Origin of the sequence: Streptomyces sp. NPDC029674 (assembly GCF_044903205.1) — a bacterium.
Lineage (GTDB): Bacteria > Actinomycetota > Actinomycetes > Streptomycetales > Streptomycetaceae > Streptomyces.
In genome coordinates this window covers 1-57,671 of the sequence record NZ_JBJDPY010000005.1, presented here as the reverse complement: position 1 = coordinate 57,671, position 57,671 = coordinate 1, and the positions used below count along the sequence as shown (strand labels likewise).

Sequence of the window (57,671 nt, the reverse complement as noted above, 5' to 3'; positions counted from 1 at the left end):
AGCCGCTTCAGCTTGGCGATCTGCTGGCTGCGCACCGAGGAGTTGTCGACCTTCAGGACGTCGATCTGCTCGTCGGTCTCCACCCGGTACTTGTTGACGCCGATCACCGGCTGGCGCCCCGAGTCGATGCGGGCCTGGGTGCGCGCCGCGGCCTCCTCGACGCGCAGCTTCGGGATGCCCGCGTCGATGGCCTGCGCCATGCCGCCGGCCGCCTCGACCTCCTCGATGTGCTGCCAGGCACGGCGCGCCAGGTCGTACGTCAGCTTCTCGACGTACGCGCTGCCGCCCCACGGGTCGATCGTCCGTGTCGTCCCCGACTCCTGCTGGATGAGGAGCTGGGTGTTGCGGGCGATCCGCGCGGAGAAGTCGGTCGGCAGGGCGAGCGCCTCGTCCAGGGCGTTCGTGTGCAGGGACTGCGTGTGGCCCTGCGTCGCCGCCATCGCCTCGACACAGGTGCGCGTGACGTTGTTGAACACGTCCTGCGCGGTCAGCGACCAGCCCGACGTCTGCGAATGGGTGCGCAGCGAGAGCGACTTGGCGTTCTTCGGATCGAACTGCTTGACCAGCTTCGCCCACAGCAGGCGCGCCGCGCGGAGCTTGGCGACCTCCATGAAGAAGTTCATGCCGATCGCCCAGAAGAAGGAGAGCCGCGGCGCGAACGCGTCCACGTCCAGGCCCGCCTCCTGACCGGCCCGCAGGTACTCCACACCGTCGGCGAGCGTGTACGCCAGCTCCAGGTCGGCCGTCGCACCCGCCTCCTGGATGTGGTAGCCGGAGATCGAGATGGAGTTGTAGCGCGGCATCTTCTGCGAGGTGTAGGCGAAGATGTCGGAGATGATCCGCATCGAGGGCTTCGGCGGATAGATGTAGGTGTTGCGGACCATGAACTCTTTGAGGATGTCGTTCTGAATGGTCCCGGCCAGCTTCTCCGGTGGTACGCCCTGCTCCTCCGCCGCCACGATGTACAGCGCGAGAACGGGCAGCACGGCACCGTTCATCGTCATCGACACCGTCATCTTGTCCAGCGGAATGCCGTCGAAGAGCTGACGCATGTCGTAGATGGAGTCGATGGCCACGCCCGCCATGCCGACGTCACCGGTGACGCGCGGGTGGTCGCTGTCGTACCCGCGGTGCGTGGGCAGGTCGAAGGCGACCGAGAGCCCCTTCTGGCCCGCCGCGAGATTGCGGCGGTAGAAGGCGTTGGACTCCTCGGCGGTGGAGAACCCCGCGTACTGCCGGATCGTCCACGGCTGGTTCACGTACATCGTCGGATAGGGGCCGCGCAGATACGGCGCCACGCCCGGGTACGTCGCCAGGAAGTCGAGGCCCTCGACGTCGGCGCCCGTGTACAGCGGCTTGACCGCGATGCCCTCGGGCGTCTCCCACAGCAGGTCGGACTCGGACTTGCCGACGGACTCCTTCACGGCGGAGCGCCACTGCTCCGCCGAGCCGGCCGGGCCGCCGCCCGGACCCAGTTCGATGTCGTCGAATTCGGGGATCCGCATTACGCCACTCCCATGCGGTCGAGGGTGGAGGTGAGCACCGCGACCGCGTCGCAGCCCGCGAAGACGTACTCGTCGATGCCGGCGAACTCGCCGCGCCCCGCGAGGAACACCCGCAGCGCGCCCGCCGACTTCAGCGCCCGCGCGACCGCGTCCGCCTGCTCGGCGTACAGCGCGTCGCTGGAGCAGAGGCACGCGACCGAGGCCCCGCTCGCCGCGAACGCCTCGGCGGCCGTCTCCGCGTCCACCGACACCGGGTCGTGGACGGGCTCGACGCCGCCCGCCATGAAGAGGTTGGCGGCGAACGTCGCGCGCGCCGTGTGTGCGGCGGCGGGGCCGAGCGCGGCGATGAACACCTTGGGGCGGGCACCGGTCGCTGCGAGGTGCGCGTCCGAGCGGCCGCGCAGCTCCTCGTACGCCTCGTCGCGGCGCACCCGGGGCAGACCGCCGGACGGGGCTGCGGGAGCGGGCTCGCGCTCGACCGGGCGCTCCGTCAGCAGCGGGAACTCGCTGACGCCCGTGATCGGCTCGCGGCGCCGGGCCAGCTTCTTCTTGCGCTCGGCCCAGGTCGTGGCGATCCGGTCCCCGACCAGGCCGGAGCGCAGCGCCGCGGTCTGGCCGTCCGCGCCCTCGATCTCCTTGAAGAAGTCCCAGGCGGCGTGGGCGAGTTCGTCGGTCAGCCGCTCCACGTACCAGGAGCCGCCCGCCGGGTCGATGACGCGCGCCAGGTGCGACTCCTCCAGGAGGATCGTCGACGTGTTGCGGGCGATGCGGCGCGCGAACGCGTCCGGAAGCCCGAGCTCGTGGTCGAACGGCAGGACCGTGACGGCGTCCGCGCCGCCCACGCCCGCGCCGAGGCAGGCCACGGTGGTCCGCAGCATGTTCACCCAAGGGTCGCGGCGGGTCATCATCACCGGCGAGGTCACCGCGTGCTGCCGCTGCGCCCCGGCCGCCGGCACCCCCGACACCTCGGCGACCCGCGCCCACAGACGGCGCGCGGCACGCAGTTTGGCGATGGTGAGGAACTGGTCGGCGGTGGCCGCGAACCTGAACTCCAGCTGTGCGAAGGCCTTCTCGACGCTGAGGCCCCCGTCGTACAGGGCGCGCAGGTACTCGACACCGGTGGCGAGCGAGGCGCCGAGCTCCTGCGCGGCGGAGGCGCCCGCCTCGTGGTACGGCAGCGCGTCCACGGTCAGCGCCCGCAGGCCGGGGTAGCGCTCCCCGCACAGCTGGGCCAGTTCGGTGATCCCCTTGAACCCGGCGGCCTCTTGCCCGGTACGGGCTTCGTGCCCGAGCGGGTCGGCGCCGAGCGTGCCGCGCACGGCGTCGTCGGCGACGCCCGCCGCCTCGTACAGGCGCAGCAACTCCCGGGCGGCGGTCCCGGCCTCGCTGCCCGCGTCGAGCGCGATGGGCACCAGGTCGAGATAGACGCCGTCGAGCGCGCGCTCCAGACCGGTGACCGGGAGACCGGCGGGGCCCAGCGTCAGCCAGAGCGAGGTGACGCCGTTCTCCAGGTCGGTGAGGACCGCTTCGTTGGTGCGCGCGGGGTCGGCGCTTGCGTACCGCTGCCGGACGTCCCAGCCGCCCGGGGTGTTGCCCTCGGGAACGGAACCCCTGACGAACGGGGCGAAGCCGGGGAGACCGGCGTCGGGCGCGGCGTCGCGTGCGGTGTACAGGGGGCGGGTGGTGAGCCCGTCCTCGAGGGTGGTGGACAGCGCTTCCTCTGCAGCCGTGCCCGATACTTCCTTACCCGACTTGCGCAGCACGCCTTCCACAAGGCGGTGCCACTGGTCATGGGTCGCATCAGGGAACTCGGCGGCCAGCGAAAGCCCGTCGTCAGGCAGGACCGTCATGCCCCGATGCTAGGGCGCAACCCATGGCACGCGGTGCCACCAAAGGCTGTGACCTTGCCCTCTTCTGAACGCTCTTGATCTCGAACGAGCGGGCGGCTATTGCTCGCCACGTCCGGAGGGCACGTCCGGAGGGCATGTCGGGCGGGAATGTCAGGCGGGCACGTCCGTGGCGTGCCGGGGCGGCGCCACGGGCTCCCCGGTGACGTACTGCACGTACTCGCGGTGCAGCCGGAAGCCCGCCGTCCAGGCCAGCAGGCGGCTGGGGCGGTTCTCGCGCGCGCAGGACCAGCTCGCCGTGCGGCCGCGCGCGGTGATGTCAGCGCACAGGGCGGTGACGCAGGCGAGGGCGAGGCGCTCACGGCGGCGCTCGGGCGCGGTGAGCACGGCCACGTCCTCGTACGCCTGGCCGGCGAAGTAGCCGCAGGCCACGGCGGCGACCCGGCCGTCCCGGTCGACCGCGGCCCAGCCGTGCCCGGAGGCCGCGAGCCCCTCGGGCCCGCCCCAACTGCCGTGGATCCAGGCCGAATCGGGGGAGAGGGCGGCGAGCGCGGGCGCGTCCGCGGGCGTCAGGCGGCGGACGGTCACGCCCCGCGGCGGGCGAGGCGCCGCCACCTGCTCGCGGTGTATGTACACCATGCGTTCGGTAGGCACGAGGCGGTCGAAGGCGGCGCCGAGCACCGGCAGGAAGCGGACGGAGGCCTCGACATGGCTGTGCGCGAAGGGCGCCAGCAGGTCGGGCGCGACACTGCCGGGATCACCGCTCAGCAGTACGTGGCCCGCGCACGAGACCGCCACGGCCCGCGGGTCCAGGGCGCGGTCGGCCCACCAGCTGCCGACGCCGCTGGTCGCGACGTGCTCGGGCAGGGAGGCGGGGCCGGGGGCTCCGGGGGCGAACCAGCGGGGCACGGCGGGCAGGTGGTGCGGCGGAAGCTGGATCATCGGGGCTCCTCCGGAGTGAAACCTTCGAGTGAAACGGTGCGCCGGTCGGCCGGGGCGTGACCGGGGGCCGGCCGCCTCGGCGCCGGGTTCCCGCTCCGCCGGGCGTCCAACTGGCCCGCCCGACATCCAACTGGCCCGCACGCGCGGACTCAAGAGCGTTTCGCCGGTTTGACGCCGCCCTGATCAACGGGGCGGTCGTGCGCCAGCATCGCGTCAGAGGTGGCCGCGGATGCGTCAATGTCGCGTCATGGCGGGTCGGTTGGCACCCCGTGCCGGGCATAACGTCACCGTATGCCGCAGATTTCCGAGTGACGTCGCGGCGCCTTGCCCAGCTTCTCCGCTGTTCCCCTGGAGGTACCCATGGCCGAGCTCCCGTGCGGCGAGGACCCCGAGCCCTGTGAAACCGGCCCGGCCGGGCCGCTGTTCGTCCCCGTCCGGCCGGGACCCGCGGGCTGCGTGGCCCGGCTGTTCCGCACACCCGTCGGCGGGCGCACCGCCGTCGCCTTCACGACCGCGCACCGCCTGAGCGCCGCCCTCGGCCCCCGGCAGGCGTGGATCAGGCTCTCCGAACCGGCGCTGCGGTCCCTCGCCGAGCCGCTCGGCGCCGCCGGGATCACCGTCGACCCGCGCCTCGTCGCGCACCCCGTCGGCCCGCCGCCGACGATCACCGTCCGCCGGGCCCCGGACCTCGTGGGCGCGCTGACAGGGCGAGACGGCTGAGAAGGCCGGGACGGCTGAGAACGCCGAGACACGGCTGAGAACGCCGAGACACGGCTGAGAACGCTGGGACACGGCCGAGGACCACGAGACGAAGAGAGAAGCTGTCATGACCACACTCCGCGAACCCCCGCTCCCCGCCGCCACCGGGCTCGACGCAGAGCTGTCCGTCTGGCCCACGTCCACGACACGGCTCGCCCACGGCGACCTCGCCGTCGGCGGCGTGGCGCTCACCGACGTGGCCGAGCGCTTCGGCACCCCCACGTACCTCATCGACGAGGACGACGTACGCAGCCGCTGCCGCACCTACCGGCAGGCCTTCCCGGACGGCGAGGTCCTCTACGCCGCGAAGGCGTTCCTGTGCCGCGCCATGGCGCACTGGGTGGCGGAGGAGGGCCTCGGCCTCGACGTGTGCTCGGCCGGTGAGCTGGAGCTCGCCGTCACCACGGGGTTCCCCGCGGACCGGATCGTCCTGCACGGCAACGCGAAGAGCCCGCACGACCTGCGGGCCGCCCTCCGGCTCGGCGTGGGCCGGATCGTCATCGACAGCGCGTCGGAGATCGCCCGCCTTGCCGCGGCCGTACCGCACGGCAGCCGGCAGAAGGTGCTGGTGAGGGTGGTGCCGGGCATCGCGGCCGGCGGCCACACGAAGATCCGTACGGGCACCGACGACCAGAAGTTCGGCCTCTCCCTCACGGACGGCTCCGCGCAGCACGCCGTGGCCCGTATCCTCGGCCAGCCGACGCTGGAACTGGTGGGTCTGCACTGCCACCTGGGCTCACAGATCACCACGGAGAAGCCCTTCCTCGCCGCGGTGCGCCGCATGGTCGGACTGCTGGCCCGGATCCAGGACCAGCACGGTGTCACGCTCCCCGAGCTGGACCTCGGGGGCGGGCACGGCATCGCGTACCGCCCCGGCGAGGAGGCGCTCGACATCACCACGCTCGCACGCAAGGTGCGCGGCGAGCTGACCGCGAGCTGCGCGGCGGCGGGTCTGCCGGTGCCGCGCCTGACAGTGGAACCGGGGCGCGCCATCGCGGGCCCCGCCGGCGTCGCGCTCTACCGGGTCCTCGCGGTCAAGCACACCGGCGCGACCACCTTCGTCGCCGTCGACGGCGGGATGAGCGACAACCCGCGGCCCGCCCTCTACGGGGTGCGCTACGCGCCCCGGCTGGTCGGTCGGCGCTCCACGGCGGAGCCCGCCCCGGCGACGGTCGTCGGACGGCACTGCGAGGCGGGCGACATCCTCGCCTCCGACGTCCCGCTGCCCGGCGACATACGCCCGGGCGACCTGCTCGCCGTCCCCGTCGCCGGGGCCTACCACCTGTCGATGGCCTCCGGCTACAACCTGGTGGGCCGGCCGCCCGTGGTCGCGGTGGCCGAAGGACACGCGAGACTGCTGGTCCGCCGCGAATCCCTGGAGGACTTCCGCAGCCGCGACGTAGGGCTTTGAGCCACGAGGCCGGCGCGCAGGGTGCTCAGCGGGTGTCGGTCTCCCCGCCCGTGACGGCGAGGACCTCGCCGACGGTGAAACTGGAGTCGGCCTCGGACGCGAAGTACACGTACGCGGGCGCGAGCTCCTCCGGCTGGGCCGGGCGGCCGAGCGGGGTCTCGTCGCCCAGGTGGACGAGTCCTTCCCGGGGCATGTGCGGGTCGGAGTTGTTCAGGACGGTCCACGTGGGGCCGGGCGCGACGACGTTGGCGCGGATGCCCCTGCGCGCCAGGTGGGAGGCGATCGACTTGATGAAGGTGATCAGTGCGGCCTTCGAGGCCGCGTAGTCGATCATGGTGTCGCTGCCCTTGAGGGCCTCCTCGGTCGCCGTCGCGATGATGGCGTCGCCCTGGCCGAGGTGCGGAAGGGCGGCCATGACCAGGTGGAAGCACGCGTAGACGTTGGTCTTGAACGTGCGGTCCCAGTCGTCGGCGGTCAGCTGCTCCAGCTCGAGCTTGCTGTTCAGGTACGCCGCGTTGCTCACGAGGATGTTGAGCTTGCCGAACTCGGCCACGGTACGGGCGACCACGTCGCGGCAGAACTCCGCATCGCGCAGGTCTCCCGGCAGGAGCAGACAGGCCCGCCCCTCGGCCTCCACGGCGCGCCGGGTCTCCTCGGCGTCGCGGTGCTCCTCGGGCAGATGGACGATGGCGACGTCCGCGCCCTCGCGGGCGTACAGCACGGCGACGGCCCGGCCGATGCCCGAGTCGCCGCCGGTGATGAGCGCGGCCTTCCCGGTCAGCTTGCCCGCCGCCTTGTACCGCGGAGCCCGGTAGCGGGGCGCCGGCGTCATCTCGGCTTCCAGGCCCGGCGGGTCCTGCTTGTGCGCGGGAAACTCGGGGGTCGGCTCGCTCGCTCCCTGCGATTGCCGGGGAGCGTCGGCGCCCGGATTGGTCTGCTGATCCCGCATGGGGAGGCCTCCTTTCACGATCTTGGCCGTACGCCGGGTGCCCCTCCGCACCGCGGCCGAAACGGGGCGAAGCACCCGGTTCGCCGGGCCCGGCCACGCCGTCTTCGCGAAGCTGGCCCCCTTTCGCCCTGATTCGCGGAGGCGGCACCGGGGAACCCGTGAGCAGTGATCGACAGGGCCCGCGCCCTATTCATCCAGGAGGACTCCATGCTGGACAACACGCTGCCGCTGCTCAGCCAGGGCTACGCGTGGCTCCCCGACCTGAGCCGCCGCCGCGGCCCGGGCGCCGTCCGTACCCGTCTGCTGGGCAAGCCGGCCATCGCGTTGCGCGGTCCGGCGGCCGTCGGATTCTTCTACGACGAGGACCACGTACGCCGCCGGACGGCGCTGCCCGAACCCGTGCTTGCCACGCTCTTCGGCAAGGGCGCGGTGCACACCCTCGACGGGGCGGAGCACCGGCAGCGCAAAGCCCTCTTCGTGACGGTCCTCAAGGACACCGAGGGCGTCGCCGGACTGGCGCGGCATGTCGCCGAGGAGTGGGAGCGGTCCTGCAAGGAGTGGGCCGACCGTCCCCAGGTGACGCTGTTCGACGAGGTGAGCGTCCTGATCACGCGTGCCGTGTGCGCGTGGGCGGGCGTCCCCGTCCCTGAGCACCCCGACGACGAGGCGCGGCGGACCGCACAGGACCTGGTGGCCATGGTCGACGGATTCGCCACCGCGGGGCCGCGGCACTGGAAGGCCCGGCGTGCCCGGCAGCGTCAGGAGGCGCGCCTCGCCCGGCTGATCGAGGATCTCCGGTCGACCGGGGGAGAGGCCTCGGACGGGACCGGCGAACCGCCCTCCGTGGTGGCGGCCGTGGCGTTCCACCGCGACGCCGACGGCGAGCTGCTCGACCCGCGTACGGCCGCCGTCGAGCTCCTGAACATCCTCCGGCCGACCGTCGCCGTCACCTGGTTCACCGTGTTCGGGGCGCACGCCCTGCACCGGCATCCGGCGCTCCGGAAGCGACTGGCCGCGCAGGACGAGGGCTACGCGCGCGCGTTCGCCCATGAGGTGCGGCGCTTCTACCCGTTCGCGCCGTTCGTCGCCGGCCTCGCCCCCGCCGACATCGAATGGCACGGCGAGCCCATCGCCGAGGGCTCCATGGTCCTGCTCGACCTCTACGGGCAGAACCACGACCCGGAGCTGTGGGACGCCCCGTACACGTTTGACCCCGAGCGATTCGACGGCCGCGAACCCGGCCGTGACGAACTGGTCCCCCAGGGCGGCGGCGAGGCGTCCCAGGGACACCGCTGCCCGGGCGAGGACGTCACCCTCGCGGTGCTCAGCACCCTGCTCCCGCGCCTCGCGCGGCTCGACTACGACGTCCCCGAGCAGGACCTGCGCATCCCCCTGAACCGCGTGCCGACCAGGCCCCGCAGCGGCTTCGTGATCACCCGAGTGAACGAGCGAGAAGAACGAGAGAAGAGTGTGCAGCGATGACCAGAGCCGCGCTGTTCGATGTCGACGGAACACTGACGGACACCAACCACCTGCACGTCATCACCTGGTGGGAGGCGTTCCGCCAAGCGGGGCAGCAGGTCGCGATGCACGACATCCACCGGGCCGTCGGCCTCGGCTCGACCGATCTCATCGCCCACCTGCTCGGTGAGGACCGCGACAGCAGCCGCGACCAGGAGATCAGCGACGCCCACAGCACCCTGTACGCCACGTACTTCGACCGGCTGCCCGCGCTGGAGGGAGCGAGCGACCTGCTGCACGCCCTGCACGACCGCGGCCGGCGCATCGTCCTCGCGACCTCGGCGGGCGGCTCGGAGCTGTCGGCGCTGCGCCGCGCCATCGACGCCGACGACGTCATCGTCGGCATCGCGAGCGCGGACGACGTGTCCTCGGGCAAACCGGCTCCCGACCCCGTCCACCACGCCCTGGAGATCGCCGAATGCGCTCCGGAGGACGCGCTGTTCGTGGGCGACACGGTGTGGGACATGCGGGCCGCCTCCCGCGCGGGCGTACGGAGCTTCGCGCTGCTCTCGGGCGGCATTCCCCGCGGCGACCTGGAGGAGGCCGGCGCCTCGGCCGTGTACGCGAATCCCGCCGAGATGCTGAGCCGTCTGGACAGTGAGGTCCTCGCCGGCACCTAGCCGGAGCGTCGGCGCTCAGCCGGAGACCGACCGGCCGCACCCCAATGCGGCCGGTCGGCGACGCGGGCGCCCGACGGCCGTTCCCGGCGCTGCGCACCCCGCGTCGCGTGTGCCCCACACGTACAGAGGTATGCGTCCCGATCTCCTTGCGCACACGGCTGTTTGGCCCCCAGAACGCAGGGCAGGCGAACGTCGTGCTTCGGACCGGAGGCGCGTTCGCGGGAGCGGTGTGTTCTCTCCCGGTGGATGCCTGTCACCGGGGCGCCCCGTTTCTCGCGGCTACTTGTTGACGGCACCGTTGAGGAGCGATTCTGATGCCTACCGACCTCACTGCATACTCCGCCCGCCGCCGCACGGCGGGCCGGCACCCCCACAACGACGCGCCGGACACCGCGGCGGAGTTCGACCGGCTCGCGACCCTCGAGGACGGCCCCGAGCGGGAGCTCCTGTGCGAGCGGATCGTCGAGGCGTGGCTGCCCATGGCACACCGTCTTGCCGCCCGTTACCGCAACAAGGGCGAGAGCATCGAGGACCTGCGCCAGGTCGCCGCGATGGGCCTGGTCAAGGCCGTCAACCGGTACGAGCCCGGCCGCGGCGCCTTCGAGAGTTACGCCGTGCCGACCATCACCGGTGAGCTGCGCAGGCACTTCCGCGACCGCATGTGGGACGTGCGGGTGCCCCGCCGCGTCCAGGACCTGCGCAACAAGGTCCGTGCCGCCCGCCGTGAGCTCATCGACCAGCCGGGCCGCGGTCCCGAGCCCGGCATCGCCGACATCGCCGCGCACGCGGGGCTGACCGAGGACGAGGTGCGGGACGGCATGCAGGCGATGGAGGGCTACAGCGCCCTGTCGCTGGACGCCGAGATCTCCTCCGCGGACCCCGACGGGTTCAGCCTCGCCGACACGCTCGGGGCGCCCGACACCGCGTACGACATCATCACCGACCGGGAGGCGGCCAAGCAGGGGCTGCGGAAGCTGCCGGAGCGCGAGCGGACCATCCTGTACCTGCGCTTCTTCGAGGACATGACGCAGAGCCGGATCGCGGAGAAGCTCGGGATCTCCCAGATGCACGTCTCGCGCCTGATCAGCCGCAGCTGCGACCGGGTGCGCGCCGAGGCCGGGTACGCGGATGCCCGCACCGTCGGCCGCGCCGCCTGACCGCGGCCGGGCCGCGACGCGCAGCGGCCCGCCCACCGATCCGGTGGACGGGCCGCTGCGGGGTCGTGGCTAGAGGATCGCGCCCGGCGTGTAGGCCGCGGCCTCCGGGTGCTCCTTCAGCAGAGCCTCGATCCGCGCGACGACCGTGGCGACCTGGTCGCTCGCGGCGCCGGTGAAGGACAGCTTGTCGGCCATCAGCTCGTCCAACTGTGCGCGGTCCAGCGGGATCCGGGCGTCCGCGGCGAGCTTGTCGAGGAGTTCGTTGCGCTCGGCGCCCTGCTCGCGCATGGCCAGCGCGGAGGCGACGGCGTTCTCCTTGATGGCCTCGTGGGCCTCCTCGCGGCCGACGCCCGCGCGCACCGAGGCCATCAGGACCTTGGTGGTGGCGAGGAAGGGCAGGTAGCGGTCCAGCTCGCGGGCCACGACCGCCGGGAAGGCGCCGAACTCGTCGAGCACGGTGAGGAAGGTCTCCAGGAGGCCGTCGAGCGCGAAGAACGCGTCGGGCAGGGCGACCCGGCGTACGACGGAGCAGGAGACGTCGCCCTCGTTCCACTGGTCGCCCGCCAGCTCGCCGGTCATCGACGCGTAGCCGCGCAGGATGACGGTGAGGCCGTTGACGCGCTCGCAGGAGCGGGTGTTCATCTTGTGCGGCATCGCCGACGAGCCGACCTGACCGGGCTTGAAGCCCTCGGTCACCAGCTCGTGGCCCGCCATCAGACGGATCGTCTTGGCGATGGAGGACGGCGCCGCGGCGACCTGCACGAGCGCGGTCACGACGTCGTAGTCGAGGGAGCGCGGGTAGACCTGGCCGACCGAGGTGAAGGCCGTTTCGAACCCGAGGTGCGAGGCGATGCGCTGCTCCAGGTCGGCCAGCTTCCCGGCGTCGCCGCCGAGCAGGTCGAGCATGTCCTGGGCGGTGCCGACCGGGCCCTTGATGCCGCGCAACGGGTAGCGGTCGACCAGCTCGTCCAGGCGGCGGTACGCGACGAGGAGCTCGTCGGCGCCGGTCGCGAAGCGCTTGCCCAGCGTCGTCGCCTGCGCGGCGACGTTGTGGGAGCGGCCGGCCATGACCAGCTCGGCGTACTCGCCGGCGAGCTTGCCGAGCCGGGCGAGGACCGCGACGGTACGGGAGCGGATCAGCTCCAGGGAGAGCCGGATCTGCAGCTGCTCCACGTTCTCGGTGAGGTCGCGCGAGGTCATGCCCTTGTGGACGTGCTCGTGCCCGGCGAGGGCGTTGAACTCCTCGATGCGGGCCTTCACGTCGTGGCGCGTGACCTTCTCGCGCTCGGCGATCGAGGCCAGGTCGACCTGGTCGAGCACGCGCTCGTAGTCGGCGATGGCGGCGTCCGGAACCTCGATGCCGAGATCCTTCTGCGCGCGCAGCACGGCGAGCCAGAGCTGACGCTCGAGCTTCACCTTCTGCTCGGGCGACCAGAGGGTGGCGAGCTCGGCGGAGGCATAACGTCCGGCGAGGACGTTCGGGATACGGGGCTTTGCAGGCGCGGCAGTCACGTGTACGGAGTTTACCGGGCGTCCATACAGGCTCCGAACCATCCACCTGATGTAGGAACGTACAGGTCAGAGGGGCTCGGGCGGGCCCGCGGCAGCAGGCCGGCGGTGGGCGTGCGAGAGGGCGGAGGGACGTACCATGCGGGGGCATGAAGATCGCGAGCGTAAATGCCGGGCCCGCCAAGGCAGTTGACTACACCGATGCCCCGTCCGGCACCACGGGGATCGACAAGCGGCCGGTCGAAGGGCCGGTCCGGGTCGCACGTCCCGGGGCCCCGGGTGTCGGGGCGAGCGGGCTCTCCGGCGATTCGGTGTGCGATCTCCGTTTCCATGGCGGCGACGACCGGGCTGTCTACGCTTTCGCGCGCGAGGACCTGGACGGCTGGGAGCGGGAGCTGGGCCGCAGGCTCGCCAATGGGTCCTTCGGCGAGAACCTCACCACCCTCGGCATCGATCTGCGGGACGCCCTGGTCGGTGAACGGTGGCGGCTCGGCCGGGAGGTCGTGCTGGAGGTGACCGGCGGCCGTCTTCCGTGCCGCACCTTCGCCGGCTGGCTCGGGGAGCGCCGCTGGGTCCGGCGTTTCACGCAGGCCGCGTCCCCCGGGGTGATGCTGCGCGTGATCGAGCCCGGCGAGATCCGGGGCGGCGATGCGATCGAGGTGATGTGCCGTCCCGGTCACGACGTCACCGTCTCCCGGCTCTTCCGCGCCCTGACGGTGGAGCGTGCGGCACTTCCCGGTGTGCTGGTGGCCGCCGAGTGGATGGAGCGTGAGCAGTTGGAGATCGCTCGCGGGTACGCGGCGAAATACGGGGTGTAGAGGAGCGGGAGAACGGTCCATTCTCGGACTCATTTCCGGCCATGCGTGGTCGATCCACCTAGGTGACATCCAGGTGGCACCCGGCCGGATTACGGAATTCACCGCCAAGGGTCCAGGTAATCGATAACCATCTTCATTGCAGCCTTTGAAATCGCGTGATTGATGCGCTTCACTTCCCTTGTCCGTGGATCCGCACAGCGATGCGATGGGAATTCGATGAAACAGGGGCGTCAGCATGCCGGCGGTACGGAAATGGACCGGAGCGGTACCGATCGTGAACACGCTCATGCGCACGGCCATGCTCACGCGCACGACCACGGCCATGGACACGCGGGGCACAGCCATGCGGTGGCCGAGGACGCCGACCGCCGGTGGTTATCCCTCGCGCTCGCTCTGATCGTCGCCTACATGGCGGTGGAAGTCGTCGTCGCGTTCGCCGCGCAGTCGATGGCCCTGCTGGCGGACGCGGCGCACATGCTCTCGGACGCGGGAGCGATCGCATTGGCCCTGTGGGCGATGAAGCTCGCGAACCGGCCGGTGCGCGGACGCTTCACCTATGGCTTCAAGCGCGCGGAGATCCTCTCGGCCCAGGCGAACGGGCTCACCCTGCTGCTCCTGTCGGCCTGGCTGACGTACGAGAACATCGAGCGGCTCCTTGACCCGCCGGAGGTGGGCGGCAGCCTGGTGCTGGTGACCGCGCTCGCGGGCGTGGCGGTGAACATCGCCGCGGCGTGGTGCATGTCCAAGGCCAACCGGTCCTCGCTCAATGTCGAGGGCGCCTTCCAGCACATCATCACCGACCTCTACGGCTTCATCGCGACGGCGGTGTCCGGTGCCGTCGTGATGACGACCGGCTTCGCCAGGGCCGACTCCATCGCCTCCATGATCGTGGTCGTGCTCATGGTCCGGTCCGGCGTCTCACTGGTCCGGGCCTCGGGAAGGATCTTCCTGGAGGCCGCGCCCGTCGACCTGGACCCCAGTGACGTGGGCAGCGGGATGGTGAGCCACGACGGCGTGGTGGAGGTCCACGACCTGCACATCTGGGAGCTCACCTCCGGCCAGCCGGTGCTCTCGGCCCATGTGCTGGTGGAGGCCGACGGCGACTGCCACGCGGTGCGCAAGAGCATCCAGGCCACGTTGCGTGCGGACCACGGCATCACGCACGCCACGTTGGAGGTGGACCACGCTCCCGAGCGGCTCGCCGAGGCCGGCGCGGCCGAGGCAGGGCAGCACTGCGAGGAGCCGCACGGCACGGTCCTGCGCAAGGAGTCCCCGGTTCACTGACCCCTCGGCCGGACCGCCCTGGCATCCCCCGACGGGGCGGTCCACCTCGTGGTCCCCTGGTCCGTGTCCGCACGGTTCAGGGGGCCACAGGCTTCTCGTCGAGCGGCGCCTCGGTCCTCCGACGCGTGGGCCTGCCCGATCCCCAGCGCCGGGTCAGCGGCCGTTCCACCAGGGCGTTCACCGCCCACGCAGCCAGCAGGGAGAGACCGAGGATGAGCACGACGGACCCGGCCCTGACACCGTCGGAGGCGGTGTGCTCCTCGTCGATCAGACGGTAGACGTGCGTCAGCACGAGCATGTGGACCATGTAGAAGGCGAACGAGACATCCCCCAGCCACACCATCGGACGGCACCGCACCGGTGAGCGCGAACCCCGGATGTCGGCCCCCGCGCCGGCCAGCACGAGCAGCGCCATCGGGACGACGAGGACCGCGGATATCGCGTACAGGAACGGCACCTGGAGCGCGAGGGGGTAGCCGACGGCCAGCGCGGGCAGTGCGTGCCGGAAGCGCACCGTCACCCGCGTGCCCTCCAGGACCGCGCGGGCGATGAGGATGCCGAGCACGAACTCCAGCAACCGGGTGAGGGGGAAGGCGTAGACGAACCAGTACTGGTGCAGTGTCACCGGGAAGGCGAAGAACTTCGGTTCGGAGGCGAACGCGACGGTGGCCACCAGGGGCATGGCGATCACCGAAAGGGCCGCGGCGGCGGCGCAGGCCCACAGCCTGCGGGCGGGTATACGGCGGACGAGATGGATGAGCGGCGGGAAGGCCAGGTAGAAGAACGCCTCGCAGGAAAGCGACCAGGAGACTCCGTTGACGCTGTCGTAGACGTCGAACACGGGGGACCAGGACTGCACGAGGAACAGGTTGGGGACGGCCTGCCGGGCGGCGACCTGGCCACCCGTCCAGTTGATCATGACGAGCGCGGCGAACCAGGTCACCGCGTGCACCGGATAGATCTTCGCCGCGCGCCGCCGCCAGAAGGAGACCGCCCTGTCGCCGGGCCGCGCCGACCAGGCCAGGACGAATCCGCTGAGCAGAAAGAAGAATCCGACCCCGGAACGCGCGGTGATCAGCGCGACCATGGCCGGGGTGTTGCCCTGCCACACGCCGTCGAACCAGATCGCCAGATAGGCGTGCGAGGCGAAGACGGCGAACGCGGCGACGAAGCGAAGGCCGGTCAGCGAGGGCAGTCTCGCGGCGGAGGGAAGGGGCGGCACGGCCGTTGCCACGGCGTCTCCTGACATGTTCGAAGCGTCAAAAACGCGCCGAACGTATCAACGGACATGGCCTGATGTATGCCACCCCGGGATGGCATCGTGCCGTCCAACTCCGGTTGCACGACGGGGTTTCCGAGCGGGCGGCGCCCGACTGCTCGGGGGCTCCTCAGGCGCTCCTCAGGCGCCCGCGAGGCGCAGCAGCGACGCCTCCTCGACGGGCGTCAGACCCGCCACCGGGGGCGTGCCCGCGCCGCGTCCGAGGCGGTCGCGCAGCACCGCCCGTGCCGTCTCGGCGACCGGCCGGGCCCGCAGTCCCGCCTCGAAGGACGACGTGACGTCCCGGGCGAGCGCGCCGTGCAGCTCACGAGGCGGCCACAGGGGCATCGAGGGCCGGCCCGTCCACTCCCGCACTCCGGCGCCCCGCAGTATGTCCTCGGGCACCGGCACGAGCTCCAGGCTGCCGTGCCCCACGGCGTCGGCGACCTCGTGGAGCAGCGCGTCCAGGGTCACCGGGGGACCGGCCGCGTCGTACACCCCGGACGCACGCGCCGCCGCCTGCTCGACGATCCAGGCGGCCAGGTCCCGCGCGTCGACGCATTGCGCGGGCAGCGCCAGGCCGTCGGCGCCGGCCGCGGGCGGCACGGCGGTGGCCCGGCCGCGCGCCATTCGCAGGGGCCAGTAGCCGAAGGGGCCGATGTCGTCACCGGGGCCCACGATCAGACCGGGGCGGACCACGAAGGCCGCGTCGCCCGTGGCCTCGCGAATGGCCTGCTCGCAGGCGAGCTTCACCCCTCCGTACGTCGCCTGGGAGGGCTCCGGGTCGTGGGCGGGGTCATAGCTTGCGGCGTCGGGCAGGGCGGGGCGCAGCCGTGCGGTGCGGGCCGTCTGGCCGCGGGTGTAGGTGTCGGCGTACACGCTGATCGAGGAGATGAACGTCCAGTGGCCGGCGCTCACGTCGCGCAGGGCCCGCTGGACCCAGGGCAGGGAGAGCGTCGCGGTCTCGACGACCGCGTCGAAGCGGGTGCCGCGCAGCGGAGCGAGACCCTCCGGTGCGTTCCGGTCGGCGCGCAGGAGCCGCGCCCCCTCGGGCGGCGGCGTGCCGCCGGTGCCGCGGGCGACGCAGGTGACGTCGTGGCCGCGGGCGACGGCTTCCGCGGCGACGGCGCCGGAGACGAAGCCGGTGCCGCCGAGGACCAGCAGGCGCAGCGGAGCGGCGGTGGAGTCGGTGGGCATCGCGGGCTCCTGGCATGCGGTCGTACGGCGGGTGGGAAAGAGGTGGGGGCGGCCCCGAAAGGGGAGCCGCCCCCGGGCCGTCAGGCCGGTTCCGGTGCCGCGTTGTCCTCTTCCTCGGCGGGTTCGGGGGCACCGGTGAGCAGGTCCTTCTTGCGGACCAGGGTGAGAGCGACGGCGGCCGTGCCGACGCAGACCACCGAGGCCCACAGCATCACGAACGAGGCGCCGTCGGCGATGGCTGATTCCAGGGTGCGGCGCACCTGTCCTGCGAGGTCGTCGGGCACGTGCTCCAGGGCTCGGGAGATGTCGCCCTGGGCGGCGGCGGAGACCACGGTGTCGTGGTCGGCCGTGCCCGTGCGGAGACCGCCGCCGGCCTGGTCCTCGATGCGGCTGCGGAACAGGACACCGAAGATCGCGGCGCCGATGCCGGCCCCGAACATGAAGAGGCTGTTGATCGCGCCGGAGGCCATGCCCGCGCGCTCCTTGGGCACCACGTTGACCGCGAGCGACATGGACGGGCTGCCCGCGAGGCCGCCGCCCACGCCCCACAGCAGGAGGCCGGGCAGGGCCGCCCAGATGCTGTGTCCCTGGTCGAAGGCCCAGGACATGGCGAGTCCGCCGAGGGCGAGGATGCCGAAGCCGGCGCCGATGATGTGCGAGGGGGAGTACTTGGCCTGGAGTTTCCCGGCGACAAGACCCATGCCGAGCTGCGGCGCGAAGATGGCCATCATCATCAGGCCGGTCTCCAGCGGGCTGAGCCCCCGGGCGCTCTGGAAGTACAGGATGTAGTAGACCGAGCCGCCGATGGTGGCGAAGCGGGAGAAGAAGGCGATCAGGGTGGCCGCGACGAAGGTCGGCACCTTGAACAGGGTCAGGTCGAGGGTCGGTGTGGCGACCCGCCGCTCCAGGAGCAGGAAGCCGACGAGGAGCACGGCGGAGACACCGAGCTGGGTGAGGGTGGCGGCGGAGCCCCACCCCTGGTCCTCGCCGCGGGTGAGGGCGAAGTTGACCAGGCCGAGGGTGACGACGAGCAGACCGGCGCCGGTCCAGTCGATGCCGGCGAGCGAGCTGCGCGGCGGGTCGAGAGGCAGCCGGGTGCGGCACAGGAAGAGCGCGACCGCGCCGATCGGCACATTGATCAGGAAGAGGTAGCGCCACTCGGTGAGGTCGACGAGGAGACCGCCGATGACCGGGGCGACGGCACCGCAGGCGCCGAGGGTGGTGCCCCAGACGGCGATGGCCATGTTGCGGCTCTGCCCGTCGTAGACCTGGGCGATCAGCGGCATCGCGTTGGCGAGCACGAAGGCGGCGCCCACGCCCTGCACACAGCGGGCGATGTCGAGCGAGACGGCGTTCGGCGCGAGGCCACAGGCCAGCGAGGAGAGGGTGAACAGGGCGATGCCGCCCATGAACATGGACCGCCTGCCGAGCCGGTCCGACAGCGAGCCCGCCGCCTGCTGGAAGGCGCCGAACGTGACCGTGTAGCCGATGATGATCCACTGGAGGGCGGCCAGCGAGCCTCCGAGATCCGACTGGATCTCCGGTAACGCTACGGAAACGATGGTGATATCGATAACCAATAGCGCCGACGCTACGACGGTGATAATCAGGACGATTCGAGCCTCGCGACTCGTCGTGGTATCCGTGGCGCTCACGAATTCCTCTTCCGATGACGTGGTGCGGCGGCTCCGTCCGGCCCTGCGCGGTGCATTGAAAATCGTTACCGATTCAATTCCGGAGCGGCGCCGCCATTCTGGGTAAGGCTTGCCTTACCGCGCATGGTTGCGTGAGTGTAGCACTCGGTTTACGTGGCTTTAAGAGCGCGTCGAAATTAATGAGCCACACCCGTATGCGACGAAATGGTGAAGACGTCGCCCGGTCATGTGGCGACCACGGGCAGCGCTCCCACGTCCACCTTTCCCGTCACCGTCAACGGGATGGACTCCACCGGCACGAACAGCCCCGGCACCATGTAGGACGGCAGCCGCTCCCGCAGGAACCGCCGCACCGCGGTGAAGTCGGTGCTTTCCCCGCTCACCACATACGCCACGAGACCGACCTCGTCCGCGCTCCCGGACCGGGCGACCACCGCGGCGCGCCGGATGCCGGGGTGCTCCATCAGCACCCCCTCTATCTCGCCGGGTTCGATGCGCAGGCCCCGCACCTTCACCTGTTGATCGGCGCGTCCCAGATAGTCGAGCTGCCCGTCCGGAAGCCGTTGCGCGAGGTCGCCGGTCCGGTACAGACGCGTGCCCGGCCGGCCGGAGAAGGGGTCCGGGATGAACCGCTCCGCCGTCAGGGCCGGACGGCCCAGGTATCCCCGTGCGAGACCCTCGCCGCCCAGATACAGCTCCCCGACCTCGCCGTCCGCCACCGGGCGCCCCTCGGGGTCGAGGACGTGGGCGGTGGTGCCCGTGACGGGACGGCCGATCAACGGCTTGTCCGCGTCCCGCCCCACCAGGCTCCAGGTCGAGTACGTGGTGTCCTCGGACGGGCCGTACAGGTTGTAGACCCGCTCCACCGTGCCCGTCGCGTACAGCCGGCGGGCCAGCGCGGAGGGCAGCGCCTCACCGGCCAGATTGACCGTCACCACCGACGGGGGCAGCGATCCGGAGGGCAGCAGGTCGAGGAGGAGGCTGGGCACGGTGTTCACCAGCGTCACCGGCCGGTCCGCGGCGGCCACCGGCAGATGGAAGACCGTCTCCGCGAGAACCACCGTGCCGCCCGCCGCCAGCGGCGCGAACAGCTCGAAGACCGACAGGTCGAAGCACATGGACGTGGACGCCAGGGTGTACCGCAGCTCATCCGGGGTGAAGAGGCCGAGCGCCCAGTCCAGGAACGCCGCCGCGCTGCGGTGCTCCACCGCGACGCCCTTGGGGCGCCCGGTGGAGCCCGAGGTGTAGAGGACGTACGCCAGTTGCGTGTCCGCGCCCGTGCCCTCCCCGGTCCGCGGTTCCGCCATGGCGATGCGGTCCCAGTCGCGGTCGAGCGAGACCACCGTGCCCGGCCGGTCCGCCCACTTCCTCCGCACCGCCTCGTCGGTGACGATCAGCTCCGCGCCGCTGTCGCGCAGGATGAACTCCCTGCGCTCCAACGGGAACGCGGGGTCGATCGGCACGTACGCCGCCTCCGCCTTGAGGACGGCGAGCATCGCCACCACCATCCACGGCGAACGCCCCAGACAAATGCCGACCAGGGTCTCCGGACCCGCACCGAGGCCGCGCAGATGCCCGGCGAGGAGTTGCGCCGCCTCCTCCAGCTCTCCGTAGCTGAGCCGCTCCCGGCCGCTCACGACGGCCTCCGCGTCCGGCGTCAACGCCGCCTGCCGCGCCACCAGTTCGTGCAGGCGGGGGCGGCGTGCCCCAGCCGCGCTCACGCTCCCACCCGCGCTCACGCTCCCGCTCCGCTTCCGGCCGCGGCGCGGCGGGCCGACAGCTCGCGCTCGACCTCCTCCGGCGACATCCGCGCGACCCGCAGATGTACGTCGGCCATCGCCTCGGCCCGCCCCGGCGCCTCCTCGGCGGCGATCACCCCCGCCGCCAGGCCCGCTACCGTCGGCGAGAGGAACACGGTGCGCAGCGACACCGCGTCCGAGGCGAAGACCTGGCGCAGCCGTGTCACGATCCGGGTGGCCAGGACGGAGTCCCCGCCGAGGGCGAAGAAGTTGTCCTGGTCGCCGACCCTCTCCACTTCGAGCACCTGCGCCCACACCTGCGCGCACACCTCGGCGACGGCGGAGCGCGGGGCGTCCCCCATGGCCGGGGCGGGCTCCGGGCGCGGCTCGGGCAGCGCCGACCGGTCCACCTTGCCGTTGGCGTTGAGCGGCAGTGCGTCCAGTGTCACGAACACCGAAGGGACCATGTGCTCCGGGAGCACGGCCCGCAGATGTTCCCGCAGCACGGCGTCCGTGACGGCCGTGCTCCCGGCGGCCGGTACGACGTATCCGGTCAGGCCCCGGTGGCCCTGCCGGTCCGCGCGCCGCTGCCCGCACACCACGGCCGCGCCGACACCCGGGTGCGCGAGGAGGGCCGCCTCCACCTCGCCCGGCTCGATCCGGTGCCCGTTCACCTTGACCTGGAAGTCGGCCCGGCCCACGAACTCGATGCTCCCGTCCGGCAGGAAGCGCCCCAGGTCACCGGTCCGGTACAGCCGTTCGCCGGTCCGCGGATGCGTCACGAACGAGGCCGAGGTCCGCTCCGGGTCCCCCCAGTAGCCGCGTGCCAGCCCCACTCCGGAGCAGTACATCTCACCGGTCGCCCAGACCGGGCGGTCCCGCATGCGTTCGTCGAGGATGCGGTAGCGGGTGTTGGCGATGGGCGTGCCGTAGGGGATGCTCCGCCGCTCCGTGGCCGGTCCGTCCACGGGGTGCCAGATGTTCCACAGCGTGGTCTCGGTGGGCCCGCCCACGCTCACCACCCGCACGCCCGCGTCCTCGGAGAGCCGGCGCACCGTGGCCACGTTGAGCCAGTCACCGCCCAGGAAGGCGAGCCGCAGTCCGCCGAGCGGTCCGTTCACCGGACCCAGGTGCTCCACCAGCATCTCCATCATCGCGGGCACCGAGTTCCACACGGTCACGCCGTGCTCGCTCATGAGCCGCGCCCAGTGCGCCGCCTCACGCCGCTCCGAGGCCCGGGGCATCACCAGCGTTCCGCCCGCGCCGAGCACCCCGAACAAGTCGAACACGGACATGTCGTGGTGCAGCGCGGTCAGCGCGAGTCCCCGGTCGCCAGGACCGATCGCGAAGGTCTCGACGGTCTCGCGCAGGGCGTTGACGACGCCCCGGTGTTCGACCATCACGCCCTTGGGCCGCCCGGACGAGCCCGAGGTGAACAGCACGTAGGCCAGATCGGACGGTCCGGCCGACGGCTCCGGCGCCACCGGGTCCGCCGCTCGCACCTCGGCCGGCAGCGCGTCCAGGCACAGGACGCGCCGCTCGCCCGCGAGGTGGGCGAGGTCCCGCGCCGTGACGACCAGGTCGACCTCGCACTGGTCGAGCAGCCCCGCGACGCGCCCGGGCGAGGCCTCCGCGTCGACGGGCAGATAGGGAGATCCCGCGTACAACACGCCGTAGACGGCGACGACTTGCTCCCAGCCCTTGTCCAGTACGACACCGACCGGTCTGCCCGGCGAGGCGCCGTTCGCCCGGAGCCACCCGGCCACTTGGCAGGCCTCGCGGTGCAGTTCCCCGTACGTCAGTGTCCGGCCGTCGGCGACGACCGCCACCTGGTCGGGGCGCGCGGCCACCTGATCGAGGAAGTCGTCCTGCACGAGCCGCTCCGGCAGCGGGCGGCAGCCGCCGTCGCCGAACTCCCCGCCGTCCGGGCCCCGCCGCACGGGCGTGTCCAATGGCTCCGGCGCCGTCCAGGTGGTGGCGTCGTCGGACAGCCGCTCCAGCAGCGAGCTCAGCCCGGCGAACACAGCGTCCACCATCTCCGGGTCGAACAGGACCTCGTTCACGTCCCAGTTGACCATCAGGTCACCGTCCTGCACCTCGGTGAGGAGGTCCATCCAGACCTGCGGGGTCTGGGTGATGCCGCCCGTCTGCCGCAGCAGACCGTCGAGGAGCGTGCCCTTGCCGCCGCTCAGCGGCACCGCGCTGGTGAACACCACCGGCATCAGCGCACCGTCGAACCCGCCGCGCAGCCGCATCAGTTCGCGCAGCAGATGGACGCCGCTGACGTAGGAATGACTCAGGTCGCTCCACAGCTGCTCCTGCACCCGGCGCGCCCGCTCCGTGAAGTCGCCGGACGCGGCGGCGTCCACCTCGACCAGGGCGAACGAGGCGAACTCGCCGACGGTGTCGTTGACGTCGGGGTGCGCGCCCAGCCGGTTGAGGTTGGTGACGTTGAGCGTGAACCGGGGTGTCTGTGCCCACGGCACCAGCGCCTCCGCGTACACCGCGAGAAGCAGGCCGGCGGGGGTCAGCCCCGCCTCCGCGGCCCGGTCGGTGACCTGTCGCCAGCGGTCGGCCGTCAGCCGCACCGACCGCCTGACGAACCGCGGCTGCTCCACCGACTCCGGGGTGCGCACCATGGGCAGCCGCGGCGCGGGCGCGAGGTCGGGCAGCCGCCGCGCCCAGTACTCCGCCGAGCGCCGGTGCGCCTCCGTGCCGGAGAGGTCCGCCGTCGCGAGGACATAGTCCCGGTACGCCATGGGGGGCGGCGCCGGGTCCGCGTCCGGATCCGCGTAGAACAGCGTCAGGTCGTCCCACAGGACGCGGATGCTGGCGAAGTCCGCGCAGAGCGCGTCGATGCTGAAGTGCACCCGGAACCGGTCGCCGGGCAGCTCGGCCACCACCACGTCGAAGAGCGGCCAGACGTCCACGGGGCGCACCTCGTGCGAGTAGCGCTCGCGGATCTCCGCGAGGCCCCGGCGGACCTTGTCCTCGTCCGCCGTCCGCAGATCGACGACCGGCATCTCGTACGGCGGCACCGACTCGAGGACCCGCTGGGTCATCGTCTCGGGAAGCGCCACCGCGCGCAGCATCGGATGCCGGTCCACCACCCGCTGCCAGGCGGCCGAGAAGCGTGGCACGTCCAGGCGCGCGCCCTCGAACTCCAGGTACATGTGCGCGGAGACGTTCCCGGAGGACAGCGAACCGGTGCGGCCCACGCAGTACGCCTGCTGCTGGTCGGTCAGCCGGAACGGCTCGTACGCCGCCTCCGGGGCGGGGCGCACGGCCGGCAGGGCGGCGCCGTCCGGGCCGTCGCCGGACCGGGTTCGCGCCCGCTCGATCACCTCGCTCAGCTCGGCCACCGTGCGGTGCCGGAACACACTGTGCGGGTCCAGCTCCAGGCCGAGCCGCTCACGCAGCCGGTTCATCACCCGGATCCCGAGCAGCGAGTTGCCGCCCAGCTCGAAGAACGTGTCGTGCACGCCCACCCGGTCCACACCCAGGAGCTCCGACCACAGACCGGCCACCAGCTCCTCCAGCTCGGTGCGCGGCGCGCCCGCAAAGACCTCGCCGGACACGGTGCCGGGCCGGGGCAGTGCCTTGCGGTCCACCTTCCCGTGCGCGGTGAGCGGCAGCGCCTCCAGCACCTGGAGATGCGCCGGCACCATGTAGTGCGGAAGGCGTCCGGCGACGTGCTCGCGCAGCTCCGTCACCGAGGGCCGTGCACCGGCGGCCGGGGACACGTACCCGGCGAGCGCCTGATTGCCCAACTCGCCGTCCTGGCGCGGCAGGGCGACGACCGCCGCCGAACCGACGGACGGGTGCGCCCGGAGCGCTGTCTCGATCTCGCCCAGCTCGATCCGGTGGCCGTCCAGCTTCACCTGGAAGTCCTCGCGGCCCAAAAACTCCACATTGCCGTCCGGCATGAACCGCGCCACATCGCCGGTGCGGTACAGCCGCTCGCCGGTCACCGGATGGCTGAGGAACGCCTGGGCCGTGCGCTCGGGGTCGCGCCAGTAACCCAGTGCGAGCCCCGCCCCGCCGATGTACAGATCACCGGGCACGCCCACCGGCCTGGGCCGCAGCGCCGCGTCGAGCACGTGCAGGGTCTGGTTGGGCAGGGGAGTGCCGTACGGGATGCTGGACCAGGCCGGGTCGACCTCGTCCACGTCGAACGTACTGGAGAGGATCGACGCCTCGGTGTTGCCGCCGAGTCCGACGAACCGGACGTCCGGCGCGATCTCCCTGGCACGCCCGGGCAGGGACAGCGGGATCCAGTCGCCGCCCATGACCAGCAGCCGCAGCGACTCGACCCACGGCTCGTCGTCACGCTCCACCTGCTCGCAGAACAGCTCGAACAGGGCCGGAGCACCCAGCCAGGTGGTGACGCCCTCCCGGCGCACGAGGTCCAGCCAGTGCCCGGGGTCGCGATCGGTGCCCGCGTCCGGCAGGACCAGCGTGGCCCCGGCGCACAGCGTGCCGAGCATGTCCCAGACCGACAGGTCGAAGCTCATCGCCGAGAGGCCGATGGCCCGGTCCCGCTCCGTCACGCCGTACCGCTCGATCACGTGCAGCAGCGTGTTGAGCGCGCCCCGGTGCGGGACCATCACTCCCTTGGGAGTGCCCGTGGAACCCGAGGTGAACAGCACGTAGGCGGGGTCCTCGGGGCTCTGCGCGGCCGTCAGCGGACCGTCGCCGACGCCCTCCCAGGGCGCGTCGTCGTCCACCGCGAGCACGGTGACGTCCCGCGGCCACTCCCACCGCCCGGCCACCTTCCGCTGCGTGAGGACGAGGCGTACGCCGGTCATCTCCAGCAGCCGCTGCCTGCGGTCCGCAGGCAGCCCGGGGTCCAGCGGCAGCCACGCGGCCCCGGACTCCAGCGCGCCGAGCAGGCCGACGGGCTGCTCCCAGCCCCTCTCCATGCACACCGCGACGGGCTCGCCGGGCCGCGCTCCCAGCTCCCTGAGCCGACGTCCGATGCGACGGGCCCGGCTCATCAACTCGCCGTAGGAAATCCTGTGTTCGCCGGAGACGATCGCGGTGTGGGCGGGCCGGGCCCCGGCGGCCCGTGCGACGGCCTCCTGCAACAGCCCCGCGGGCACCGGCGCCGCGGTCGAGTTGACCTCCGCGCGCTGCTTCTCCTGGGCGGCCGGCAGCCGCACCGGTGAGGCCGCCGCCCGCCAGGCCGCGGGATCCCCGGCCAGCGAGGTCAGCAGCCCCAGCCAGGACTCGGCCATGTCGGCCACCATGCCCCCGGGCAGCACGCCGGACGCGTACTCCCACACGGCCTCGATCCCGTCGTCCGCCGTCACCACCCGCAGCGCCAGAACCGGAACCGCGCCGGGCGGCGCCGACACCGGTTCACCGGCCACGGCGTCCGCGAACTCGACCAGCGGATCGAGCTCCGCTTCGGTGGCCCCGGCCGCCGGGTCGAGGTCCGGCGTCGTGCAGGTGACCCACGGGGACTGCGCGGCGGCGCGGCCGGCGAAACCGCCGTCCGCGAGCGCGTCCGCCACCAGGACGCGGCAGCCGTCCGCCGCGCGGTCCCGCAGCGCGAACCGGGGGTCCCGCGACCACAGACCGAGGACCTCGGTGAAGGCGGTGCGCAGTACGGCGGTCGCGTCCAGGCCCGTGGCCCGCGCCCGCTCGTCGATCGCGCGCCACCGGCCGGCTTCCAGGACCACCGAGTGGCTGACGCGGGGACCGTCGGGCGACGGCGAGGGCAGCAGCGGCAGGCGGGGGCCGCGCGGCACCGCACCGCCGGTGCCACGGGCGAGGTCGGTGCTCATGCGATGTTCTCCGATCGGAGGTCTCGGGAGTCTCGGGGGTCTCGGCCGGCGCGGTCCGGCCGGGGCAGCAGCCCCGCGCCCACGAGGTGGGCCACATAGCGGTCGATGAGCGGAGCGTCCACGACCGGGCAGCTCACCCCGGTCCCGGCGAGCGCGTCGAGCGTGCCGGAGACGTCGAGCCGCAGGCTGCCGAAGCCGGGCATGCCGTGCGAGGCGCCCGTGAGCGCGGCCACCGGCACCGAACCCTCGTCGCCGCCCGCGTCGAGGACGTCCTTGGACACCAGTCGGGCCCAGTCCTCCGGGTCGGTCTCCACGAGCCGGTATCCGGTCGCCCGCAGCCGGGCCACGACCGTGTCGAGCCGGGTCCGCGCCGGGTTGGCGAGGTGATAGGTGCCGCCCAACGCGCCCACCCGCAGCGACAGTTCGGCGAGGGCCGCGGCGGCGAAGTCGACGGGCACCAGGTCGAAGTCGGCGTCCACCCCGAAGTCGGGCACCGTGCCCAGTTCGGCGCAGGCGCCGATGAACCGCCAGAACGCCGATTCCGGATCGCCGCTGCCGCTCACCGAGTCGCCGCCGAGCCGTCCCGGCCGGTACACGGAGACCGGCACGCCGCGCCGCCTGCCCTCGTCGATCAGTTCCTCGGCCACCCACCGGCTGCGCACATAGCCGGAGGGCAGGACCGCTTCGGCGGGCACCCTGCCGTCGGTGCGGAGGACCCCCGGCTCGGTGTCGCGCGCGAAGAGCACGCCGGGCGACGAGACGTAGTGCACCGGCTTGGTCCGGCCCCGCGCCGCCAGCCTGAGCACCTCCGTGGTGCCGCCCGCGTTGGCCGCCCGCAACCGCCGGTAGGGCTGGGCCAGGTTGGCCTCGCAGCCGACGTGGTGGATGGCGTCGACGGTGCCCGCTAGGCGCGTGAACGCCATTGGTGACAGGCCGAGCAGCGGCTCGCGCAGACTGCCCGCCAGAACGGTCACCCGCTCCATCGGCACGTCGAGGCGGAAGCGGGCGAAGGCCCGGGCAAGGGCCCGCTCGGCCTCACCGGGCCCCTCGGCGTCCACCAGGACATGGAGGCGTGCCCCCGTCACACGCAGCAGCTGGGCCAGCAGATGGGCGCCCAGGAAGCTGGTGGCCCCGGTCAGGAACAGGTGCTCCGGCGCGACGACGCGCTCCGGGTCCACGGGAGTGCCGGCACAGACGATGTCCTCGTCCAGGGCGGCGTCGGCACGCAGCACCGCCGCCTCCGCGTCGGCCGTGTCCTCCTGCCCGGCCCCGGCGCCCCCGGCGGCGCGCGCCCGGTCGAACACGGCGGCCAGCGCGGTCACCGTGGGCGCTTCGAAGAACACCTGGACCGGCAGGTCCACGCCGAGCCGCTCGCGCAGCCGCAGCAGCACCCGCACGGCCCGCAGCGAATGCCCGCCCGCTTCGAAGAAGTCCTCGTCGGGGTCCACCTCACGCAGGCCGAGCACCTCGCGCCAGACGGCGGCGACCTCCCGCTCGGTGGCGGTGAGCGCCGCGTCGCCGTCCGCCGCGTCGCGGTCCTCCGTAGCGGCAGCCGCGTCCGGGGCCGCTGCTCCGACCGTCGCGGATTCCCGATCCGGCGGGGCATCGAGGAGGCCGAGTTCCGCCACCGGCACATCAGGTGCGTCGAGCACCGCGGTGAACAGCCGCTCCAGCTCCGCCGTGAACCGGTCGACGGACTCCGGGTCGAACAGGTCGACGCTGCCGCGCACCCCGCCCTCGACGCGCCCGTCGGTCTCCCAGTAGTGCAGCACCAGGTCGAACTCGGAGCTGTCGAGGCCGAAGTCGAAGGCCGCCACCTCCAAGTCGCCCATGCGCGCCGCCCCGGCCGGGTTCTCCTCCACCACGGCCGCCTGGAACAGCGGGTTGTCGCCGCCGTTGCGCCCCGGGCGCAACTCGGCGGCGACCACCTCGATCGGGGTGTCGCGATGGGCGTACGCCTCCAGGCAGGTCTGCCGCACCCGCTCGAGGATCTGGGTGAAGGTGAGGCTCCCCGACAGGTCGAAGCGCAGGGCCAGGGTGTTGGCGAAGAAGCCGATGAGGTGTTCCACCTCGGGCTCGTCGCGGCCGTGCACCACCGATCCGGTGACGATGTCCTCGTCGCCCGAGCGCAGGTGCACCAAGGTGTTGAACCCGGCGAGCAGCGCCATGAAGAGGGTCGCCTGGCGCTCGCGGGCCAGCGCGCGCAGCCGCGTCGCCACCGGCTCGGTGAGAGTGAAGGCCCGGCTGACGGCGCGCAGACTGGTGCGGCCCCGCCGGGGCCGGTCGGTGAGACGGTCCAGGGTGGGCAGCGGTTCGCGCAGTGCCCGGCTCCAGTGCGCGAGGCGCCGCTCCAGCTCGGGGCCGCGCAGCAGATCGCGCTGCCACTGGGCGAAGTCCGCGTAACCGAGCGGGAGATCGGGGAGGGCCGGCACCTCCTTCCCCTCGACGCGGGCCGCGTAGCAGGCGAACAGCTCCCGGAAGAGGATGCCCATCGACATGCCGTCACCGACGAGGTGGTGCATGGTCACCATCAGGACGTGGTCGGCGGGGCCCAGCGGGGTGAGGAGGAACCGGATGAGCGGGCCCCGCTCGAGGTCGAAGGGCCGGTCGGAGTCCCGCCGCAGCAGCTCGACCGCCTCGTCCTCGCCCCGTACCCGCGCGTCCACGCCGAAGTCGACCGGCTGCTCCGCGAGGACGACCTGACGGGGCTCGCCGGCGTGCACGTGGAAGACGGTGCGCAGCGCCTCATGACGGCGTACGACCTGCTCCAGGGCCCACTTCAGGGCGTCCCTGTCGAGTGGGCCGCGGACCCGGATCGCCTCGACCATGTGGTGGTACGAGCTCTCCGGGTGCAGTTGGGCGAGGAACCACAGGCGCTCCTGCGCGAAGGACAGGTCGGCCGTGGCGAGGCCCCGGCGGGGAATGCGGGGCCCTTGCTGTCCCGCGCCGCCGGCCAGCCACTTCTCCATCAGCCGCTGTTTCGTCACGGACAGCTCTGCGCCGTCCGCGAGGGGACCGGGTGGAACCATGGGGGCGTCAACCTTCGCTCGTGCCCGGTGGCGGGCGCTGGGATGTTGTCGTGGGCCGGTGGAGGCCCGGCGTCACTCGCCGAGCAGCCGCGCGGCGTCGTCGTCGGACATGCCGAGCAGCTTCTCGTGCAGCCGCTGCTCGACGACTCCGGCCATCTGGGCGACGGTCTGCGCCTGCGAGAGCAGATCGGTGACGGTGAGGGTGACCGGCAGCAGCGTCTGGAGCCGGGTGACCACCTGTGCCGCGACCAGCGAATGCCCGCCCAGGTCGAAGAAGTTGTCGTGCGCCCCGACCGGTGTGACGCCCATGACGTCCTGCCAGACCTCCGCCACCGTCTTCTCCAGTGGCGTACGGGGCGCGGTGTACGCGGTGGGCAGCTCGGGCCGCTCGTACCGGGTGAGGCGTGACTCCTCCGGTGCCCCGGTGGCCCCGGCCGCTCCGTCGGACGGCCCGGTGGTGGCGGCGGGAGCGGTGGGCACCGTCGCACCGCCGGCGGGGACGTCGACGAAGTAGCGCCGGCGCTCGAAGGGGTAGGTCGGCAATGCCACCCGGCGCCGCCGCCCGTCCCCGCCGAGCGCGCCGAGGTCCACGGGTACACCGAGACACCACAGTTGGGCGACGGCCTCCAGCAGGGGCCCGGCGTCGGCCGCGTCCTGGTCCGCGCCGAGCGTGGGGATCACCGGAGCGCCGCCGGAACCGGTGCCGCGTCCGGCGAGGGCCCGCAGCGTGTTGCCCGCACCGACCTCCAGGAGCGTCCGTGCGGGCGCCTCCCGCAGGGCTCGCAGGCCGTCCCCGAACAGCACCGGCGCACGCAGCTGCCGTCCCCAGTAGGCGGGGTCGGTGGCCTGCTCCGGAGTGATCCAGGTGCCGGTCACGTTCGACACGAACGGCACGGCGGGCGCGTTGAGCCGCACCCCGGCCATGGCGGTCGTGAACGGCTCGACGGCGGAGGCCACGAGCGCCGAGTGGAAGGCGTGCGAGGTCCGCAGCCCGGTGACGGTGTACCCGTCGGCCACGAGCCGCCCGGTCACCTCGTCGAGGGCCGCGACCGGGCCCGAGACCACGGTCTGCTCCGGTCCGTTGACCGCCGCCACGGACACGTCGTCCCTGGCACCGAGCAGTTCGCGCACCCGCTCGGCGGACAGCGGCACGGAGGCCATGGCGCCCGGCGGGCAGTCCTGGAGCAGCCGGCCCCGCAGGGCGACCATGCGCAGCGCGTCCGGCAGGTCCAGGACGCCGGACAGACAGGCGGCGGTGAACTCGCCGACGCTGTGACCGAGCAGGGCGGCGGGGTGCACCCCCCAGTCGCCGAGCAGCCGGGCCAGGGCGTACTGCGTGGTGAAGAGGGCCGGTTGGGCGAGCCGTGTCTCGGTGAGGCGCCGGGCCGCCCGGTCCAGGGCGGCGGCGCCGCCGGGGCCGGGGAACAGCGCCGTGCGCAGGTCCTCGCCCAGCTCGGGGGCGAGCAGCTCGGCGCACTCGTCGACGACGGCGCGGTACGCCGGTTGCGTCTCGTAGAGCCCGCGCCCCATGGCGAGGCGCTGGCTGCCCTGTCCGGGAAAGAGGAACGCCACGTCAGGGGTGGGCCCGGCCGGGTCGACGCGGCCCACGGTGACGGGCGTGATGCCCGTGCCGTCCAGGGCCGCCACCGCATCCGCGCGGTCCCGGCACACCAGCGCCATGCGGTGGCCGAAGGCCTGCCGCCCGACGCGCAGCGTGTGCGCGGCGTCGGCCAGGTCCGGTGCGGAATCGGTGCGCAGGGCATCCGCGAGCGCGGCCCCGGAACGCTGCAGCGAGGCGTCGCCGAGAGCGGAGAGCACCAGGAGTTGTGGACGGCCGTCGGCCGGGGACGGGGCCGGGAGCGGCGGCTCCTCCACGACGACGTGGGCGTTGGTACCGCCCACGCTGAAGGAGCTGATGCCCGCGCGGCGCGCCTCGGTGCCCCGGGGCCACGGCGTCGGTTCGGAGCTGACGCGGAACGGGGTGCCGGGGAAGTCGATGTCGGGGTGCGGCACCGCACAGTTGACGAGCGGCGGGATCGCCTCGTGGTCCAGCGCGAGCAGCACCTTGATCAGGCCGAGCACTCCGGCCGCCGTGTCCGTGTGGCCGATGTTCGGCTTGAGCGAGCCGAGCGTGCAGTAGCCGCGCTTCTCCGTGCCGAACGCCTCCGTCAGCGCGGCGACCTCCACCCGGTCGCCCAGCGGGGTCCCGGTGCCGTGCGCCTCGACGTACGAGATCGACTCGGCCTCGGCCCCGGCGACGGCCAGGGCCTCGGCGACGACCTCCGCCTGCCCGCCGACGCTCGGCGCGGTGAAGCCCACCTTGTGCGCGCCGTCGTTGTTCACGGCCGTGCCGAGGAGTACGCCGAGCACCTGGTCGCCGTCCGCCAGCGCGTCCGCGAGGCGCTTGAGGGCCACCACGCCCGCGCCGTCCCCCGGCACGGTGCCGTTGGCTTCGGCGGCGAACGCCCGGCAGTGGCCGTCGGGCGAGTTGACCCCTCCCTCGTTGTGCACATAGCCCGCCCGCTGCGGGAAGTACACGGTGACGCCGCCCGCGAGGGCCAGATCGCTCTCGCCGCCCAGCAGGCTCTGCACCGCCAGGTGCACCGCCACCAGGGACGACGAACAGCCCGTGAGCACGCTCATGCTCGGCCCGCGCAGGTCGAGCCGGTAGGAGACCCGCGGGGCGAGGAAGTCCTTCTCGTTGCCCAGCAGCGCCTGGAACTCGCCCACATCCTGCAGATAGGCCGGATCCGCCGACAGGTGACGCTGCCAGTACGAGGTCGGCCCGCCGCCGCCGAACACTCCGATGGACCCGGTGAAGGCCGCCGGATCGTACCCGGCCGACTGGAGCGCCTCGAAGGAGCACTCCAGGAACAGCCGTTGCTGCGGGTCCATCAGCTCGGCCTCGCGCGGAGTGCAGCCGAAGAAGTCGGCGTCGAAGAACTCCACCCCGTCGAGGACCGGACGGCGGCGCACCAGACGAGGGTCGTCCAGGAGCGCCTCGGGCACTCCGGACGCGCGCAGCTGCTCCTCGGTGAACTCGGTGTGCGCCTCCCGGCCGTCGAGGAGCAGCTTCCAGAACTCCTGGGGCGAGGACGCCCCCGGGTAGCGGCCGGAGAATCCCACGACCGCGATCCGGTCGTCCCCGTGCTCGCCCTGCTCTCCGCGCCGCCCTGGGCCGTCGCCGTACGCGTCTTCGGTCATCGCCCCGTCGCCCGCTCGTCCATCAGGCGCCGCAGCGACGCCGGGCGCATGTCCGTCCAGACCTCTTCGATGCGGCGCAGGCACCGCACGCGGGACCCCGTGGTGCCCTCGGGGTACCAGCCGGGCGGGTCGGCCCGGTCGGCCGGCCACAGCGCGTACTGCTCCTCGTCGTTGACGACGACGCGGTACGCGCTGTCGTCCTGCTCGTCTGTTGCCGGATGTGTCACCGGAAGTCCTTCGCGAAGTACCGGGCGGCGGCCCTGGGAGCGGCGTGCGGGGAGGGGCATGCGGGGAGGGGCGGAGGCAGCCGGCTCAGACCTGGCCGAGCAACTCCTCGGAGATGACGGGCTGGTGGTAGGTGCAGGTCCCCGACCGGACCATCGAGCCGTGCAGCCGCTCGGCGGGGATGAGGAGCTTGTCGCCCTCCTCCATGGGGATCATGTGGCCCACGTTGTTCCAGAAGTGCATCTGTCCGACCTCCACGACGACGAGCCGGTGGTCGTCGTGGACATGGGTGGTGGAGGTCTCCTCGTGGGACTCCACGAACGTCTCCAGGTCGACCTCGATGCCGTTCTCCGAGATCAGGGCGTCCAGCTTCTCCGCCTTGACCTTGTACTCGTCGAGCCGGTCCGCCCAGTCCAGCTGCACGGCGAGGTCCTCGTCCGAGAGCGCGGCGAGCCGCCGCGCGTCCTCGAAGCCGCGGTGGAAGGAGAGCGCCGCGTCGGCGCCGAACCGCGCGACGAGCGGTCCGAGCAGCGCTCCGGTCAGTTCGGCCACGCCCTCCCCGGTCAGCGGGCGCACCCCGGTGAAGTACGCGGCGCCCTCGTCGCCGAACGCGTCCTGGAACACCTCGGCGTACGCGGCCGCGGTGACGGCCTCGTCCAGGCGGTGGTGGACCCAGGCGCCCAGGAACTCGCCGAGGCGCGCGCGGTCGCGGGCCACCGAGTGCAGGTGGTTGGCGCCCGCCAGCGACGAGCCGAGCAGGAACTGCCAGTAGGCGTACGGCTCGGGGGACAGCTCCGCACCGGCCAGCAGCGCCCGGTAGTGCGGCGTGCGGTCCGCGCGGTCGCGGAGGTCGTCGAGCAGCAGCCCGCGCAGTGCGGCGTGCGCGGTGCCGTAGTCGCCGAGCAGGCCGCGGCTCACGGCGCTCTGCACCGCGGGGCGCGCCGCCGTCAGCTGCACCAGGGCGAACGTCGCCGCCTCGGTGCGGTGGCGGCAGGACCGGGCCACGTCGAGGGCCCGGCCGGGGCGCGCCCGCCGCTCCTCCAGGACGCCCTGCACATGGCGGGTGACGGCGTCGGGTCCGCCCTCCGGCGGAGTGTGCTCCTCGCCCAGCCAGTGGAACAGGTGGTTCTCGAGGACCTGGCCCGCCCGCAGTGCCAGGACGCGGTTGTCCAGCGAGTGGAACGCCTCTGCGTCGGCGGCGCTCGGGTGGTCGTCGCCGCCGGCCCGCACGAACAGCTGGTCGGCGTCGTGAACGGTGCGCAGCATCCGGTGACCGAGGAGACCGCTCAGCCGCAGCGCACGGTCGGCGGTCAGCGGCGTGCCGTAGTCGAGGAAACCCAGGTCGTGCGGGCGGACGGGCCGCCGGAACGGATTGTCCTCGTTGACCAGTTCTTCCGCCGTCGCGCTGCGGAAAGGTGAATTCGCTGCGTATCGCCGGACGATTCCATTGGGATCGTCCGGCGCGCTCTTGATACGCGAAACAGGGGACATGAGTTCTTTTCCCTTTCTTCGGCGCCGGAGTGACGCACTGTTCCATGCGGCCTCGAGCGGATAAGAAGCTAACAACGGGGTTCGACGGGAGTCGTCCAACCAGGGGTGGAAATGCCGTCTCCCACCAGCAGTTGAGGCTTCTGGGCAAGTGACCGCCGCGATGGTTATGGTGGCTGGGCCGGCCGACCCGTGAACCCGAACACGGCCGCGAATAGGGAGTGGAGCGATGACCGAGACCGTGACCAGTCCGCCGCCCGGGAGTGAGGACGGCGGCCGCTTATTGCGTGAGTGGCTGGCCCGAAACCGTCGGGAGAACCGGGTGCTCTGGGACGAGACCACTCGCTCCTGCCAGGTATTCGGCTTCGCCGAGACCCAGCAGATGCTGAAGGACCCGCGGACGTTCTCCTCGGACTTCGGCAGACTGGTGCCGCCCGACGCGGGAGCGGCACAGACCACGTCCGACGGCCGCCCGGTGCCGAACCTCCTTGAGGGGCATCTGAGCGTCACCGACCCACCGCGCCACAGCAAGCTGCGCAAGCTGGTCGGTCAGGCGCTCACCCCGCGCGCCGTGCTCGAACTCGAAGGCAAGATCACCGAGATCACCGCGGGACTCCTCGACGCCATGGCGGGCCGGAACGAGATGGACATGGTGACCGGGTTCTTCAATCCGCTGCCCGTGACCGTCATCGCGGAACTGCTCGGTGTCCCGGCGGCCGACCACGGGATGTTCCGCGGCTGGGCCGACGCACTGGTCTCCGCCAACCACGACGCGGGCGCCGTCGACGCCGAGCGCCTGCACCTGCCGCAGGACATGGCCGGACTGCTCCTTGAGATGCAGGACTACATCCTCGACCACGCCGCCCACCGGCGGCGCGAACCGTCCGACGACGTGCTCAGCCGGCTGGTGGCCGCGGAGGTGGACGGTGAACGGCTCAGCGAGACCGAGGTGTTCACCATCACCCTCATGCTGCTGCTCGCCGGGCACATCAGCACCACCCTGCTCCTCGGCAACAGCCTGATCTGCCTCGACGAGAACCCCGCGGCCCTCGCCGCTCTGCGCGAGGACCCCTCGGCGGTCCCCGGCGCCCTGGAGGAGGTGCTGCGCTACAGCCCGCCCGCCCCGCTGGCGTACCGGCTGACCACGCGCGACACCACACTCGGCGGGGTGGACATCCCGGCGGACGTGATGGTGGCTTCCTGGGTCCTTTCGGCCAATCACGACGAGCGCCAGTTCACCGACCCGGAGACCTTCGACATCACCCGCAGCCCCAACCCGCACCTGTCGTTCGGGCACGGCATCCACTTCTGCATCGGCGCGCCACTGGGCCGGATGGAGGCCCGGATCGCGCTGGGGATGTTCCTCGAGCGCTGTGGTGAACTGCGCTTCGCCGAGCCGCCCGTCCCCTACACCTCACCGACCGTCCTCGGCTCCAAGCGCATGGTGCTGTCGAGCCCTCTCGCCTGACCTGCGGGAACGGGCTCGGCGTCATGGGACCGGAAGGGGCAGCGGCCCTCTCCGGTCTCCGGCCCCTCCGGGGCGTCGGCCAGGAAGTACTGCCGCCACTCCCGGTTGTCCGGGTCGCCGTACGAGCCCAGTTCCGGGGACGCCTCGACGGCGTCGTAACGGCTGAGCCGCTTGCGGATGATGCGCCGCGCCGCGGCCCCGGGCGGCGTGTCGGCACCCAACTCCTCGAAGACCCAGCGCGGCTGGAAGGTGATGAAGAAGACGGGGCTGTGCCGGCTGCGGCGCAGCACGTGCGCCGGGGTGTTGCAGACCACGAAGATCGGAGTGCCGCCGAAGCTGAACTCCCACCACGGGTCGTCCGTGTCCCGGGGCACCTCGGCGGGCCACGGGCTCTCGTCCGTGTCGTGCAGATGCTGGAGCACCGACCAAAATTTGTCCCGGTACTCGTCCATCGTGCGCGTGCGGCCGTCGGGACGGAAGAAGACGATGAGCGAGGTCTCGCGGCCCAGTTCGCGGTATCCGTCCAGGTACTCGGTGAGCGTGTCGCCGAGTCCGTCCCACGTGCTCCGGTCGTCGAGGGACTCCACGAAGCCGAAGCGCAGACTGTTCCGCTTGGTCCCCGACACCGCGAAGGTACAGGGAAAGGGCGAAGTGTCCGACAGGAGTGTCTCCTGCAATTCCCGAATGCATGCGGTTCCCCACTCGGGTATATCTCCGATGACGTTCTCTGTCATGTGAATTCACCCCGCCGGTAGCTTTCCCTTGCGCTGCCCTGACCCCCGGGCACCGATCGGCGAGGACGCTACCAGTGCCCGTCGGTGCGGGTCTTCCAACTTGAGTAGGCATTCCGCTCTGCAACTCAGTGTGCAGGCACGGGGTGTTGCGTGAACCGTAGGATGTGCGGCATCTTTCGGTGGTGCTGCGGGAAAAGCCGACCGCCGTTATCCCTTACCGGACCGCCGTTATCCCTTGCCGGACCGCCGTTATCCCTCAGAAAAAGGAGAATCAGATGCCCGCTCTCGATGCGCGGACTTTCGAAGGCGCGGCGGCCGCCGCGGAGCTGGAGCGCGTCCTGGACGCGCACCCCGGTGTCGAGCGCTCCGCCGTGCTGACCGAGACGAGGCCGGACGGCACGCCGGTGCGCACGGCCTATGTGGTCCCCCGCCGCAACGACGCCGTCACGGACGACGGTGCCGCCCTCGGCCGGCAGTACGTCGCCGAATGGCAGGGAGTGTACGACCACGTCTACGCCCAGCCCGCCTCCGACGACCCCACCTTCGACATCCGGGGCTGGCTGAGCAGCTACACCGGGGGAGAGCTGAGCGAGGACGACATGCGTGCCTGGCTGGACGGCACGGTGACCCGGATCAAGAGCCTGGGTGCCCGGCGCATCCTCGAAGTGGGCTGCGGCACGGGCCTGTTGCTGCACCGTCTCGCACCCGGCACCGACCGCTATCTGGCCAGCGACATCTCGGCGGGCGCGCTGGACCGCATCCGCGGCTCGTTCGGAGACCGGCTGCCGGACGGTGTGGAGGTCTTCCAGGCACCCGCGGACGACCTGTCGGCGGTGGCGCCCCGCTCCGTCGACGGCTTCGTCGTGAACTCGGTGTCGCAGTACTTCCCGGACGAGGAGTATCTAGACCGGGTCGTACGCCAGGCCGTCGACGCGGTGGACGAGGGCGGCTACCTCTTCATCGGGGACGTGCGCTCGGCGGCGGTGAACCGGGCGTTCAGCGCGGGCCTGGAGCTGTCCCGCGCTCCGCGGCGGGCACCCAGCGAGAAGGTGCAGGCACTGGTCGAGCGCCGCTGCTGCACGGGCACGGAACTCATCATCGACCCGAGCTACTTCACCTCCCTCCTCGGCCGGCTGCCGCGCGTCGCGCACGTGGCCGTGCTGCTGCGGAGGGGCGCGCGCCGCACCGAGATGAACAGGTTCCGCTACGACGTGGTGATCCGCCTCGACCGGCTGCCCGGCGGTGAGGCCGCCGTGCCCGAGTGGCGTCCCTGGGAGCGGGACCGCTGGGGCGCGGCCGAACTCCGTCGCCACCTCGAGGACGAGCGCCCGGCGGTGCTCGGACTGCTCGGTGTGCCCAACGCGCGCGTGCTCTCCGACCACCTGGCCTGCGAACTGCTCTCGCGGCCCGACCGCCCCGCCGTGGCGGCCGAGGTGCTCGACCGGGCCCGCGCCGAGGCCGGCAGCGGGGTCGACCCGGAGGAGATCTGGTCGCTCGGTGACGACCTGCCCTACGCCGTCCGCCTCAGCTGGGCCCGCTCCCTGCCCGACGGGGCGTTCGACGTGAGTCTGGTCCGCGTCGACGACGCGTCGGCGGCATCGGCGCCGGAGGTGCGCTTCCCCGAGGAGCCCGCCCCGCCGCGCCTCCCCGTCAACCGGCCCTGGTACGGGCGGGTGGAGAACCTGAGCCCGGTCAAACTCCGTGCCCATGTGCGCGAGCAGGGCGCCGAGTCCGTGATGCCGGGCCGCTTCGTGCTGCTCGAGTCGCTGCCTGACGCGCACGGCGACGGGACCGCCGAGGAGGCGCTGCGCTCGATTCAGTGGGCCTGATCCCGCAAGGTCGGCCGGGCAAATTCCTTGCCTTATGCACAGATTGGTCCGGCATGTGGTGACGGTAAGAGGCGGGGCTCGGTGGCTGAATAAGTGTAGCTGTAATACATAGTGATAACAGTTTTCATATTGCAAAAAGTGCGGAAGCTCGGAGTTGGAGCGGAAGTAGCGCCTCCTCGCCCGCTGCCGTCAGGCCGACGGGAGCGAAAATCGCGCCAACCTAAAGCGGAGGACTGGCTTCCGTCTATTTTGTGTAAGGCTCACATAGGCTGTGGCTCATAACGGCCCACGCTGTTCAATGCTTTGCAGCGAGCCGGCGGATGTGATGACTCGTCTGATGGGGGACTGGCAATGCGGGGCGTGAGTGCGATACCAGCCGTGGACGGCCGGGATGAATGGATGCCCGCGCGGTCCAGAACGGCCGCGTGCAACGGCCGCATAAAGCTGCTGCTCGGCGACGAGCAGCCCTTGGTGCGCCGCGGATTGCGCGCGCTCTTCGAAAGCGACCCGGCGTTCCGCGTCCAGGGCGAGGCGGGCAACGGAAGCTCTCTGCTGGAACTGGCGAGCGCTCACCGCCCGGACATGGTCCTCATGGACGTCGACCTCCCCGGCCCCGACGTCCTCGACGTGGTCCGCCGCCTGGTCGGGGACCGGCCCGACGGCAGTACCGGTGTGGTGCTCCTGGCCTCCGAGGGCGGCCTCGCCGACGGCCGGGTGCTGGGCGCCGCCCGCGCGGGTGTGCGCGGCTTCCTCTTCAAGCGGGAATCCTCCGAGATCGTCTCGGGCGTACGAGACGTCGCCCGGGGCGGCGCCGCCATGAGCCCGGCCATCGTGGGCCAAGTACTCAAGGCGCTGCGCAGGACCCACCGGCCCGCCGCGTTCCGCCCGTCCGGCGAACTCGCCCTGCTCACCCCGCGCGAGCTGCAGATCTTCCAGCTCGTCGCCCAGGGACTCACCAACCAGCAGATCGCCGACGTGCTGGTCCTTTCGGAAGCCACGGTCAAGTCCCACTTCAACCGCATCTGCCGCAAACTGGCCCTGCGCAACCGTGTCGACGCGGTGATCCTCGCCTACGAAATGGGCGTCGCGGGAACCGTCACGGAACCCTGCTCCACCGCCTGACGGTGTGGGGCGCCGGACCGCGGGCGCCCCACACCGACGGCTATGCCGACGGCACTTCGCAGCCGTGCGCCACGCCCAGTATCCGGGCCATGTCGGCGACCACTTCGGTAAGCCGTTCGTGCAGGTAGAAGTGGCCACCGGCGAAGACCCGGGAGCTGAACTCCCCATCCGTTACTTCGCTCCAGCGCAGCATTTCCCCGGGGCGCACATGCGGGTCGTCCGTGCCGCAGAAGGTCGTGACCGGGGAGGAGATCCGCGCCCCGGGCTCCGGCCGGTAGGTCTCGATCAGCCGGTAGTCGTCCCGAATGGCCGGCAGGAACAGGGACCGGAAGTCGGCGCTGTCGAGGACGGCGTCCGACGTGCCCTCCAGCGCGCGCAGATCCTGCACCAGCGCGTCGTCCGACAGGAGGTGCACCGCCGACGCGCGGGCCGCGTGCGGTGCGGGCCGCCCCGACACGCACAGCCGGGCGAGCCCGCCAGGGCAGGCCCGCTCGATCCGCCTGGCCACTTCGAAGGCCACGACGGCTCCCATGCTGTGCCCGAACAGCACCAACGGCCGTTCGCGCGTCACCGGCAGCGCCGCGGTGATCTCGTCCGCCAGGGCTTCGATGCTCGGGGCGGGCGGCTCGTCGAACCGGTCCTCGCGGCCCGGGTACTGCACCGCCAGAACCTCCACCCCGGGTGCGAGACCCCGGCCCCACCCCTGGTACGAACTCGCGCCGCCACCCGCGTGCGGAAGGCACGCCAGGCGAGGCGCCCCCGGACGCGCCCGGTGCCGGCGCACCCACCGCCCGGGATCTGTCATTTCGGCCGTCATGCTGCTTCTCCCGCATGTCTTTTGCCCGTGGCGACCCGAAGGGGCATCGTCTGTGGCCAAGGTCTCCGGATAATTCCCGGCCGCCTGAGGAGCCGCGATCGTACATATGCGATGAGCCGCGGACAAGGGCGGGTATACGGCCGCGCATAACGCGGAACCACAGTTGGAGACGTCGATGACTACCGGAGTTGGACGACGCCCACGGACCCCGCTGCTACGTTCGGCCCGGGCCGATGGAGACGATTACCGGATCCATCGGAGAGCCACGATTCCGGGAATGCCGAGAATCACTACCAGGGCACCCGGCCCGCTGTCCCGAAGAGAGAAAACAGGGGACCCGCGCAGTGACGAGTACCGAGGACCGGACCGAGATATCCCGCGAGGGGATTTCCCCCGAGGAGCAGAGGCGCGAACTCACCAGGCTGCTGCTGGCCGAGGCGGGTCTTGAACGGCCGGACGCGGCCTTCGCCCCCATATCCGCCCGAGGGGCGGGGGACGGCGCCGCCGGATCGGCGCGCACGCCGCTGACCGCCGCGGAAGAACGCATGTGGTTCCTGCGGCACCTGCGGCCGGACGACATCGCCTACAACCTGTGCGGTGGCATACGGCTCACCGGTGACCTCGCCCCCGCCGCGCTGACCGCCGCCGTCACCGGCCTGGTGGCCGCCCACGACATCCTGCGCACCGTCTATCCGGCCGGCGACGACGGGGCACCGGTCCGCAAGGTCCTGCCTCCGCCCGACGCGGTCCCGCTGCACCTCACCGAGCTGGGCGCCCTGCCCGACGACGAGCGGGCCCGCGCGGCGGAACGCGTCATCGAGCAGGAGGGGCGCCGCCCCTTCCGGCTCGCCGACGAGACCCCGCTGCGTCTGCGCCTGTTCCGCTTCACGCCGACCGATCACCTGCTCACCATGACGGTGCACCACATCGCCTTCGACGACACCTCCTGGGGGCGCGTCCTCGACGAACTCGCCGCCCGGTACACGGTGGAGAGCGGCGCCGAAGGTTCCCTGCCGGCCCGCCCGTCCGTGCAGTACGCCGATGTCGCACGCTGGGAGAGGGCGCAGCTTGACAGCGGCGCCTGGAGCGACCAACTGGACTACTGGAAAAGCCACCTGGGGCAACGGTCCGGGGTCCTCGCCCTGCCCTTCGACCACCCCGGCACGGAAGGCGCCGACACGGAAGGGGCCGACACGGACGGTGTCCCGTGCGACGCACTCCTCGGCCCCGAGGACAGCCATGCCCTCCGAGGGCTGGCCCGCACGAGCGGAGTGACGCTGCACACCGCGCTGCTCGCCGCCTACCAGGCCGTACTGCACCGCTGGAGCGGCGAGAGCGACATCGCGGTCGGCTCGCCCGTCGTCAACCGCGGCCGGACCGAATTCGAGGACGTCCTCGGCAACTTCGGCAACACCGTCGTCCTCCGCACCGACCTGACGGGCGTCCCCTCCTTCCGCGCGCTCCTCGCCCGTACCCGCGACACCTGCGCCGAGGCCTTCGCCCACCAGGACGTCCCCTTCGACCGGGTGGTCGAGGCGCTGCGGCCCGCCGACGCGGTCGGTCAGGCCCAGCTGTTCGACGCGGTGTTCTCCTTCGTCACCGCACAGCCCCGCCGGGTGGTGACTCCCGCCGTGACCTTCGCCGAACACCCGCACCACAACGGCACCGCGCGCTTCCCGCTCGTCCTCGAAGTGCGGGAGGCCCCCGACGGGCTCGCCTTCGGGCTCACCGGCAGGGCCGATCTCTTCTCGCCGACGGCGCTGGAGCGGATGCTGGGCCACCTCCTGACGTTCCTGCGGGACGCGGTCGCCCACCCGGACGTACCCCTGAGCGCACTGCGGCTCCTCACCGAGGCGGAGGAGCACAGGGCACTGACCGAGTGGAGCCGCTCCCGCGAGGACCCCGCCGAGGACCGCCCGCTGCACCGCCTGGTGGCCGAGCAGGCGGCCCGCACCCCCGACCTGGTCGCCGTCGTCGCGGGGGACACCACCCTCACGTACCGCGAACTGGACCGGCGATCGGACGACTTGGCGGCCCGGCTGCGCGCCGAAGGGGTGGGCCCCGAGCGCATCGTGGGCGTGCACCTGGCCCGCACGCCCGATCTGGTGGTGGCGCTCCTGGCGGTACTGAAGGCGGGCGGCGCGTTCATGCCGCTGGAGCCGGACTGGCCCGCTCTGCGGCTGCGGTCCGTCGTGCGCGACAGTGGCCCCCTGCTGGTGCTCACGGACAGCCGGCACACCGCCGCACCACCACCGCTGGACGTCCCCGTGCTCGACCTCGCGCACCCCCTGGCCCCGGTCGAGGGCCCGGCCGCCACCGGTGGCGAGCCCGCGATGGAGAACGTTGCCTACGTCATTCACACCTCAGGTTCGACCGGCACCCCGAAGGGCGTGATGATCCGCCACCAGGCCATCTCCAACCGCCTGGTGTGGCAGTCCGCACTGCTCGGCATGACCAGCGACGACCGTGTCCTGCACAAGGCGCCCATGGGCTTCGACATCTCGGTGAACGAGATCTTCCTGCCGCTGGTCAACGGCGCCCGGCTCGTCCTCGCGGACCCCGGCGCACACGGCGACGTGGGATACCTGGCCGAGCTGATCGAACGGGAACGGGTCACCTTCCTCTACATCGTCGCCTCGATGCTGGAGGTCCTCCTCGAGCGCGACGACATCACCAGAACCGCCCGCTCGATCCGCCACCTCTGGTGCGGCGGCGAGGCGCTCACCCCCGCGCTCTACCGACGCTTCCGCGACCGTCTCGACGCCACCATGTACCACGGCTACGGACCCGCCGAGACGACCATCGGGATCAGCTGCCAGGTCTTCGACGAGGACGAGGACGGCGCGGTCGTCACCCTCGGCAGGCCCAACCCCAACGCCCGCCTGTACGTGCTCGATCCCTCCCTGCGACCCGTGCCGGTGGGCGTGGTGGGGGAGATCCACATCGGCGGAATGCCGCTGGCCCGCGGCTATCTGAACGACCCGGCACGCACGGCCCTGTCGTTCGTGCCCGATCCGTTCGGCACCGAGCCCGGAGGGCGTCTCTACCGGACCGGGGACCTGGCCCGCTACCGCGAGGACGGGCGCGTGGAGTTCATCGGCCGCGCCGACCACCAGGTCAAGGTCCGTGGCTTCCGCATCGAGCTGGGGGAGGTGGAGGCGGCCCTCACCGCCCACCCCGCCGTGCGCCGCGCCGTGGCCCTGGTGCGTTCCGGGGAGCCGGGCGGAGACCGGCTCGCGGCGTGGTGCGTGCCCGAACAGGACGTGACGGAGGGCGAGTTGCGCGCATGGCTCGTGGCCCGCCTCCCGCACTACGCGGTACCCGGCGAACTGCACCTGCTGCCCGCCCTGCCGCTGACCGCCGCGGGCAAGACCGACCGTGCGGCGCTGCTCGCTCTGGAGCCGGCCCGCGCCCCCGCCGTCGCCGTGGTCCGCCCCGAGAGCGACCTGGAACGCGAGGTCGCCGCCGTGTGGACCGAACTCCTCGGCCGCACCGACATCGGCACCCGGCACAACTTCTTCGACGTGGGCGGGCACTCGCTGCTGCTCGTGCGCGCGCAGAACCTGTACAGGCAGCGCCTGGGCAGGGACATCCCCCTGGTCGAGCTGTACGACCACCCCACCGTGGCCGCACTCGCGGCCCACCTCTCCCGGCAGCCCGGCAACGGCGACGACCCGGAGCTGGAACGCGTACGCGCCCGGGCCCGGCGCCGCAAGCAGCGCGGGACCCGGGGGACGACGGACGCCGCGACCCACGACGCACCCGGTGAGAGGACGTGATGAGGACTGTGGAGAACGAACCGGCACCCGGCGCCGAGGCGACCGACGTGGAGCACTCCGACACGGACATCGCCGTCATCGGCATGGCGGGACGCTTCCCGGGCGCCCGCGACCTGACGGCCTTCTGGGACAACCTGACGGCAGGACGCGAGTCGGTCACCCCGCTCAGCGACGCCGACTACCTCGCCGCGGGCGGCGACCCGGACCTGCTCGACGATCCTCACCTGGTCAAGACGGCCGCCGTCGTCGACGGCATCGACGAGTTCGACGCCGAGTACTTCGGCTACCCGCCCGCCGAGGCGGAGCTGCTCGACCCGCAACAGCGCCTCTTCCTCGAATGCGCGCACCACACCCTGGAGCACGCCGGCTACGGACCGGGCACCACCCGGGGCATGGTGGGCGTGTACGCCGGGGCCCAGCAGAGCCGCTACTTCCTCGACCACGTCTACCCCCGGGTGCGTGCCGGGGACGGCCTGGCCCTGCACCACGCGCAGCTCGGCAACGTCAACAGCACGCTGGCCACCCGCGTCTCCTACGAACTCGGCCTGACGGGTCCCAGCCTGTCCGTGCAGACCGCCTGCTCGACCTCGCTCGTCGCGGTGCACCTCGCCTGCCAGGACCTGCTCGACGAGCGCTGCGACGTCGCGCTCGCCGGTGGCGTGTCCCTCAACCCGGCCCTGCGCCGGGGCTACCGCCATGTGCAGGACGGACCGTTCTCCCGGGACGGGCGGTGCCGCCCCTTCGACGCCGACGCCACCGGCATGATCGGAGGCGAGGGAGTAGGCGCTGTGCTCCTCAAGCGCCTGGCCGACGCCCTCGCCGACGGCGACCACATCCATGCCGTCATCAAGGGCACCGCGGTCAACAACGACGGCGACCGGAAGGTGGGCTTCGCCGCCCCCAGCGCCGCCGGCCAGGCCGAAGTGATCGTCACCGCCCGGACCCTGGCGGGAGTGGACGCCGACACCATCGGTCTCATCGAGGCCCACGGCACCGGCACACCGGTCGGCGACCCCATCGAAGTCGCGGCGCTGACCAGGGCGTTCCGCCTCGACACCGACCGCACCGGCTACTGCGCGCTCGGCTCGGTCAAGAGCAACATCGGGCATCTGGACTCCGCGGCGGGGATCGCCGGTCTCATCAAGGCAGTCCTCGCCCTGGAACACCGCACCGTGCCGCCGACCCTGAACTTCCACACGCCCAACCCGCACCTGGCGCTCGACACGACCCCCTTCTACGTACCCACCACCACCCGGCCCTGGCCCGCCGCGGACCACCCGCGCCGCGCCGGGGTCAGCTCCCTGGGCATCGGCGGCACCAACGCGCACGTCGTCCTGGAGGAGGCCCCCACCCGTGCGCCGCGCGCCGAGAGCACCGCCGAACACGTCCTCGTGCTCTCCGCCCGCACGCCCGACGCCCTCGACGACCTCGGCCGCCGGCTCGGCCGACGCCTCCAGGACGAGCCGGGCCTCGCCCTGGCCGACGTGGCCCACACGCTGCACTCCGGCCGCCGCGCCCACCCCCACCGGCGCGCCGTCGTCGCCCGCGACACCGCCGAAGCGGCCCGCGCGCTCACTCCGGGCGGCCCCGCCCACCGGGCGGTCCCCGGACGCCCGGTGGTCTTCCTCTTCCCCGGCGCGGGATCGCAGCACCTCGGCATGGGCCGCGACCTGTACGACAGCGAACCCGTCTTCCGCGAGCAGATCGACCGCTGCGCCGAGATCCTCCGTCCGCATCTGCCCATGGACCTGCGGCACATGCTGTACGAGGAGGAACCCGCGACCGGCGGGGTCTTCCCGGCCCTCCTGTCCACCGAGTACGCGCTGGCCGGGCTCGTGATGTCCTGGGGGCTCCGGCCCACCGCGCTGCTCGGCCACAGCCTCGGCGAGTACACCGCGGCCTGCGTGTCCGGCGTACTGCGCCTGGAGGAGGCCCTGCCGCTGGTCGTACGGCGCGAGGAACTGTTCGCCCGTGCCGCCGGAGGCGGCGGCATGCTGGGAGTGGCCCTCGACGAGGCCGAGGCGAGAGCGCTCGACCCGGAACTGTCGCTCGCCGCCGTCAACGGGCCCCGCGCGTGCGTCCTCGCGGGACCGGAGCCCGCGCTGGCCCGCGCCGAACGACGGCTGACGGAACACGGCATCGACCACCGGCGCATCCGCTTCGGCGCGGCCGCCCACTCCCCCCTGCTCGACCCGGTCCTCGACACCTACGCGCAGGCGCTGAGCACCGTCGGACTCGGCGCCCCCGACATCCCGTACGTCTCCAACCTCACCGGGGACTGGGTCACCGCCGAGCAGGCCACGGACCCCGCCGCCTGGGTGCGCCACACCCGGGAACCCGTGCGGTTCTCGGACGGCCTGCGCACCGTCCTCGCGGAAGGCGACCCACTCGTTCTGGAGGTCGGCCCCGGACGGGCCCTGGCCACCCTGGTCCGGAGCCAGGCCGGTCCTGCCACGCCGGTGGTGCCGTTGATGCGCCACCCCCAGGCCCGGGAGCCCGACCGCCGCACCCTCCTCCAAGCCGTGGGGGACGCCTGGAGCCACGGCGCGGACATCGACTGGAACGCCCTGCCCACCGACCACGCCCCACGCCGTGTCCCGCTGCCCGGCTACCCCTTCGCCCGCACCCGGCACTGGATCGACGTCCAGCCGCTCACCGCTGTGGCCGGGTCCGCGAAGCCCCCGCAGGCGCAGGGGTTCCCGGTCGAGCTCCACGCGCACCTCGACTGGATGACCGACGCCGAGCAGCGCCTGCGCGCCGAGCACGCCGCCCGCCGGCTGCCCGCGGGACTGACCGAGAACCTCGACGCCCTCGCCTCGGCCCATGTCAGCGCGCTGCTGCGCCGGGCAGGCATCCCCACCACCCCCGGCTCGGTCGTCGAACGCGCCGCCGTCCACGCCGCGTTCCGTACCGTCCCCGCCTACCGGCCGTTCGTGGACGCCCTCCTTGGCATGCTCGCCGACGACGGCATCCTGACCGCCGACGCCGACGCCGACGCCGACGCCGACGCCGACGCCGACGCCGACGCCGACGCCGACGCCGACGCCGACGCCGACGCCGACGCCGACCGGCTGCGCTTCACACCGGCCGTCGCCGACGTCGGCGACCCGGCCGCGCTCACCGCCGCGTTCGTCCGGGCCCACCCCGACCAGGCCGAGGACCTCGCCTACCTCGATCACTGCGTACGCCACTACCCGCAGGTCCTGTCCGGGGAGGTGGCGGGCACCGAAGTGCTGCTGCCCGACGGCAGCGACGAGCGCCAGCGGGCCCTGATCGACCGCCGCCTGGCCTACAGCGACATTCCGCTCTACCGCCGGCTCATCGCCCGGACGGTCGCCAGGCTGTCCGCCGAGGCCGGTGGGCGACCCGTGCGCATCCTGGAGATCGGTGCCGGACGCGGCTATCTCACCTGGGACGTGGCCGAAGAGCTGCGCTCCCTGCCCGGCGTCGAGTACCACTTCACCGACCTGGGCCGCTCCTTCGTCCTCGACGGCCAACGCCAGGCTGAGAAGCGGGAGTTGACCGACCTCCGGTTCGGGGTCCTCGACATCACCCGTGACCCGGCACCGCAGGGCTACCCGGCCGCCTCCTTCGACCTGGTCCTGGCCTTCAACGTGCTGCACGCCACCCCCGACCTGCGCCAGGCCGTGCGCCACGCCTGCGGACTCCTCGTCCCCGACGGGGTGGCGATGCTGCTCGAGGCGTCCCGGCAGCAGCGCTGGTCACTGATGACCACCGGCCTGTACGAAGGCTGGTGGTACTTCGACGACGACCTGCGCGAGGGCTCCCCGCTCGTCGGCCCGAAGGTGTGGCAGGAGCTGCTGCGCACCGAGGGCTTCGCCGACGTCACCACCTTCCCCCGCTCCGGGACCGACGACCGCTCCGGCACCGATGATCGCTCCGGCGCCGACGACGAGAGCGACCACACTCTGGTCGTCGCCCGCCGCGGCACGGCACCCCGCGCCGACGCGCCCGCCGGCCCTCCGGCCGCCGCCGTCGGCCGCTCCTTCAACCGGCGCCCCGACCTGTCCGTGGCCTACACGGCCCCGACGAGCCCCCGCGAGAAGGAGGTCGTGGCGGTCTGGGAGGAGGTGCTCGGCATCGACGGCATCGGCGTCCACGACAACTTCTTCGACCTGGGCGGGGAATCGCTCCTGGCCATGCAGCTGATGGCGCGGCTGCGCGACCGGTGCGGCGCCGACCTGTCGCTGCGCCGCATCTTCGACGCCCCCACCGTCACCGACCTCATCCTCCTCGTCGAGCAGGCCGCACCGGCCACCGCGGGCCGCATCCGCCCCAGCGCCCGCCGCGGCCGACCGGCGGCCGTGCCGGCCGCGGCCGCCCAGGGCGGGACGTCCGAGCAGCACGACAAGACCGACAAGACGGAGTAGCCGTGTCCCTGGCCGAGCACCCCCAGTCCACCGCCCCCGCCGACACCGGACTGCTGCGCTTCCCCGCCTCCTACGCCCAGCAGCGCATGTGGTTCTTCCACCACCTGCAGCGGGACAACCCGTACTACAACATCCCTCTCGCGCTGCGCTGGTCGGGCCGTGTCGATGTGGCCGCGCTGCGCTCCGCCCTGGAACAGGTGGTGGCGCGCCACGAGATCCTGCGCACCACCTTCACCACGGAGAACGGCGAACCGCGCCAGGTGGTGGCCCCTTCCGGCGCCGCGTCCCTCGACACCGTGGAGCTGGCGCCCGAGCAGGAGCGGCAGTGGGCCCTCGACTGGGTGGACCGGCCCTTCGACCTGACCCGGGGGCCGCTGCTGCGGGCCGCGCTGGTGACCACCGCCCCCGACCGGCACCTGCTGGTCCTCTGCCAGCACCACATCATCACCGACGGCTGGTCGCTCAACCTCCTCACCCGCGAGCTGACCGCCTTCTACCGCGAGCACCTCACCGGCGAGCCCACCGGTCTGCCGCCGCTGGAGATCCAGTACGCCGACTTCGCCGAATGGCAGCGCGACCGGCTCTCCAGCGACGAACTGGAACGACAACTCGCCTATTGGCGTACGCAGTTGAGCGGAGACCTGCCGAGCCTGCGGCTGCCCGTGGACCGCCCGCGCCCCGAGGAGCAGACCTTCCGCGGCGCTCGCGTCGACCTCACCCTGCCCGCCGAACTGACCGAGGCGCTGACCGCTCTCGGCCGCACCTATCGGGCAACCCTGTTCATGACCCTGTTCGCCGGCGTCAGCGCACTGCTGCACCGCTACACCGGGCAGGACGACATACTGATCGGCTCTCCGGTGGCGGGCCGCGACCAGGTCGAGACCGAGTCGCTGCTCGGCCTGTTCGTCAACACCCTCGTACTGCGTGGCGACCTGTCCGGCGGACCGTCGTTCGCCCAACTGCTCGCCCGCGTACGGCAGATGTGCGCCGGTGCCTTCGCCCACCAGGACGTGCCGCTCGACAAGCTGGTGGAGGACCTCCAGCCCGATCGCGACGCGAGCCGCACACCACTGTTCCAGACCCTCTTCGCACTGCAGAACAGCCCGGACACCGAACGCGCGCTGCCGGGCGCGCAGTTGCGGGCGGAGGCGCTGCCGCGCGCGTCGACCCGATTCGACCTGGAGTTCCACCTCTGGCAGGACGGCGGACAGCTGCGCGGCACGATCGTGTACAGCACCGACCTCTTCGACGAGTCCACGGTGCGCGGACTGACGGACCATCTGCACCGCCTCCTCGCCGAAGCCGTCCGCACCCCCGAACGCCCCGTGACGGACCTGCCCCTGCACGACGCGGACGCCGCCCCCGCCCCGGCCGCCCTCGCACCCGACACCGTCCCGGCACGCCTCACCGCGCAGACCCTCCGCACCCCCCGGGCCACGGCCCTCACGACAGGCACGGACCGGCACACATACGCGGATCTCGACGTACGCGTGCGGGCCGCCGCCCACTGGCTGCACGCCCAGGGGCTGCGCCACGGCGACCGCGCCGCCCTGTGCCTGCCACCGGGGCCCGTCTCCGTGACGGCGGCGCTCGCCCTGCTGCGGCTGGGCGCGGTCTGCGTCCCGCTCGATTCCGCGCTGCCCGAGGCGGCCGCCCGCGCCTTCCTCGCCGCCAGTGGGGCCGGGGTCCTGCTCACCGCAGGCCCACCGCCCTGGCCGGACACCGTGCCCGCCCTGGACCTCACCGGCCTGCCGACCGCCCTGCCCGACGGCGCCGAAGAGCCGCAGGGCCCGCCCGTACGCCCCGCCGACCCGGCCGCCGTCGTCCACGGCGAGCGCGGACCCGTTCCGGTCACCCACGCCCAGCTGTGCGACACCGTGGACTGGCTGCAGCGGTACACCCCGCTCAACCCGGACGACACCGTGCTCCACCACCGTCCTGACGCGCTGCTCTCCGCCGTCCACGCAGTCCTGTGGCCGCTGCTGCACGGCGCGGCCGTCCACCCGGCCCCGTCCGCCGAGGACACCCCGGCGACCGTCGCGTTCCTGCCGCCCACCGCCCTCGCGGCCAAGGGCACCCGGCTGCGCCTGGTCCACACCGACGGCGGGCGGCTGACGGCCCGCCTCGCCGACCGGTTCCACGCCGGCACCGGCGCCGAGCTGCACCGCCTGTGGCCGCTTCCCGAAGCCGGAGGCTACGTCGCCGCCCTGCACTGCGCGCCGGGGCTGACCGACCACGAGCTCAGCACAGGTCGGCCGGGCAACCGTCCCGCCACCGTCGTCGACGCCCGCTCCCGACCGCTCGCGCCCGGCATCCCCGGCCTGCTGCACGTGCCCGCGTCCGCGCGGCCCTTGACCTGGCGGGGCCGTCTCCTGCCCGACGGCCGCCTCACCCTCGACGACACCGTCGGCCAGGTGCGCCGCGATGGTCTCACCGCCACCCCCGCCGACATCGAGAACGCCCTGCTGCGCGACGAGTCGCTCGGTGCCTGCGCGGTTCTCGCGCGGACCACCACCGACGGCGTCGAGGAACTGGTCGCCTACGTGGTGCCCACCGGCGGCTTCCACCCCGCCCGGCTGCGCGCCCACGCCGCGTCACTGCTGCCCGCCGCCCTGGTGCCGAGCGCCTACGTCGCTGTCACCTCCCTGCCCCGCACCCGCGGCGGCCTGCTGGACGAGGCCGCCCTGCGCGCCCTGCCGGTACTGGACGAGGAGGTGATCCGGCAGTGGGAGCGCGCCCTGCCCACGTCGAAGATCGCCCTCACCGAGGACCCGGCCGCGAGCCACCGGGGCCGCGTCCACACCGGCACCGCCGCGCCGCTCACCAAGGGACGTACGGACGACGGCGGTTCCGCCCGCCCCGCCGACTCCGCCGCCCCCCGCGCGACCGCCGACGCGGCCGCCCGCCCGGCCCTGTTCACCGGCCCCGGCAGCGCGGTGCCGGACGTGGCGACCCTCCCCGAGGCACTGCACCGCGCCGCCGCCGCCACCGCCGACGGCGGCATCCTGCTGCTCGACCACCAGGGACAGGCCGGCGAACTCGACTACGCCACGCTCGCGGCCGAAGCGGGCCGCGTCCTGGGCGGGCTGCAAGCGGCGGGCCTGACCCCCGGCGACCGCGCCCTCCTGCAGTGCCCCGACCACCGTGACTTCCTCGTCGCGTTCTGGGCGTGCGTGCTCGGCGGCATCGTCCCCGTACCCCTGGCGCCCGTCTCGGCGGCCCAGGACGGCCCCGCCGTCGACCGGCTCGCGGGAGCCCTGAAGCTGCTGGACGCGCCACTGGTGCTGACCGACGCCACGACCGCCACCGCCCTGGAGGAGATCGCCGCACGCCGCGCCTGGACCACCGCGCCGCGCCTCGGCGTCCTGGACGAGCTGCGCGCCGCCGGCCCCGGCACACCGCACCCCGCGGGCCCCGACGACGTCGCGCTGCTGCTGCTGACCTCGGGCAGCACCGGTGCACCCAAGGCTGTCGCCCTGCGCCACCGCAACGTGCTCGCCCGCTCCGCGGCCACCAGCGCTGCCAACGGCTTCGGTCCCGCGGAGGTGTCCTTCAACTGGATGCCCCTGGACCACGTCGGGGGCATCGTGATGTTCCACGTCAGGGACGTCTACCTCGGATGCCGCCAGATCCACGCCCCCACCGCGTGGATCCTCCAGGAGCCGCTGCGCTGGCTGGAGGCCGTCGACACCTACCGGGTGACGCTGACCTGGGCGCCCAACTTCGCGTTCGGCCTGGTCAACGACCGTGTCGCGGAAGCAGCCGAAGCGGCCTTGGACCTGTCCTGCCTGCGATTCATCCAGAACGCCGGCGAAGCCATCATGCCCCGCGTCGCCCGGCGGTTCCTGGCGGCCCTGGCCCCCCTCGGCCTGCCCGCCACCGCGATGCGCCCCTCCTGGGGCATGTCCGAGACTTCGTCGGCCGTCACGTACTCCGACGCCTTCACCCTCGCCACCACCAGCGACGACGCCTCCTTCACGGAGGTCGGCCGTCCGCTGCCGGGCACCACCCTGCGCATCGTCGACGAGTACGACACCACCCTGGCCGAGGGCACACCGGGGCGCCTGCTGGTGAAGGGCCCCACCGTCACCTCCGGCTACCACGACAACCCGGAGGCCAACCAGGCCGCGTTCACCGCCGACGGCTGGTTCGACACGGGCGACCTGGGCGTTCTCCGTGACGGCGCCCTCACCATCACCGGACGCGCCAAAGACGTACTCATCATCAACGGCGTGAACCACTACTGCCACGAGATCGAGTCCGTGGTGGAGGAACTCGACAGCGTCGAGAACTCCTTCACCGCGGCCTGCGCGGTCCGCGACCCCGGAGCCACCACCGACGGCCTCGTCCTCTTCGTCCACCTGCGCGTCGGCCCGGCGGACCTCGCGGACACCATCCGGGACATCCGCGCCCACCTCGTGCGGCGAACCGGCCTCAACCCCAGCCACGTCCTGCCCGTGGAGCGCGAGGACATCCCCAAGACCGAGATCGGCAAGATCCAGCGCTCCAAGCTGCGCGACAGCTTCCACGCGGGCGCGTTCGACGAACTGATCCGCACCACCGACCTCGCCCTGGGCAACGAACGGACCCTGCCCAACTGGTTCTACGAACGGCGCTGGCACCCCGCACACCCTCAGCGGGGGCGCTCCTCCGACGCCACGGTGCTGGTCCTCTCCGACCGGCTGGGGCTCGCCGACGCGCTGCTGACCCGGTTCGCCGCGACCGGACGCTCCGCGGCCCGCGTCGACGCGGGCGAGGAGTACGACAGGCTCGCCCACGGTCACTACCGCATACGCCCCGACCACCCGGACGACCACAGCCGGCTGCTCGGCGCCCTCGCCGCCGACGGCCTCACCCCGGGCGAGATCGTGGACCTCACCACGTACGCACCGTCGGCCCCGGCCGACCCGGACCGGCCCGTCCCCTCCGGCACGGCCGCCCTGATCCACCTCGTGCAGGCCCTCGCCGCCCGCCGCGACGAGGACGGGACCGACAGCGAGATCTGCTTGCGGGTCGCGGGCCGCCACACCCAGCACGCGGCCCCCGGCGACCGCCCCGACTGCGACCGGGCGGCCCGCCTGGCGCTGCTCACCAGCCTCGTCCAGGAGATCCCCTGGCTCACGGGCTCCCACCTCGACCTGCCCGGGGACGGCGCCCCCGAGACGGACCTGCCCCACCTGCTGGCCGAACTGACGGCCCGGCCCGGCGAACCGGAAGCCGCCGTACGGGACGGCCGCCGGCTCACCCCACGCCTCGCCCAGCTGCCGGAAACCCCTGCCACGACCGGGTCACCCCTGCGGCACGGGGGCCTGTACGTCGTCACCGGCGGTCTCGGCGGCCTGGGCGCCGAGATCTGCGCCCACCTGCTCGACGCCTACGACGCCCGACTGCTTATTCTCGGCCGCACACCGCTGTCCCCGGACTCCGCGGCGCCGGCCGACCCCGGCGCCCGTGCCCGCCTGGATACCCTGCGAGCCCTGCAAGCCCGCAGTGACGACGTCCTGTACGCCACGGCCGACGTATGCGACCTCGAGCAGACGCGCGCCGCCCTGGACCAGGCCCGCGCTCGCTGGTCACAAGAGCCCAGTGCGGTACTCCACCTCGCGGGAGCCTTCCGCCAACAGTCGTTCCTCACCCAGAGCCCCGAGGACGTCGCCGAGGTCCTCGCGTCCAAGACCACCGGCACACAGGTCCTCCTGGACTGTCTCGCCGACAGTCCGGACGCGGTCCTCATCGGCTTCTCGTCCGTCAACGGCGCTCTCGGCGCGGCTCTGGCGAGCGCCTACGCGGCCGCCAACGCGCACCTGGATGCCAGGGCACACCGGTCCGGCGGCCCCCGCGTCCGCAGCCTCGCCTGGAGCCTGTGGGAGGAGACCGGCATGAGCCGCGGCCACCACCTCACCGAACCCAGCCGTGCCCGCGGCTATCACCCCATCGGCCGCGGTGAGGGGGTGCGGGCCTTCCTCCACGCCCTGCGCCACGACCGCCCCCATGTGCTGATCGGGCTCGACTCGTCCAAGCCGTTCATCCGTAGCCGGCTCGACGCTCCCACGCGCTTGGTGCACCGCCTGAGCGCGCACACCACCGCTCCGTCGGAACAGCGCCCTGCCACGCTCCCCGACCGGTACGGCCACCCCACCACCTGTGTCCCGGCCGACGTCGGGAGCGACGCCTCCTCCGGCGGTGCCGCCGCCCCGGCCGGGCCCACCCAGGAGCTGGTCGTCGCAACATGGTGCGATGTCCTCCACCTCGACCGGGTGGGCCCGCACGACAATTTCTTCGACCTCGGCGGGCATTCGCTGCACCTCGCCCGCGTGCACAACCTCCTGGAGGAGGCCCTGGGACGCCAGTTCTCGATGGTCGACCTGTTCCGCCACCCCACCGTCGCGAGCCTTGCCGCGTTCCTCGACACCCCCGCGGCGCCGCCGCCCACCCGAGCCGCGGCGCAGGCCCGGGCCGAGCGCCGCAACTCCGCGCGGGGCCGTCGACGGCCCCGCTGATCCGGGCCCTACGTCCTAGGGGAGAGGGCCGTCGTAGGGGAGCAGGTCGGGGCGTTTGGGCGCTCGTCCGTCGCCGGACGAGCGGCCGGTGAGGCGGCGCCCTATCCACGGCCCCAGGTGCTGCTTGGCGAAGCGGGCGTCGGCGATGCGGCGCATGGCCCAGCCCGGCGGCACGGCGGCCGGCAGCGGAGTCTGCCAGTCGTCCTCCGGGTCGTGGCCGAGTGCCTGCCAGACGGCCTCGGCGACCCTGCGGTGGCCCTCGGCCGTGAGGTGCAGCCGGTCCACGTCCCACATGCGCTGGTCGCCGAGGGCCGCGGCGCCGTAGAGGTCCACGACGATCGCACCGTGCCGGGAGGCCAGGTCGTCGACGTGGGTGAAGAGCTCTTCCATGCGCGGGCGGAACCGCTCCATCACCGGGCCGTTGCGGCCCGGGCTGCGCATCAGGACGAGTTGCTTGCAGGACGGCGCGAGACGTTCCACGGCTTCTTCGAGCAGGTCGCGGACGCGGCGCATGTCGCACTTGGGGCGCAGCGTGTCGTTGAGCCCGCCCACCAGGGTGACCACGTCGGCCTGCATGGCGGCCGCGACGTCCACCTGCTCGTCGACGATCTGGCCGATGAGCTTGCCGCGCACCGCGAGGTTCGCGTAGCGGAAGCCGGGGCTGTGTGCCGCCATCCGGCCGGCCAGGAGGTCGGCCCAGCCGCGGTAGCTGCCGTCGGGCAGCAGGTCCGACATGCCCTCGGTGAAGGAGTCGCCCACCGCGACGAGACTGGTGTAGTTGGCATTCATCTGCATGGCGGAAGCGATGGTATCCCGCCGGGGCGCGCTGTCGCAGGTGTCACCCGGGGCCGGGTCCGGTGAGCCGGGCCACCACCGTTTCTCCGATCTCGGTGAACGCCTCGATCTGTTCGGGGGTCAGCAGATCCATGAAGTGCCGGCGCACGGACTCCACATGCAGCGGGGAGGCGGCTTCGATCGTGCGCAGCCCCTCCTCCGTGAGCACGACCACCGCGCCCCGGCCGTCCGTCGCGCACTCCTCGCGCACCACGAGGCCGCGCTGCTGCATGCGGGCGAGATGGTGGGAGAGGCGGCTGCGGGACCAGAGCATGCGGTCCGCGAGTTCGCTGACGCGGCGGCGGTGGTCGGGGCTTGCGCCCAGGTTGGACAGGACGTCGTAGTCGGGTTCGGAGAGTCCGCTCCGCCGGTTGAGGTCACGGGACAGCTCCGCGTTGAGCAGCAGGAACATGCGGCGGTACGCCTGCCATGCGCGCTGTTCGCGGTCGGTCAGCCAGCGGGGTTCCTGAGTCACGGCTCCACCGTATCGGAGAGATGGTTGACATGTCACTCGCATGGTTGACATGTCACTCACCTCGCTCCTACGGTCATGCGTGACACGTCAACCATTAACGGTGGGCGGCATGGACACGCCTGGGGGACGCCGGTGCTGACACGGTCACTGAGGCTGCTGGCCGGGCTCGTCCTGTTCGGTGTCAGCGTCGCGCTCATGGTCACCGCGGATCTCGGCCTCCCCTCATGGGACGCCCTGCACCAGGGAGGGGCGCGCACCACGGGGCTCCCCTTCGGCTGGGTGGTGAACATCGTGGGCGCGCTCGTGCTCCTCGCATGGATCCCGCTGCGGGTCCGCCCCGGCATCGGCACGCTCGGCAACGTCCTCGTCGTCGGCCTCGCCGCCGAGGCCGCGCTCGCTCTCCTGCCCGCACCGGGAGCCCTCGTCGTACGGGTACCGCTGCTGTGCGCGGGCATCGTGCTGAACGCCCTGGCCACCGGCCTCTACATCGGAGCGGGCTTCGGCCCCGGACCTCGCGACGGACTGATGACCGGTCTTGCGCGGCGCGGCATCTCGATCCGATGCGCACGCACCGTGATCGAGATCTGTGTGCTGGCCGTCGGCTGGCTGCTCGGCGGCACGGTCGGCCTCGGCACGCTGCTGTTCGCCGCGACGATCGGCCCCATGGCCCAGCTCGCCATCCGTCGTTTCTCAGCCCCGGCCGTCACATCCAAGGATGACGCCACCACCACGTAAAGGATCGGCACGATGCCTCGACTGCACGTCATCTCGGCCAGCACCCGGCCCACCTCCGCGGGCCGCCCGCTGGCCGCCTGGATCGCGGAACTCGCCGCCGGCCGCGAGGAGTTCGACACCACCCTGATCGACCTCGGCGAGGTCAACCTGCCGTTCTTCGACGAACCCGAGCACCCGTCGGAAGGCCGCTACATCCACCGGCACACAAAGGAGTGGAGCGCGACCGTCGCGGCCGCCGACTGCTTCGTCTTCGTCATGCCGATGTACAACGGCGGGTTCACCGCGCCCCTGAAGAACGCCATCGACTACTTGCAGAAGGAGTGGCAGGGCAAGCCGGTGGGCCTGATCAGCTACAGCGCGGGCAGCTCGGGCGGAGCCCCCGCCGTCGAGATGATCCAGCCGGTGCTGCGCCGGGTGGGCCTGCGTTCCGCGCGGCGGAGCCTGTCGATCCCCGGCATCGAGGAGCGCCTGGCCGGCCGGTACGGAAACTTCGTGGCCACGGCGGAGCTGGCCGCGCAGGCAGCGGCCGTGCTCGACGAGGTGGCGCTGCTGGCCGCCGCGGAGCGGACCGCTGTCTGAGGGGGCTCCCACAGGCACCACACCCTCCGCTTCCCGGGGCACCCGGCCCCTGGGCAGTGTGGCGTCACGGCGGTATGCCATAGGCGAGCCGTCGTCACGAGAGAGCGAGCCAGCCATGTGGACCGCAGCATTCTGGAAGGCCACCACGGAACGCGCGATCCGCACGTTCGCGCAGGCACTGGCCGCCGTACTCGTCGCCGGGGCGACCAGCCTGCTGGACGTCGCGTGGGGCGCGGCCTTCGCGACGGCGGGGCTCGCCGCGTTCCTCGCCGTACTCACGGCGCTCGGGGCCGCGGAGGCCGGAGCGGCGGGACCCGGCATCACGGAGCAGCCGACCGCGTCGGCGGGCGCGGGCGAACCGGTCGGCTGAGCGGCGGGGGGGGGGGGGGGCCCCCCCCCCCCCCCCCCCCCGCGGCCCCCCGCCCCCCGGGGGGGGGGGGCGCGGGCGCCCGCCCCGCCCCAACGGGCGCCAGCCCGCGGGCCGGCCGGGCCCCGCCCGCCC

34 protein-coding genes (1 of these 34 running past the window's edge) are annotated in these 57,671 nt (G+C 72.6%); 16 read left to right on the top strand and 18 right to left on the bottom strand.

Going from position 1 to position 57,671, the window contains the following annotated elements:
- The 3 genes from scpA to ACI2L3_RS13710 form a co-directional block, all read right to left on the bottom strand.
- On the bottom strand, positions 1–1,505 hold the 5' portion of the coding sequence (gene scpA, locus ACI2L3_RS13720; RefSeq protein WP_404752557.1) for a methylmalonyl-CoA mutase. It extends 697 nt beyond the left edge of the window; the window shows 1,505 of its 2,202 coding nt (coding positions 1–1,505); it begins with the start codon at positions 1,503–1,505; its stop codon lies beyond the left edge, outside the window.
- The gene (mutA, locus tag ACI2L3_RS13715; protein WP_404752556.1) at positions 1,505–3,355 is read right to left on the bottom strand and encodes a methylmalonyl-CoA mutase small subunit; all 1,851 of its coding nucleotides are present in this window, start codon (positions 3,353–3,355) and stop codon (positions 1,505–1,507) included. The genes scpA and mutA overlap by 1 nt, the downstream gene beginning before the upstream one ends.
- 150 nt (positions 3,356–3,505) lie before the next feature.
- A complete protein-coding gene (locus ACI2L3_RS13710) occupies positions 3,506–4,294 on the bottom strand; it encodes a GNAT family N-acetyltransferase (protein WP_404752555.1) in 789 nt (262 codons plus the stop codon).
- A gap of 360 nt (positions 4,295–4,654) precedes the next feature.
- On the opposite strand from ACI2L3_RS13710, the gene ACI2L3_RS13705 reads away from it, so the two are divergent.
- On the top strand, positions 4,655–5,014 hold the full coding sequence (locus ACI2L3_RS13705) for an SAV_915 family protein (protein ID WP_404752554.1): 360 nt from the start codon (positions 4,655–4,657) through the stop codon (positions 5,012–5,014).
- A 106-nt stretch (positions 5,015–5,120) separates the two neighbouring features.
- Positions 5,121–6,464: a diaminopimelate decarboxylase gene (lysA, locus tag ACI2L3_RS13700; protein ID WP_404752553.1), complete on the top strand. Its 1,344-nt coding sequence runs from the start codon at positions 5,121–5,123 to the stop codon at positions 6,462–6,464.
- A 25-nt stretch (positions 6,465–6,489) separates the two neighbouring features.
- Here lysA and ACI2L3_RS13695 read toward each other — a convergent pair whose 3' ends face one another.
- Positions 6,490–7,413, bottom strand: a complete 924-nt coding sequence (locus ACI2L3_RS13695; RefSeq protein WP_404752552.1) for an SDR family oxidoreductase — start codon at positions 7,411–7,413, stop codon at positions 6,490–6,492.
- Positions 7,414–7,620: 207 nt separating this feature from the next.
- Between ACI2L3_RS13695 and ACI2L3_RS13690 the strand changes: the two genes are divergently transcribed.
- From ACI2L3_RS13690 to ACI2L3_RS13680, 3 genes are all read left to right on the top strand, one after another.
- Positions 7,621–8,895, top strand: a complete 1,275-nt coding sequence (locus tag ACI2L3_RS13690; RefSeq protein ID WP_404752551.1) for a cytochrome P450 — start codon at positions 7,621–7,623, stop codon at positions 8,893–8,895.
- Positions 8,892–9,554, top strand: a complete 663-nt coding sequence (locus ACI2L3_RS13685; protein WP_404752550.1) for an HAD family hydrolase — start codon at positions 8,892–8,894, stop codon at positions 9,552–9,554. Before ACI2L3_RS13690 ends, ACI2L3_RS13685 begins: the two co-directional genes overlap by 4 nt.
- Before the next feature lie 314 nt (positions 9,555–9,868).
- Entirely contained in the window at positions 9,869–10,711 is an 843-nt protein-coding gene (locus tag ACI2L3_RS13680; protein WP_404752549.1) for a SigB/SigF/SigG family RNA polymerase sigma factor, read from the top strand.
- A gap of 69 nt (positions 10,712–10,780) precedes the next feature.
- Here ACI2L3_RS13680 and purB read toward each other — a convergent pair whose 3' ends face one another.
- Positions 10,781–12,223, bottom strand: a complete 1,443-nt coding sequence (purB, locus tag ACI2L3_RS13675; RefSeq protein WP_404752548.1) for an adenylosuccinate lyase — start codon at positions 12,221–12,223, stop codon at positions 10,781–10,783.
- A 146-nt stretch (positions 12,224–12,369) separates the two neighbouring features.
- Between purB and ACI2L3_RS13670 the strand changes: the two genes are divergently transcribed.
- Positions 12,370–13,038 carry an MOSC domain-containing protein gene (locus ACI2L3_RS13670; RefSeq protein WP_404752547.1) on the top strand — a complete coding sequence of 223 codons (669 nt, stop codon included), beginning with the start codon at positions 12,370–12,372 and terminating at the stop codon, positions 13,036–13,038.
- Positions 13,039–13,386: 348 nt separating this feature from the next.
- On the top strand, positions 13,387–14,322 hold the full coding sequence (locus ACI2L3_RS13665; RefSeq protein ID WP_404752546.1) for a cation diffusion facilitator family transporter: 936 nt from the start codon (positions 13,387–13,389) through the stop codon (positions 14,320–14,322).
- A 76-nt stretch (positions 14,323–14,398) separates the two neighbouring features.
- Here the strand turns inward: ACI2L3_RS13665 and ACI2L3_RS13660 are convergent, their stop codons facing one another.
- The 9 genes from ACI2L3_RS13660 to ACI2L3_RS13620 form a co-directional block, all read right to left on the bottom strand.
- Complete coding sequence (locus ACI2L3_RS13660) at positions 14,399–15,571, bottom strand: acyltransferase family protein (RefSeq protein ID WP_404752545.1); 1,173 nt, start codon at positions 15,569–15,571, stop codon at positions 14,399–14,401.
- Positions 15,572–15,721: 150 nt separating this feature from the next.
- A complete protein-coding gene (locus ACI2L3_RS13655) occupies positions 15,722–16,777 on the bottom strand; it encodes an NAD-dependent epimerase/dehydratase family protein (RefSeq protein WP_404752544.1) in 1,056 nt (351 codons plus the stop codon).
- Positions 16,778–16,857: 80 nt separating this feature from the next.
- The gene (locus tag ACI2L3_RS13650; protein ID WP_404752543.1) at positions 16,858–18,432 is read right to left on the bottom strand and encodes an MFS transporter; all 1,575 of its coding nucleotides are present in this window, start codon (positions 18,430–18,432) and stop codon (positions 16,858–16,860) included.
- Positions 18,433–18,656: 224 nt separating this feature from the next.
- Positions 18,657–20,153 carry an amino acid adenylation domain-containing protein gene (locus ACI2L3_RS13645; RefSeq protein WP_404752542.1) on the bottom strand — a complete coding sequence of 499 codons (1,497 nt, stop codon included), beginning with the start codon at positions 20,151–20,153 and terminating at the stop codon, positions 18,657–18,659.
- Between the two features lie 14 nt (positions 20,154–20,167).
- Complete coding sequence (locus tag ACI2L3_RS13640; protein ID WP_404752541.1) at positions 20,168–25,960, bottom strand: amino acid adenylation domain-containing protein; 5,793 nt, start codon at positions 25,958–25,960, stop codon at positions 20,168–20,170.
- Positions 25,957–28,989 carry a thioester reductase domain-containing protein gene (locus ACI2L3_RS13635; RefSeq protein WP_404752540.1) on the bottom strand — a complete coding sequence of 1,011 codons (3,033 nt, stop codon included), beginning with the start codon at positions 28,987–28,989 and terminating at the stop codon, positions 25,957–25,959. The genes ACI2L3_RS13640 and ACI2L3_RS13635 overlap by 4 nt, the downstream gene beginning before the upstream one ends.
- Positions 28,990–29,061: 72 nt before the next feature.
- Positions 29,062–32,193 carry a type I polyketide synthase gene (locus tag ACI2L3_RS13630; protein ID WP_404752539.1) on the bottom strand — a complete coding sequence of 1,044 codons (3,132 nt, stop codon included), beginning with the start codon at positions 32,191–32,193 and terminating at the stop codon, positions 29,062–29,064.
- Positions 32,190–32,420, bottom strand: coding sequence for an MbtH family protein (locus ACI2L3_RS13625; RefSeq protein ID WP_404752538.1), 231 nt, complete (start codon positions 32,418–32,420; stop codon positions 32,190–32,192). Before ACI2L3_RS13625 ends, ACI2L3_RS13630 begins: the two co-directional genes overlap by 4 nt.
- An 85-nt stretch (positions 32,421–32,505) precedes the next feature.
- A complete protein-coding gene (locus ACI2L3_RS13620; RefSeq protein WP_404752537.1) occupies positions 32,506–33,909 on the bottom strand; it encodes a hypothetical protein in 1,404 nt (467 codons plus the stop codon).
- A gap of 226 nt (positions 33,910–34,135) precedes the next feature.
- Here ACI2L3_RS13620 and ACI2L3_RS13615 point away from each other — a divergent pair, with 226 nt between their 5' ends.
- A complete protein-coding gene (locus ACI2L3_RS13615) occupies positions 34,136–35,374 on the top strand; it encodes a cytochrome P450 (protein WP_404752536.1) in 1,239 nt (412 codons plus the stop codon).
- Here ACI2L3_RS13615 and ACI2L3_RS13610 read toward each other — a convergent pair.
- The gene (locus ACI2L3_RS13610; RefSeq protein WP_404752535.1) at positions 35,314–36,108 is read right to left on the bottom strand and encodes a YqcI/YcgG family protein; all 795 of its coding nucleotides are present in this window, start codon (positions 36,106–36,108) and stop codon (positions 35,314–35,316) included. The two genes, ACI2L3_RS13615 and ACI2L3_RS13610, sit on opposite strands and share 61 nt — an antisense overlap.
- A 275-nt stretch (positions 36,109–36,383) precedes the next feature.
- Here ACI2L3_RS13610 and ACI2L3_RS13605 point away from each other — a divergent pair, with 275 nt between their 5' ends.
- Positions 36,384–37,937 carry a methyltransferase gene (locus tag ACI2L3_RS13605; protein WP_404752534.1) on the top strand — a complete coding sequence of 518 codons (1,554 nt, stop codon included), beginning with the start codon at positions 36,384–36,386 and terminating at the stop codon, positions 37,935–37,937.
- 360 nt (positions 37,938–38,297) lie between these two features.
- Positions 38,298–39,059 carry a LuxR C-terminal-related transcriptional regulator gene (locus ACI2L3_RS13600; RefSeq protein WP_404752533.1) on the top strand — a complete coding sequence of 254 codons (762 nt, stop codon included), beginning with the start codon at positions 38,298–38,300 and terminating at the stop codon, positions 39,057–39,059.
- A 40-nt stretch (positions 39,060–39,099) separates the two neighbouring features.
- Here ACI2L3_RS13600 and ACI2L3_RS13595 read toward each other — a convergent pair whose 3' ends face one another.
- Positions 39,100–39,864: a thioesterase II family protein gene (locus ACI2L3_RS13595; RefSeq protein ID WP_404752894.1), complete on the bottom strand. Its 765-nt coding sequence runs from the start codon at positions 39,862–39,864 to the stop codon at positions 39,100–39,102.
- Between the two features lie 356 nt (positions 39,865–40,220).
- Here ACI2L3_RS13595 and ACI2L3_RS13590 point away from each other — a divergent pair, with 356 nt between their 5' ends.
- Genes ACI2L3_RS13590 through ACI2L3_RS13580 form a run of 3 tightly spaced genes read left to right on the top strand, consistent with a single transcriptional unit; the run spans position 40,221 to position 54,546 of the window.
- Positions 40,221–43,655 carry an amino acid adenylation domain-containing protein gene (locus tag ACI2L3_RS13590; protein ID WP_404752532.1) on the top strand — a complete coding sequence of 1,145 codons (3,435 nt, stop codon included), beginning with the start codon at positions 40,221–40,223 and terminating at the stop codon, positions 43,653–43,655.
- Positions 43,655–48,046, top strand: coding sequence for a type I polyketide synthase (locus tag ACI2L3_RS13585; RefSeq protein WP_404752531.1), 4,392 nt, complete (start codon positions 43,655–43,657; stop codon positions 48,044–48,046). Before ACI2L3_RS13590 ends, ACI2L3_RS13585 begins: the two co-directional genes overlap by 1 nt.
- Before the next feature lie 2 nt (positions 48,047–48,048).
- Positions 48,049–54,546 (top strand): SDR family NAD(P)-dependent oxidoreductase, encoded by a 6,498-nt coding sequence (locus tag ACI2L3_RS13580; protein WP_404752530.1) that lies wholly within the window; start codon positions 48,049–48,051, stop codon positions 54,544–54,546.
- A gap of 15 nt (positions 54,547–54,561) precedes the next feature.
- Here ACI2L3_RS13580 and ACI2L3_RS13575 read toward each other — a convergent pair whose 3' ends face one another.
- Positions 54,562–55,341, bottom strand: coding sequence for an SGNH/GDSL hydrolase family protein (locus ACI2L3_RS13575; RefSeq protein WP_404752529.1), 780 nt, complete (start codon positions 55,339–55,341; stop codon positions 54,562–54,564).
- A gap of 43 nt (positions 55,342–55,384) precedes the next feature.
- Positions 55,385–55,855: a MarR family winged helix-turn-helix transcriptional regulator gene (locus ACI2L3_RS13570; RefSeq protein ID WP_404752528.1), complete on the bottom strand. Its 471-nt coding sequence runs from the start codon at positions 55,853–55,855 to the stop codon at positions 55,385–55,387.
- A gap of 132 nt (positions 55,856–55,987) precedes the next feature.
- Here ACI2L3_RS13570 and ACI2L3_RS13565 point away from each other — a divergent pair, with 132 nt between their 5' ends.
- From ACI2L3_RS13565 to ACI2L3_RS13555, 3 genes are all read left to right on the top strand, one after another.
- Positions 55,988–56,590 (top strand): YitT family protein, encoded by a 603-nt coding sequence (locus ACI2L3_RS13565; protein WP_404752527.1) that lies wholly within the window; start codon positions 55,988–55,990, stop codon positions 56,588–56,590.
- Between the two features lie 12 nt (positions 56,591–56,602).
- Positions 56,603–57,169 carry an NADPH-dependent FMN reductase gene (locus ACI2L3_RS13560; RefSeq protein WP_404752526.1) on the top strand — a complete coding sequence of 189 codons (567 nt, stop codon included), beginning with the start codon at positions 56,603–56,605 and terminating at the stop codon, positions 57,167–57,169.
- 115 nt (positions 57,170–57,284) lie between these two features.
- Positions 57,285–57,539, top strand: a complete 255-nt coding sequence (locus tag ACI2L3_RS13555; RefSeq protein WP_404752525.1) for a holin — start codon at positions 57,285–57,287, stop codon at positions 57,537–57,539.
- The last annotated feature ends 132 nt before the right edge of the window (positions 57,540–57,671 follow it).

Excerpts from the sequence above, each read along its gene's own strand:
- ACI2L3_RS13560 (WP_404752526.1), top strand. The coding sequence starts at position 56,603 with ATGCCTCGACTGCACGTCATCTCGGCCAGCACCCGGCCCACCTCCGCG.
- ACI2L3_RS13660 (WP_404752545.1), bottom strand. The coding sequence starts at position 15,571 with ATGTCAGGAGACGCCGTGGCAACGGCCGTGCCGCCCCTTCCCTCCGCC.
- ACI2L3_RS13670 (WP_404752547.1), top strand. The coding sequence starts at position 12,370 with ATGAAGATCGCGAGCGTAAATGCCGGGCCCGCCAAGGCAGTTGACTAC.
- ACI2L3_RS13585 (WP_404752531.1), top strand. The coding sequence starts at position 43,655 with ATGAGGACTGTGGAGAACGAACCGGCACCCGGCGCCGAGGCGACCGAC.
- ACI2L3_RS13710 (WP_404752555.1), bottom strand. The coding sequence starts at position 4,294 with ATGATCCAGCTTCCGCCGCACCACCTGCCCGCCGTGCCCCGCTGGTTC.
- ACI2L3_RS13680 (WP_404752549.1), top strand. The coding sequence starts at position 9,869 with ATGCCTACCGACCTCACTGCATACTCCGCCCGCCGCCGCACGGCGGGC.
- lysA (WP_404752553.1), top strand. The coding sequence starts at position 5,121 with ATGACCACACTCCGCGAACCCCCGCTCCCCGCCGCCACCGGGCTCGAC.
- ACI2L3_RS13640 (WP_404752541.1), bottom strand. The coding sequence starts at position 25,960 with ATGAGCACCGACCTCGCCCGTGGCACCGGCGGTGCGGTGCCGCGCGGC.
- ACI2L3_RS13620 (WP_404752537.1), bottom strand. The coding sequence starts at position 33,909 with ATGTCCCCTGTTTCGCGTATCAAGAGCGCGCCGGACGATCCCAATGGA.
- ACI2L3_RS13630 (WP_404752539.1), bottom strand. The coding sequence starts at position 32,193 with ATGACCGAAGACGCGTACGGCGACGGCCCAGGGCGGCGCGGAGAGCAG.
- ACI2L3_RS13705 (WP_404752554.1), top strand. The coding sequence starts at position 4,655 with ATGGCCGAGCTCCCGTGCGGCGAGGACCCCGAGCCCTGTGAAACCGGC.
- ACI2L3_RS13655 (WP_404752544.1), bottom strand. The coding sequence starts at position 16,777 with ATGCCCACCGACTCCACCGCCGCTCCGCTGCGCCTGCTGGTCCTCGGC.
- ACI2L3_RS13615 (WP_404752536.1), top strand. The coding sequence starts at position 34,136 with ATGACCGAGACCGTGACCAGTCCGCCGCCCGGGAGTGAGGACGGCGGC.
- ACI2L3_RS13555 (WP_404752525.1), top strand. The coding sequence starts at position 57,285 with ATGTGGACCGCAGCATTCTGGAAGGCCACCACGGAACGCGCGATCCGC.
- ACI2L3_RS13610 (WP_404752535.1), bottom strand. The coding sequence starts at position 36,108 with ATGACAGAGAACGTCATCGGAGATATACCCGAGTGGGGAACCGCATGC.
- ACI2L3_RS13605 (WP_404752534.1), top strand. The coding sequence starts at position 36,384 with ATGCCCGCTCTCGATGCGCGGACTTTCGAAGGCGCGGCGGCCGCCGCG.
- ACI2L3_RS13690 (WP_404752551.1), top strand. The coding sequence starts at position 7,621 with ATGCTGGACAACACGCTGCCGCTGCTCAGCCAGGGCTACGCGTGGCTC.
- mutA (WP_404752556.1), bottom strand. The coding sequence starts at position 3,355 with ATGACGGTCCTGCCTGACGACGGGCTTTCGCTGGCCGCCGAGTTCCCT.
- ACI2L3_RS13635 (WP_404752540.1), bottom strand. The coding sequence starts at position 28,989 with ATGGTTCCACCCGGTCCCCTCGCGGACGGCGCAGAGCTGTCCGTGACG.
- ACI2L3_RS13685 (WP_404752550.1), top strand. The coding sequence starts at position 8,892 with ATGACCAGAGCCGCGCTGTTCGATGTCGACGGAACACTGACGGACACC.
- ACI2L3_RS13695 (WP_404752552.1), bottom strand. The coding sequence starts at position 7,413 with ATGCGGGATCAGCAGACCAATCCGGGCGCCGACGCTCCCCGGCAATCG.
- ACI2L3_RS13595 (WP_404752894.1), bottom strand. The coding sequence starts at position 39,864 with ATGACAGATCCCGGGCGGTGGGTGCGCCGGCACCGGGCGCGTCCGGGG.
- ACI2L3_RS13575 (WP_404752529.1), bottom strand. The coding sequence starts at position 55,341 with ATGCAGATGAATGCCAACTACACCAGTCTCGTCGCGGTGGGCGACTCC.